We start from the raw sequence: 54,904 nt of genomic DNA on the forward strand, positions 1-54,904 counted from the left end.
CGTACGTGGCCTATTCGAGATAATTCATATGGTGTTAACGAGAAATGTATCCAAGGAGCGGATTAAAGAATTAGGTAAGACCATATGTACAGCCAGTGGTGATGCTTATTTAAAGGGCATTAGCATTGACGTATTTAGGAATTATTTAAACAATTCCTCTCATTTGATTGCAAGGCAGTTAGGGCGCACTAGTATACCATCGTTATTAGTACTTTATGCAAATTCAATTATTGCTATTAGCCGGGAATTAATTGATGGCGAGATTGATGTAGAACAGTTTACTACTAAAATGACTAAAATTTTCTCGGAAATGTCATTATCTAGTGCTGGTATTACTATTGGCCAAGTAGTGATTCCTATTCCCGTAGTTGGGGGGATTATAGGTGGCATGGTGGCCTACACATTGAATCAAACCTATTTTGACTCATTACTTAGTTTATTGCAGTCTAAAGTTGAATCAGATGTAGAATTAGTAAAAGAACGAGACCGTATACAACAGAAAATTACTGAATTGAGGAAAGTTAGAAAGGACTTCGAAGCGAAGTTCGAGGCACAGTATACTCGATGTCGAGAATTTTTTGATAAAAAACTTGATGAAGTGGAATATGGCATTTTAAATAATGATCGTGAGTCAGTTATACTAGCGCTTAATGATATTACATTAGCGCATGGTGGACATATTGTTGAAAAGAGTACTGCAGACTTAGAGAGTCTTATTAGGGCGGGGAAGAAAACACGTTTTACATTATGAGGTAAAAATTGTAAGGCCTAATGTGATGGATAAGGTGTAAGACATCATATGATGCATAAACCATAAGATATCATGCAATTTATAAAATGTAAGTCATTTAGTTATTATTGGGGCAAATGTAAGAATGAGGTGGATGGGATGGCGATTCCTCTTTTATTTTTAGCTGCAGCAGCTGTGTCTGCATGGGGCGTTCGTAAGGGCAAAAATGCGTATAATATGAATCAAATGGCAGAGCAAATCAAGGCAAAAAGCGAAGAAACAGTTAAAGAGTTTGAAGCAAAGATTAGCCGTGACATAAAAGCAGCTGAAGAGAGTCTTGAAACATTAGGGCGGAGAAAACAGGAAATTTATGAGCATTCGCTAAAAGACTTCGTAAATGCATTTAATCGAATTTCTAATATAGAAGTAACAGAACATCATTTTTTTGAAAGTATGCAAATGGTTCAAGAGTCTATGGATTCAATTGAAAAAAGCATATCGGAATCTGATGAAGTAAAGACGCTAATTACTAGCGGTGTTGCAGGTGCGTTAGGAGCCTTCGGGGCCTATAGTGCTATGAATGTTCTGTCTGTAACGGGGGTAGCTTCTGCTGGTGCTGCGACGGCAGGGGCTGGTACAGTAGCAACTAGCGCCGGTATAGGAGCTATGGGGTCTATTGGAACCGGCATAGCTGGAGCTGCTTTAACCAGTGGGCTTACTATTGTTGCTAGTGCGTTGATAGCGCCTGCGCTAGGTATTTATGGCAAAGTGGCAGAAACGAAAGCTGGGATGAGACTTAATGAGGCCTATAAGCATAAGTTTCAATCGGATGAAAAAATAGAAGAAATGAAAATAAAGCAAACTAGCTGTCGCGCCCTTAAGTTACAAGCTGATTTATATGCGCGCCTATTAGGCACTATTAATTCGTATTTTTGGTATCGTGTAAAACAATTGGATAAAGCATTAGACCAATATGGTACGGATGCGGCTACATTGCCTCAGAATGTTATTGACTTGGCAATGATCTTAGTGGCTATGGCACGTACATTAAACACCTTGTTAAGTACAAATTTAGTAAATAATAAAGGGAATATAGAGGTCGATTCGAAGAGAGTGTATGATAAAACAGTAAAATCATGGCCGGCATTGCGCGATACATGTTGCGCTATTAGTTGTTAAATTATTGTTGATTTTAATCGGACGCCCTTCTGTCTTATTGATTTGTTATAGTAAATGTACAAGGCAGAAGGGTATTTTGTTTTAAATTTTAAGACGTCTATATAGTGTAGACGGCATGGTTAGTCAAAGTAGTGAGGAGCGATTATGGACCAGAGTATAGATAAATCAATGCGTGTGTTGGCTATTTTTTATCGTGCTATGAAAGGGGAAAGCATCAGTGTTAAATCGCTGGCCCTAGAGTATGGTGTGTCGACAAAATCGATTTCCCGCGATATGAATGATATTAAAAATTTCCTCTGTGACCATCGTGAGTTAGTTGGCAATACAGAATTTATTTATAATGGGCAGACAAAGGCGTATCAATTGCAGTTTGATTCATTTCTTCTAAACGAAGAGCTCATGATATTGATAAAAATTTTAATTGGTACACGTTCTTTGCGCCGTAATGATCTTTTAAATTTAATTGGAAAGTTAAAGCAACTTACTACAATTAAGGATCGCAATTTAGTTGAACAGCTAATAAAAAAGGAGCTTTATCGCTATATTCCTGTGGAGCATATAGAACAGGATGTAGTCAATCGTGTTTGGCAGTTAACCCGTTGTATTCATGAGCGAATTGAAATTACTATTGATTATTATAAGGCTAATAGAGAGCGCGTTAGTCGCACGGTACAGCCGGTAGCTCTCCTGTTCTCTGAGTATTATTTTTATCTCGTAGGCTATTGGCTTGATAAAGAGGGACAGACTGACCATGTGCCTATTTTATATCGCGTTGATCGCGTTGTTAATGTAGTGGAACATAGGAAGCATTTTGAGTTAACTAAAGAGTTTGACTTTGATGAGGGGGATTTGCGAAATAAAGTACAGTTTATGTATGCAGGGAAGCCACAAACTATAAAATTTGAATATGTGGGAGACTCCTTACAAGCTGTACTAGATCGAATTCCTACAGCTCAAGTCTTATCGCTCGATGGCAATAAGGCGGTTATTGAGGCTGATGTATTTGGTCAAGGTATTAAGTTTTATTTATTGGGCCAGGGCAGTCGTGTTAAGGCCCTAGAGCCACCAGAGTTTGTGGCTGAAATGAAAGCAGAAATAGAGAAAATGAAGTCTCTATATGATAGCAAGTGTTAATAGATTTACCGAGGGAGGCATAAGTATGGCTATCGTAAACCTAAAAAGTAATGTTAAGAAATGTGCATTTTGTAAACATTGGTATGACCCAACTAATAGTGCTATTGAGCCTAAGGCGCCAAATATTGGCCTTTGGGAAGTGGTAGATACACGCATGCGTAAGAAGTGTTTGTTGTATAATTCGGATCGTCCAGCTATGCATTTTTGTAGCAAATTTGAAATGAAGTTATAGATAGCAAGCCAGAAAGGAGGCTTCTTTGTGAGTAAGGAGTTTAATCGTCGCGGAGTGGATAATTACCAACGCCGCAATGGCGAAGCTAAAGATAACACTCAACAGGCAGAATATGATGTAAACCAAAGTTATAAGAATCGCCGATTTTCTGGTAAAAAGTCGACCACTGATGAATACACACATGAGCGCATTTTTTATAATCGGAAAGGCAATCGTTCGCCTGGGATTACTTCAAATGTGGACCATGTAAATCCTTTAAAACGCATTGTCAACGAGCGTCAAGGGGATATTGATGCGGGCGTACTTACTCATGAGGACATCAAAGAAGCGGCTAATCAGGATTATAATTTAGCTTTAACTAATGAGTCCTTAAATAAGAGTAAAGGAGCCAAGTCAAATGCGGAGTATTTGTTGGACGAAGCCTTAAATGGCAATATAGAGTCTCTTGATACTGCCTATAATATGCTACGCCGTCAAGCGGCCGCTGAAGTGGGAACGAATACGTCTTTGGGATTAAAAAAGAGTGCGCGTCAAATTGACAAATTGTTTAAAAATAAGCCTGGGCAGGGCGTATCTGATAATGTCTATTTCAAGCGTATGGAATCAGGTGTATCACAATCTGTTGCAACGGGTGTGAACTCAGGCATAATAGGTGGAACTATTGCAGGGGTAAATAATTTAGTTCTCTGCGTGGCGGGGCAAAAGGATGTGGATGAAGCTGCGGTTGATGTAGCTAAAACGACCGCTGTGGCAGGGGCCAGTGGTGTTACTATGGAAGCGAGTGAAACGGCACTATTAGCAGCGGCGAAAAAGTTAGGACTTCATCACGTAGATAAATATATACCTGGTGTAGTAGCCATGGGGGCTATGGTAACAGGTAGTGTGCTTCGCTATGTAGAAGGTGAAATTTCTGGCGAACAATGTATGAAGGAAATGGCTGTCACTATTGGCTCGTCCTATATCTTTACTTTTGTGGAGGGCACAACCTTGGCCTTCTTAGGTATTGCTACAGGCGGTCTTGGAGCCTTAGTTTTATCATCTGTGGCGATTACGGTTATTTCTAGTGCAGTAGCTTGGATTTTAGACAATAAAAATGATCTTCATGCTGCAGAGTTAGCACGAATTGATCGCATCTTAGAAGAATCTGAACAGGCTATTCAGGCACAACGAGAACGTCTAGCTGTTTTAAAATCAAAGCAAGAAGCAGAGTATGTGCGCTTGGTTCAAGTGGGCTTTGGCAATGTGTTCAAAGGATTAGAGTACAATGATGTTGAGCAAATTGCTTATGGTCTTGATACTTTGGCGAGTCATGTAGATGGTACTGTGCCGTTTAAAACAAGGCAGGAGTTTAATACTTTCTTTGATGATAAAAATAGTGTATTTGAATTATAAATAGTGACATGTTTCCTATAGGAGTCGTTTCTCTACAAGATTATTAATGTTATGAAATTACTTATGTTATGCAATTATTTATGAAACAACAGTTATTTTATTTAAAAGAACACGACTGAGAGCAAGGGAGGACGTATATGTTACCTTTAGTCGGTATTGTGGCGGGAGCTGTAGTGGCAGGTTTTGCGGCTAGTATTCCTGGTCTTGAGAAGGCTGAGCGCTTAGATGAACGAGCGTTAAAAAAGTTAGCTAGAGCTTACGAGCGGCGAGAGTTAGCAGCGGAACTGGTAAAAAATAAAGAACAAGAGTTAGAGACGGCCCTTCGTAAGGTGATGAATCGTAAAATGGCTGTGTTAAGCACATCCATAAAGGATTTTGTTGATGTATACAACCAAATCTTGCGGATTAACTTTAACGACACCTCGAGTCATTTAGATATGAGTAAAGCCTTAGTTCCTGTAGATGATGTGTCTGTCTATCAGTCCTTAGCATTTACACCATGGTCAGGCCTTAGTGATAAAGAGGCTGCCACGGCATTAATCTTTGGCGTTTTTGGCGGCATTGGTAGAGGCGTAGCTAAAGAGGCAGAACGGAATTTAGCGAATGCGAATCGCCAATTGCGTGCAGCTAATTCAATTTATGAACAAGCTGAAAATATTGCTACTAGCTTTGATTTGATGATTAATGAATGTCATGCTGTAGCGGATATTGTAGCAAAGTTAAATGTGTTTTTAATCCGTAGTATTAAAACCTCAAAGAGTCTCATCGCTGAGCGAGGGTATGACGCCAGTGCGTATTCACAACAAGATCGTGATGTGCTCATGACTTGCATGAATTTAGTACAGACGATTAAACAACTCATTGATGCTCCAATTTTGACAAAAGATAATGAAATAACTCGTGAAGTTAAAACTGCTGTCGAAATTGGGCAGACTATGCAAAAAGCACTACAAGGGTAAGTGGGAGGATATCATGGAGTATTTACATATTGATGAGTCTAAATGTGTGGGCTGTGGAGCTTGTTTAGGCGCTGCTGATTTAGTTGAAGAAACAGCTGAAGGGAAGGCTAAAGTTAAAAGTAAGGTAGTATTAAAAGGGAAGCAACTTAGTAAAGCTAAAGAAATTATCGCTGATTGTCCCGCACAAGCCATTTCTCTTGTAAAAGGAGCCAATGTAGTGAAGGCCGATATAGGCTCTTTGATTAGAACATTAGAATCAGATCTTACGAAAGAATTACAGGGAATCCAAAAAATAAGTCGAGCTGACGTAAAGTTTGATGCCAATCAGTATAGCGTTGATTTTCCTGAGGCTATTTATGGTAGTTATAGCAATTACGAATATTCTAGTAGCAGTAAAGCGGAAAAAGCAGCGCTAGCTCTGTTTGACCGTTATGTATACTCCCAATATCGTCGCTTTATTCTAGAAGTGTTTGTAAAATATAAATTAGATAAATTAAGACATTACTATATACAAGAGCGCGGTGGCTTTATTTATGAGTTAAATAAGAAGTTTGAAACTATGCTCAAAGACTTTAAGAGTCAGGCGGCAGCGATTGGAAAATCTGGATTACCGAAAAATTTTACTAAATTTGAAATTTTACCAGATCCATTTTTAGAACTACTTAGTGAATTTGAAGAAAATAGCACTAATTCAGGTATTATGAAAGAATTTAGAAGTGGGAGCTATTCGAGCTTAAGTGATTATGATATGTACATTGACACGGATTGTATAGAAGTAGGGGAGTGCTTCTTTGGCGGGGCTAAACTAAAATGGCGTCATGAGAGTCTTTTGGAAGCGACTACGGAATATATTAAAGATTTAAAGAGTAGCATGAATTATGTAGATATTGATGATCATGCTATGAATTTGGTGAATCATATGATTGAAGATTACCAACGAGTGGGTAAGGAATTAATAGCAGAGAAAATTCGTCAAGCTCAGGCTGTAAAATAGGCTGGCTAATATAAAAGGCTATCATTCTATACAGTATGTATTATATGGGATTGTAATACCGTTAGGTATAATGGGGCTGCTAACACTATACTATTTAGTTATAGAAGGAGCTCAAATCCACTTTACTATTTCATTGCTCTGGCTGAATGTCCGTTACAGATGAACAAGGCATAGTTTTGTATGAAATTTTAGAATAGTTGAAAAAAATAAGGTTGTTTTTGCTAATTACTTAGTATAGACTAGATGTACTAAATCACACAAAGAGTTTATTGTCTAATGGCAATAAACTCTTTGTAATATCTGTAAAAGTATGACTTTCGTATTGAGTAAGGTGCAGAGGTGTCTGTTATGTCGGTTAAGCAAGCAGAATGGATGATGTTATTTGTGACGTTTGCGTGGAGCTCGTCCTATTTATTGATGAAAATTTCACTAACAGGTGTAGATCCTTTTAATCTAATGGCATTGCGTTTTGGGATTGCCTTTTTCTGTATGGCTCCTATATTTTATAAATCGTTTAAGAATTGTACAAAGAAGACAATTTTAAAAGGCTTTGGCTTAGGCTTTCTCGTATATATTTCGTTGTTTGGCACAATTACAGGGGTAAAACATACGGCGGCGTCTACAGCAGCTTTTTTAGGGACCACTACAGTGGTGCTTGTGCCTATTTTAGAAGGATTATGGCGTCGTACATGGCCTTCACGCATGACTATGTCGAGTATTGCCTTAGCGTTTTTTGGCCTTATTTTATTTACCGTAAAAGAAGGCTTATCCTTTGATATAGGTGCTTTGTATTGTCTATGGGGAACCTTGGGATATGCCATATATATTTTGCTTATGAGTCGTGTTGCTCGCGATAAGGATATTTTCTTAGTTAGTATTTTGCAATTTGGAGCGATTGCTTTATTTAGCATTATTAGTTCCTTTATTTTTGAAGAACCTCGTTTGCCGCAGACTGGCTTGCAATGGGGGGCTGTTTTAGGGTTAGGTATTGTATGCAGTGCTATTTGCTTTACCTTGCAGGGGATTGCACAACGCTATATTACTCCGTCCAAGATTGGCCTCATTTATTCCATGGAGCCAGTGTTTGCCGCTGTTATGGCGTTTGTTTTCCTTGGTGAAGTGATGGATGAACAAGGATTCTTAGGTGCTTGTTTTATTATGGTGGCTATTATTTTAAAAAATATTGTCCATCGTGCCCGTTATATGCAGTTACGCCATCGCCGTAAAGTGTGGATGCGCAAGCGCTTAGTGTAAATAATTTTGAGTGCGTAGAAGAGATTAAATTAAAGCTCGTCAATATATTGGCGAGCTTTTTTATATGAACTATTTGGCCCTAGGGGGCTTCGTAAAGTACTGTTGATGATTTTTTTATTTACAAACTTCTGCAAAGTTGATAAAATATAGAAAGACATTTGCGGCCGTAGTTCATCGGTAGAACGACGGCTTCCCAAGCCGTAGAGGTGGGTTCGACTCCCATCGGCCGCTCCATGAGTTTAATAGTGAATGAGAAATATTTCTAAATGTTTTAAACATCGAGGTTTGTATGCCCTGAAAGGAATGGGCTGGTGTAAGATATTTTGAAGTGTTTCTCTTTTTTATATTAAATATGGTTCATTAGTCAGGTGTGTTACTGATGAAGGAGGTATGATTCATGTCTTTTTTAGATGATGTGTTAAAAGCAAACGAGACGTATGTAGAAAATATTTTAGCTGAACATGGTGAGGAAGGCTCTCATGCGGCAAAGAAGCCACAAAAGCATATTGCTATTTTGACTTGTATGGATACGCGCTTGGTTGATTTGCTTGAAAAAACAATGGGCGTGGATCGTGGTGATGCTAATGTGATTCGCGTTGCTGGCAACTGCATTACCGATGTGTTTAGCGATGTAATCCGCAGTCTTATTGTAAGTATTTTTGAATTAGGCGCTAAAGAGATTTTTATCGTAGGCCATGAAGATTGTGGCATGGAAAAAACATGTCCTAATGAATTGGCTGAGCGCATGGTAGAACGTGGCATTAAGCCAGAAGCTATTTCTATGATTCGCTGCGAAATGGATCGCTGGGCTAATAATTTCTGCCATTCTGAACAAAACGTAATTCGTTCAGTAGCACAGCTTCGTCAAAATCCATTGATTCCTAGTGATGTTAAAATTCATGGGTTGATGTTAAATCCATATACTAGTAAATTAACTTTACTTGTAGATGGCAATAAGTCAAATGAAGAGTTAGACTCTATGGATGTATGTGCATGTATGTGTTCTATATAAAATTTATAGACAATCTATACTCTATACTGTAGGGCGTTTTCTGGGGGCTTATAATTAAATAAAAAAGGACTTAGATGAGTAGGGGCATTCTGAGAGGGCACCTTTAATAGTAAGAATTTATTAACTCTTGCATTATAGGCGCTTATCTGTAGCCTTAGTTATCTAGGTCCTTTTATTTACGAATTCTTAGTTTTGGGATAATTCATTACATACTGCTGAATGGGAGGTCATAGTATTGGCTTTAAAGGAAGAAAATAAAATATTAATTGCCGTTATGATAGGGTCATTTTTAACACCTTTTTGTGGCAGCTCGATTACATTGTCATTACCTGATATGGGGCGTGAATTTCTAGTTGGAACGTCCGCTTTAAGTTGGATTATTGAAATATTTCTTATAACTTGCGCTATCTGCGTATTGCCTATGGGGCAATTGGCCAACCGAATTGGCAAGCGTTCGGTGTATCTTATGGGAACTGGCGGGTTTGCAGTTGTATCATTTTTAATCCATTTTACCAATTCAATTGAAATGCTCATGGGGCTTCGTATATTACAAGGTGTTTGTGCAGCCATGATATTTGCGACGGGCACGGCTATTGTGGCGCAAGCCTATCCTGTAGAAAAGCGAGGGCGCGCTATGGGGCTTGTGGCTTCTGTGGTATATATTGGCTTGGCCGTTGGACCAGTTGTAGGTGGCTTTTTAAACTATCAATTTGGCTGGCGCAGTATATTTTACTTCATTGCTGTTTTAGGAACACTCGCATTCTTGCTTACATTAGCGTGGATGAAAGAAAACTGGAAATTAGCAAGTGAAGGCCACTTAAATGGGTTTAGTATTTTACTTTACGGCTCTACACTAATACTTGTTATGTATGGTCTGTCTGAAATTGTGAACCAATGGTGGGCTAAATATGCGTTGCTCGCTGGCCTGGTAGTAGGTGCTGTGTATATTTGGCATGAGGCGAAGGTTGAAAAGCCATTGATTCCCGTGCGAATCTTTTTAGAAAATAAGACCTTTGCATTTTCTAATTTAGCAGCGATGTTAAATTACAGTGCTACATTTGCGATTGGCTTTTTATTATCTCTTTATTTGCAGATGATTATGGGCTATGACTCTGCCTCAGCGGGGCTGGTGCTATTAACTCAGTCCATCGTTATGTCTGTATTATCGCCAGTTACGGGTGCATTGTCTGATCGATACGGTTCCGCTCTCTTGGCATCCATAGGGATGGCTGTTATAGCAGCCGGCTTAGTAGTCATTTTATATGGTACCCATATAGGTTCTATGGCTATAATTATTACTAGCCTAATTATTATCGGTGTTGGCTTCGCTATGTTCTCCGCACCAAATAATAATGCGATTATGAGTTCAGTGCCACCTAAATATTTTAGCTTTGCTAGTTCCGTTATTGGTACGGTACGCTTATTTGGTCAAGTCTTTAGTATGGCTATTGTGGCGTCCATTCTATCACGCACAGTTGCGGGGATGGCGCCAGGAACGTCGGAATTATTGTTGGTAAATATTCAATATTCCTTTATTGTATTTACAGTTTTCTGTGCTGTAGGTGTTATTCCATCTATGATTCGCAATCGATAAGATAGAGTCAATTTCTTGAAGAAAATTATTGTCTCAATTTTTGGTGTAGGTGCTATAGGTCTACTATCTCTTTACAGAAGTTGAGGGGCTATTTGCCCAGAGTAGGAGTTGTTATTTTATTTTTCTTGAAGACATTGTTCAAATTCAAACAAAGCATAGAGTAAAATTGCGTAATGTTCGGGATGGCTCTTGTGTATACAATATAGAATTATCTTAAAAGTGAGAGATTTAATCTAAAATGTGGATGTTAATTCATAGAAAATAATCGAATTGTATAATACTTTTGTGTTTAAATAAAGTCCCCCTAAGGCTGTGGTAAAACTGAGAAAAATAATTTTGCTACAAGTCTTTGGTTTCACATAGTATAATAGATATAATATATGACACTAAAAAAATGACGAGGAGCTTAAATAGATGATTTTGGAATTCAGAACTTACCATAAATTGCCAGATGAAGCACGGACTGTACGAACGGAAGTGTTTATGCAGGAACAAGGTTTTGTCAATGAATTTGACGAGATTGATGCGAAGGCAACCCATATAGTAGCGTTTGTAGACAATATACCTATTGGAACTTGTCGTTTTTTCGAAGATGATGGCAGTAGTCATGGTGAAGAACCTACAGAAGTATCTCTAGCGGGAAGCCAAGAAGAGCCAGAAGCTATTAAAACGCAAAAAAAGCCAGAAGATACAAAAAAACAAAAAGAAAATCAAGAAATTAGTGCGGACGAGGGGAATCAGAGTTCAGAGAGTTCTAGCGAGCAAAATCAGCTACCAAGTTGGCAAGATTTGCCTAGTAGTGAGTGGAATGCTCAATGGCATGAGTCCCCTGAAGATGATAATGGCTTAGAGTGGCGTACTTTGCCAAGGACGAAATCTAAGCATACAACAGAAGGAAACGATGTAGTACTTACAGACTCTAAGACTAGTTCTGTATCTGCAGCATCTAACCCTGTAGTTAATGTAGCGGAGGAACAAGAAAGTGAACAAGAGCGAACAAGTGCAAAAGTATCAGATTTAGAAACTACAGACTTTGCAGATGAGATAGAAGTCTTACAGTCTACAGATTCTGCAGATGGAACCGAAGACCTAAAAACGACGGATGTTATAGAAAATTTAAAATCCGCAGAAGATGTCCATGATATAACTAGCAAGGAGACTCAAGCTGTAGCGGAAGGCTTTGTTAAATCGGAACCAGAAGCTAAACAAGGTTATATTATTGGCCGTGTCGCTGTAGTTAAAGCATTTCGTGGCAAAAATATTGGTGCTCATATTTTACGTGATGCAGCAAGAGAAATAAAGGCCATTGGGGGGAGTCGCATTCGTTTGGCAGCACAAGTACAGGCGAAAGGCTTCTACGAGACATTAGGTTATGCAGCATATGGGAATGAATTCGATGATGAAGGTTGCCCTCATATTTGGATGGAAAAGTCCTTGAAATAAAGTTGATCAAGTTATAAAACTAAATACAGATAGTATTAAACCTCTTAATCATAGGTGATTGAGTGCAAGTAGAAAAAATTAATCTAGCGTTCTTTCTGCTTGGCTCATATCTAGGATTAAGAGGTTTTTGTATTTAATATTCACGATGCTATAAAAATAACTAAATAATATTAAGTAATTAACAGCTAAAGGCATGGACTTATCCGTCGATAAAGGTACAAAAGCTCATTGCAACCTCGGCGGACCCTAAAACAGGTAAGATTACAGTTGATTTAGCTAATGACCTTACTATCGGTGATCCTGCTGGTACAGATGGTAAAGACTGTGCGATTGGAGTTAAAGGTGCTGCTAGTAAGTCTGGCGTAGCTATTAATGGTGCTGATGGTGCTATTGGTTTAACTGGTCCTGGATGTCAAGATGGCAACCCAACAATTGAACGTGTACGCGTTATTCCTGGTCGAGGTTAATTTGATATGTTGTAAGGGGGTTCCGTAAACAATCCCTAAATCCCCTAATAGATTATGGATTCCCTTACAACTATCATGTTCCATATTTCGGGTAACAAGAAAAAAGCCCTGCAGTGGGAAATCCACTGCAGGGCTTTTTCTTTATTTTCGGCGCCGATCAGGCACATATACTTGTAAAAATCCTGGTAAAACTTCTAAATCTACAGGCATTAAAGGGCCTTTGTTGCCGTCCATATTAGTAGGTAGTTCTATATCCTCTAGTAAAGTGATTTGAGCCTTACGGACTTTTAAAATCGTTACATATTTAGAATTATAAATAGAGCCGCGCAAAATTAATGGTACAATGCGAAGCACGTCCATGAGAAAATACTCTTTAAAGATAATAATACGCATGTAGCCATCATCGACAGCAGCTACAGGCATAAATTTTTCAAAGCTAGACACCACATTGGTGAGCAAGGCTAAAACTAGTGGCGAGCGCACCGTAAAATCATGCTCCTCCGCTTTGATGTGGAAATTGTAGTCTTTGGTGGTGAACAGGGCTTGGCCACCTTTCACAAAATAAGCGAGTGGTCCTAGCAATTGTTTTTCTTTTGGAGTTACTTCCTCTACCACTTTAGGAATCACACCAGCGGCGATGTTATTGCAAAAGTATTGATCATTGCAACGGCCGATGTCAACACGTCTAATTTTACTCTGTTTAAGCGCTCTAATGGCCGCTAGAGGCTCTAGTGGAATGCCCAAGGCACGAGACATATCATTGACCGTTCCAACGGGGATAAAGCCAAATTTGGCAGTTCCGCCCCCCTGGGCAATGCCATTTACGGTTTCATTGATGGTGCCATCCCCGCCCATGCAAAATACGGAGTCATATCCGCTTTTCGTAGCTTCTCTGGCAAAAGCAGTGGCATCACCAGCTTTGGTGGTAAATTTTACTTCCATATGTTCGAAGAGGGTACTCAGTTGCCATTCAAGTTCCATGGCATACTGACAAGCCCGCCCCCCTCCAGAGACGGGATTAATAATGATTAAGCAACGACTCATATAAACTCTCCCGTGTCATAAGTTGACGTACCCCGTACTTGTAGATATAATGTAATAAATTAATATTATAATGATATATATAGACTGTGAATAGTAAGGGCACGTTAATTACTTTTTGTATTACCTATATATTATATTATAAGTTGTGAAAGCTGTCATTTAAAAGAACGGAAGTTTTATTCTTTTATTGCTCATTAGTAAATCAAAATTCAGTTAGGGCGTGTTGAAGAATGAAAGATGAGGGTCAATATGGGTAAACAAGAAGAGTATCAATTGAACACAATCGACTCGATTGGTCGCTTGCCACTTAGTGAACAAGTATATGTGACTTTAAAGCAGGCTATCTTAACAGGCGCATTGAAGCCACAGGTGAAGCTTAATGAAGTGAAAATTGCGGAGCAATTAAATGTAAGTGCTACGCCAGTTCGAGAGGCATTTCGTAAGCTTGCTAAAGATAATTTAGTGGTAATTAAGCCTTGGAAGGGTGTAACTGTTAAAGGGTATACTCCAGAGGAAATTATTGCCATGTATCAGTGCCGTGAAGTTATGGAGGGCTTAGGTGCTCGTCTTTGCGCAGAAGTATGTACTGATGAACAAGTTGAGGAATTACAGGCTGTATGTGATGCTTGCTTGGCTACAACAAATGCAGAAGAGCGCGTTCAAATTAATAGCCGCTTCCATACATTGATTTCCTTCTTTTCTGGCAATGATCGCGTTATGGACTATTTAGGCGAATTCCGGGAAATGGTCAATCGCGACATGTACATTAGCACGATGGATCAAGACCGGACAGATTTATGTAATACGGAGCATGATCGCATTATGAAGGCTATTCGTCATCGCAATCCTGAAGAGGCTGAACAAGCTATGCGCGAGCATATTCGCAATGCTTTTGTGTTTAAAAAAGCACATGCTGATTTGCGCGCTAAAAAGTTCGGGAGCAAAGAGTAATCCAATTAGAAAAGACAAATTTTGCAAAATGATTTTTGTAAAAAGACTTTTGTACATATATAATGAAAAAGTTTTCTCTATAGAGACAAATTTTTAAAATATAGAATAAAAAAATGCAAAAATTGCATAACTGATGTTTACAATTTCAAACTAGTTTGTTATAATTGCTATGAGATGTGATGAACATCATATCTTGGGGCAACCCCCAAAGCCCCTTAACATTTGAATGTGATTCAAATGTTCTCTCTCTCTTTTTTCTCAAGCACAAAAGCCTCGGTTAACGCCGAGGCTTTTGTGCGTTTAAAATTAAGTATCACAGTTCTTGAAACTAGAGCTAGATGCGATGGATTTTGTACATATATATGCATAAGTGTGAAAAACATTTACATATAAGAGCATAAAAAACTATATCTAATCTTATATATATAGTAAAATATAAGACAAGGATTATATAGACTGTATTATTTGATTCGGAATGGAAAGGACGTACGATGAAAAAAGTTCATGTAAAAGAGGCTATTGGTGAAGTGCTTTGTCATGATATAGCTCGCATAGTAATCGGGAAGGTAAAAGATACGCCCTTTCGCCGTGGACATCGCCTTGAAGAAAAAGATATTCCTTTTTTATTAGAATTGGGGAAAGAGCATATTTTTGTTATGGATGAGTCGGACACAGATAAAATACATGAAGAAGATGTGGCAGCGCATTTATACTCTCTATGTGCTAACGAAAGTATATTACCTACACCAGTTCGAGAAGGTAAAATTGAGGCTATTGCACAGTGGGATGGGCTATTAGTTATCGACCTGCCTGAATTATTACGTATCAATAGCATTGGTGATTTGACAATTGTCACGAAATGGCATGGGCAAGCGGTAAAGCAAGGCGAAGTGGTGGCCGGCATGCGTTGCATTCCTTTAATGCTAGACGGCGTGCAATGGGACGAGGCCAAGTCAAAATGGAATGGCGAGCCTATTCTTAAGGTCTTGCCTTATACGCGGTCTCGCGTTGGCGTTGTGACCACTGGTAGCGAGGTGGCTACAGGTCGTATAGCGGATGCTTTTACACCAATTATTAAAGAGCGCATTGCTGAGTATGGCATGACTGTAGTGGCACATGAGATTGTAACCGATGATACAGACGCCATAGTGGCAGCTATTGAGCGTGTTAAAGCCAGTGATGTGGATGTAATTTTCTGTACTGGTGGCATGAGCGTAGATCCTGATGACTTGACGCCAGGAGCGATTCGCCAAGTAAGTAGTGAGTTTATTACCTATGGTTTACCAGTATTGCCAGGTTCTATGGTATGCATGGCGTATTTAGCAGATGGTACACCGATTATGGGCTTACCTGGTGGCGTATTATTTAGTAAGCCTACTGCATTTGATGTATTTTTACCGCGATTAGCCGCAGATTATAAAATTACTAAGGAACAATGCATAGCTTTGGGCCATGGGGGATTACAATAAATGTTTGACACCATTCAGTGAGTGGCGTACAATGAAATTTAGATTATTTATTATGGCAAGAGGTGGAGTTAATTATGTTTACCACATCGTTACGGGTTCGTTTCTATGAAACGGACATGATGGAAGTGGTCCATCATACAAACCACTTGCGTTGGTTTGAAATGGGACGCGTAGAATTTTTCCGTGCTTGTGGCATCACCTTGTGGGATATGATGAATGATGGCATCGTATTTCCAATCACTAAAGTAACTTGTGAATATAAGGAGCCAGCGCGTTTTGATGATATTTTGACTGTAGAAGTGACCGTGTCCAAGATCAGTCGAGCACAATGTGTATTTACATATCGCATTTTACGCGAAGCCGATGGCGCTTTAATTGCTATAGGGGAAACGCAAAATGTGTTCACTGATAAGGAAACGGGCAAAATTATACGTCTTCCTGATACCTATTACAAGCCTATGGCAGACAAAGCGAAGGAGAGCTAATTATGATGCAAGCGAGAGAGCAACGGGGTAATAAACAAAATCTACCAATTGGCGTATTTGATTCCGGTATTGGCGGATTAACCGTATTATCGGTATTACGCACTATGTTTCCGCATGAAGACTTTATTTATGTAGGCGACAATGCTAATAATCCAGTAGGTAATAGACCTAATGAAGAAATCAGTCAGATTGCTATGCGCATTGGTCACTTTTTAAATACTGTGCCAGTTAAGATGGCCATTGTGGCTTGTAATACATTTTCGGTGGTTTCATTAGATTTATTACAGAAAACCTTTTCATTTCCTGTAGTCGGTGTGAGCAAAGGAGTTCGTACGGCTATTGACATTAGCCCTCAAAAGTCTATTGCTATTATGGCTACTACGGCGACAATTAATAGTCACAAGCATAAAGAGGAAGCGGCTCAATTGGCACCTCAAGTTTCAGTGTATGAACAAGCTTGTCCAGAGTTAGCTCATTTAATTGAGGCTGGGCATACAAATGACGAAATGATTACAGGTATTGTGAAAGACTATTTGGCAGATAGTACAGGCCGAGGTGCAGACACTATTGTGCTGGGCTGTACGCATTTCCCATTTTTAAAATCTTTAATGGAGCAAATTACAGGTCCTGAAGTTGTGTATGTAGATCCTTCTTATGAAACGGCTCAAGAAGTGAAGGGCTTATTAGAAGGTCATGATTTATTAAATCCTAAACGCACAAAAGGTAACTTAGACATTTGCTTTACTAAAGATATTGACTTAGCAAAACGAATGACAGAGCGCTTAATTCCAGCTGGTGAATTTTCTATTCGGGAGATAACACTATAGGCTGAATACGCGTTGCGTCAATTACACTGTAAGGAGTGGCAGTATGTACATTTACACATTAATTAATGTAATAGTAGCGATTATAGTTATTATTGCACTTGTATTTTTAGCGTTTCGATTTTATTCTTGGCGCCAAGGGGATGAGCAAATTACTATGCTCACAAAGCGCCGCACGCAATTTGAAGTAGAAGACATCAACTTCCATCAGGTTACTTTAGTTTGCGATATTCCCTTTGTTAACAAAGGGCGTCAAAATGGGACGATTATGGATTTATACCCACGTCATTTAATGCCACAAGAGCAGTTTGACAATGTATGGATTCAGTCTTGGACTACTGATGCTAATGCAGAACGTCATGATGGCTATTGGAAAGCGCAAATTATTGAAGCGCACAAAGGTGGCATAGTGCGTTTGCGCCTCATCTTCAATGCGAAGAATGGCAACATCCACAAAGATTTAGCTGGTTTCCCTGATATGAATATTGATATTGTGTACCAAGTCGTTGGTCGCTCTGATTGGCATATTTCAAAAAATCGCATTGTTTTAACTGCTGAAGAATTACAGCACGCGTTACGATAGGAGGAGATGTATAATGGCAGAATTACAATTAATCCCTGTTCAAACGCGCATTTTGACACATCGCGATGATATTGCAGATGCAATTGTAGCTTATGCAGGGGATATTATTGGACCAGAAGATATTGTATGTGTCGCTGAATCAGTAGTGGCTATTACACAAGGGCATTTTACACGTCCAGAAGATTTAAAACCAACTTGGCAAGCTCGCTTGATTAGCCGCTTTATTCCGCCAGAAGGGTCTATGGCATCTATTTATGGCATGCAGGCCGCTATGGAATTAGATGGTAAATGGAAAGTATTAGGCGCATTTATTATTGGCGCTATTGCTAAAGTGTTTAGAAAATCTGGCGTATTTTACCAATTAGCTCGTCAGGCATCGTTAACTGATGATGTAACTGGTACTATGCCACCATTTGACAAACATATTGTATATGGGCCTAAGGATCCAGATAAAGTAGCGGAGCATATTGTACAGCGTACAGGTAGTTATGGAGCTGTTGTAGCTGACGTAAATGACTTGAAACGAGCTGCTGTACTCGGCAAAAGCCGTGGCATGGACCCTAAGCGAATTGCTCGAATTTTGATTGACAATCCATTTGGCAATGATGACCAAATGACGCCAATTGTAATTATTAAAAATTTTGCATCTGTTTCTAAAAAAGCATAAGAAGAGGCCCGAGGGCCTCTTTTTGCTTTATTGCTGATAGGAAGAAGAGTAGGAGGTATATATGTTAATTGGTCTTGACGTAGGTGGCACTTTTACTGATGCCGTCGTAGTAGAGCAGGGGCGATTGCTAGGGAGCCATAAGTGCCGCACCACACATGATGATTTATTACAAGGGATCACTGAGGCCTTAGCTGGTATTAAATCAGTGGTGATTCCAGAAAAAGTAGAGCGGATTACTTTATCTACTACAATTATTACCAATACCTTGATTAATAAAAAAGAAGATATAGTCGATTTATATATCATTCCTGGGCCAGGTATGGATATTAGACCTATATTGCCAGTAGAGCCCATTATACTCCGCGGCTATACAGACCATCGCGGGGCCTTAGTGCGCACCATTGGTGAGCGCGATTTGAAGCTTGCGTTAGAACATAAAAAGGCACAATGTGCAGCTGTATCAGGCAAATTTAGCGTTCGCAATCCTAAATTAGAGCAAGGTGTAGCGGCGTATTTACGAGGCGTAGAGTATGATTTAGTTACAGAAGGGGCTCGTTTAAGTGGTACGTTAAACTTCCCACGACGTACCATTAGTGCCTACTTTAATAGTGCAGTTAGCTCTGTTTTTGCGGGATTTTCCAAAGCTGTTAGTGAAGCTGTAGTAGCGTATCACAAGGATGCTCCCATTTATATATTAAAAGCTGATGGTGGTGCCTTACCGCTGCACACGATGGAAGAGAGGCCTGTAGAAACTGTATTTACTGGCCCTGCCGCTAGTGTATTAGGTATAGGGGCTTTGCATGAAATGCCTGAGGCCATGACAGTAGCTCTTGATATGGGTGGCACTACTACTGATATTTCATTGTGGCGTGGCAATACGCCATTGATGGCGCGAGGTGGTGCGACGATTCGAGAATATCCTAGCGCAGTGCGCTCCTTTGCAGTTAAATCTGTTGGTATTGGCGGCGAAACATTAGTTCATATTGAACAGGGCGAATTGCAAGTAGGGCCTATGCGCATTGGACCATCCTTAGCTTTAGGTGGCAAAGCGCCTACATTAGGTGATGCTTTGTTAGTATTGGGAAAAGCTAATTATGGTGATGTAGCAAAAGCTAAGGCAGGCTATGAGGCATTAGGTAAAGAATTAGGTGAAACTCCTCATGCTGTAGCAGAGCAAGTCGTTCGTCAAGCTATTGATATTATTGACCGTGGCATAGCTGAAGCTGTGGAAGAAGAAAATCGCTTGCCTGTTTATGTGGTGGCAGATATTGTAAATCCTAACCAATTTGTGCCGGAGCATATTGTAGGTGTTGGTGGCACAGCAACAGCCTTGGCACCTTTGGTGGGCGAGGCGATGAATTTGCCAGTTACAATTCCTGATGCGGGGGCAGTGGCCAATGCCATCGGAGCAGCCTTAGCGAAGGAAACATTGGAGATTACCGTGCATTTAGATACGGCTCAAAATACCTTAGTTGTGCCAGAATTAGGCCTTCACAGCAAGGGCGATGGGATGCGTAATTTAGAGGATGTAAAAAGCTTAGCCGCACAATTGATTGCGCAAGAGGCAACGAGTCTTGGTTTGGCGAATCCCGATAGTTGTGAAATTATTTATAGTGAAGATGTGCCTATTATTGAAGGGTGGCAGTCTATGCATCGTTTGATTACCGTAAGAGCACAGCGACCAGCGGGGGTGAAATATCATGTTAAATAAATTAGGACTTGTATTTTTCCCAGCTTTTGATTGGAAAATTTCAAGTACGCATCCAGAGAGACAAGAACGTTTGTTATATACACGAGATCAGTTGCTAGAGGAAGGCTTATTAGAGCATCCGGCAATACGAGAATATAATCCGCGCTTAGCTGAATGGAGTGATATTGAGCGCGTTCATGTGGGGGCACCATCACTGCAGGCTTGGGTGACAGAGGCACATCGCGTCTCGGTTGGTGGCGCTTTAGTGGCAGCTGATGCGGTCATGAAAGGAGAGGTGAACCGCGCATTTTCCTTAGTGCGACCTCCTGGACATCATGCCATGACTATGGTGCATGGTATTCGTGGCTTTTGCACAGTCAATGTTGAAGCCATAATGATTGCTTATTTGCGCCGTCACTATGGAGTGAAACGAGTGGCTGTAGTGGATACGGATGTTCATCATGGTGATGGTTCACAAGATGTGTTCTATCATGACCCAGATACTTTGTATATTTCCTTTCATCAAGATGGGCGCACCTTATATCCTGGCACTGGTTTTATGTATGAATTTGGTGGTCCACAGGCAGTTGGTGGCACAGTTAATATTCCACTGCCACCAGGGACGGGTGATGAGGGGATACAAAAAGTACTACAAGAAGTGGTGCTTCCTATGCTTGAGGATTTTGGCCCTGAGTTAATTATTAATTCAGCAGGGCAGGATAATCATTTTAGTGACCCCTTAGCGAATATGGAAGTGACGGCTAAAGGATATGCGAAGATTACAGATATGCTCCAATCTAAAATTGCTGTTCTTGAAGGTGGCTATTCTGTGCAGGAGGCTTTGCCTTATGTAAATACTGCTGTGGTATTGGCTCTGGCTGGACTAGATTATAGTCAAGTTATAGAACCTGCTTTCGATGCCAATCGCTATAAGCAAAAAGACCAGGTAACGCGGGACATTGATGATATTATAAAGCGATGGCATACACAGTGGCGTGGGCGCTTTGAACTTCAGGCGCAGATGCTACTAGGCTTAGGTGATTATTGGACGGATCGACGCCAGATTTACTATGATGAGACGGGCATTACGGAGGAGCGGTCCGAGCGCATTCGCCTCTATGCTGATAAGGTCGGTTGGCATAGTATTGATTCTAGTAGCTACCATGGCCCATATGGAGCACAGCATGTATTTGCCATGTTCATCCCTTGGCAAGCGGATGAGGCATGTCGTCGCGATGCCTATGAGGAAGCGTGGCGTGCTAAGAAAATAGGCGGTGCAGACCGCTATGTAGTAGTGGACCCTATGAAGGATGTGCAAGAAGTTTTATAAGTCTACAGGGTTTATATAATCTGTAAAATGGGCAGGTAAAATTAAAGTTTGCATTTCTTCATATGGTATAATATAAGTCGAAGAATTTATTATTAGGAGTGACAATTATGAGAATTGATGGCAGAACATCGGATATGATTCGACCTATAAAAATTACGCGCCATTTTACAGCCTATGCAGAAGGCTCAGTATTAATAGAATGTGGTAACACTAAGGTGCTTTGTAATGCTTCGGTGGAGGCAAAAGCACCGCGCTTTATGAAGGGCGAAGGTCGTGGTTGGGTGACCGCTGAGTATTCTTTATTACCGAGAGCGACGCAGACTCGCAATAGCCGTGAAGCAGCCAAGGGCAAACAGTCAGGTCGCACTGTAGAAATACAGCGCCTCATTGGTCGCGCTTTGCGTGCTGTGGTGGATTTAGACGCCTTAGGTGAACATACGATTACCTTGGACTGTGACGTAATTCAAGCTGATGGCGGTACCCGTACCGCCGCTATTACAGGTGCTTTTGTGGCTTTGGTTGATGCGGTAGACAGTTTATACAATGGAGAAGGACCATTCCCAGTGCGGGATTACTGTGCAGCTATTTCCGTAGGCATTGGTGAAGAAGGACCTATTACTGATTTATGTTATGAAGAAGATAGCCAAGCTGTAGTGGATATGAATGTAGTTCGCACGGGAGCAGGCAATCTTATTGAAGTACAAGGCACTGGTGAACATGGTACGTTTAGCCGTGCAGAATTAAATACCTTATTGGACTTGGCAGAACAAGCTACTGATACATTGATGTCAGCGCAACGTGAGGCTCTTGGTGATGTAGCTCGGCTTATTGGAGTAGGGACAAGGGATGAGTAGATTAGTTGTAGCAACCCATAATAAGGGTAAAATCCGTGAATTTAAAGCCGCCTTTGAAGCCTTAGGCCTTGACGTGGTAGGCGTAGGTGAGCTAGTTAATGTGCCAGAACCTGTTGAAGATGGCGAGACCTTTTTAGATAATGCGCGCATCAAAGCTAATTATTATATGAAGGCAACAGGTTTACCTTGCTTGGCCGATGATAGTGGCTTAGCTGTCGATGTATTAGGTGGTGAGCCAGGGGTTCATTCTGCTCGTTATGCGGGGGACGCTTGTGATGATGAGGCGAATAATCGTAAGCTCATTGAAAATCTACAGGCCATTCCATTCGAAGAGAGAACTGCTCATTATGTGTGTGAATTGGCCTTAGTGTATCCTGATGGCCGCGAGTTTACTGCTCGAGGTACTTGCTCTGGTTTAATTCAAGATAAGCCAGTCGGGGACGGGGGCTTTGGTTATGACCCTTATTTTTATCTACCTGATGTAAAGCAGACTATGGCGCAAATTTCATTAGAAGAAAAGAATAAGCGCAGTCATCGGGGCTTGGCGCTAAAAGAATTATTGGCAAAGATGAAATAATTTTTAGATTAAAGGAGGTGAGTTCAATGACGGACGTGCGTTTTACGACGGCTGATAGGACAGCGGAGGAGTCGAAAGACGAGGTCTTTGGTCGAATAGGCATAATCAGTGATACCCATGGCTATTTAGATGTAGTAGATGACATCATTGAACGCACAGCCTTATGGGATGTAGATTTATGGCTACATGCAGGAGATTATGGTGATGATGCGCGCTATATGGCAGGCTTAGTCGATGTGCCAGTTATAGCTGTGCGCGGCAATAATGACAGAGAAAAGCCTTTAGAGCCAAGAGAGCAGTTGATACCATATAAGGACACATATATTTATATGACTCATGGTGATCAATTTTATCCTTATAATCGGACGGCGGAAATTATTTCCTTGGGCCGATCTATGGGAGCATCGCTTTGCGTGGCAGGGCATTCACATCATCATGGCTCTTATGATGCATCAGATTGTCTATTTGTTAATCCTGGCAGTCCGGCCTTGCCGCGGGACAAATCAGGCGGTACAATTGCATTGGCTACGTATGATAATGGCAAATTTACCGTTCAATTTTATTATATGAACGAAAATAATTGGTAGTTAAGGCCTTTGGTGAGCTATGCACCTAGTGGGATAATACATGTCCTATATGCATAGTTCGCTTGAATATAAAGAAAATTTTCGATATAATGGTTATGAATTCAATTGAGGAAGGTGTAACGACGCTATGGAAACATCCGTGAAGCCAATAAAAAAGATGAAATTATATGGCTTTAATAATTTAACAAAGACCTTGAGCTTTAATATTTATGATATTTGCTATACTCGCTCAGAAGAAGAGAAAAAAGAGTATATTAAATACATAGATGAAGTATATAATGCCCAGCGGTTGACGGATATTTTAACGGAAGTGTCTCACATTATTGGTGCTAATATCCTTAATGTGGCTAAACAAGATTATGATCCGCAAGGTGCGAGTGTAACAATTTTGATTTCAGAAGATGAAATTGAGAAGGAAGATGTGGTGTGCCATCTTGATAAGAGTCATTTGACAGTTCATACCTATCCAGAAAGCCATCCATATCGTGGTATTAGTACATTCCGCGCCGATATTGATGTGTCAACTTGTGGGCAAATTTCTCCATTGAAGGCACTAAATTATCTGATTAGTAGCTTCGATTCTGATATTATCAGCCTAGACTATCGCGTACGTGGTTTTACGCGTGATATGCAGGGTAAAAAGATTTATATCGATCATCGCATTAATTCAATTCAAAACTTCATTGAATCAAAGACAAAGAATTTATACAATATGATCGACGTAAATGTGTATCAGGAAAATATTTTCCATACTAAAATGATGTTAAAAGAATACGATATTAATAACTATCTTTTTGGTATTACCGAAGATGATTTAACTCCAAAAGAACGGAAGCATATTAATCAACTATTACGACAAGAAATGGCCGAAATTTTCTATGGCCGTAACTTGCCAAGCTTAAAATTATAGGAGGCTTAACATGGGTGTACGTGAAGAAGCAGTTCAAAAGAAATTGGAATTAGGTGGATTTTTAACAACTGGCACAAAATATCCATTGAAGGATAGTCATGATTTGTCAGTAGCATATACGCCTGGTGTAGCTGAGCCTTGTTTGCGTATTAAGGAAAAAGAAGAATTATCCTTTGATTTAACTTGCCGTGGCAATATGGTGGCCGTTGTATCTGATGGTACACGCGTACTTGGCCTTGGTGATATTGGAGCGGCCGCAGCCATTCCTGTAATGGAAGGTAAATCTTTATTGTTCAAACGCTTTGGCAATGTAGATTGTGTGCCTTTAGTTCTTGATACAAAAGATACAGAAGAAATTATTCGCACTGTAAAATTGGTGCAAAAAAACTTTGCTGGCATTAACTTAGAAGATATTTCATCTCCTAAATGCTATGAAATCGAAAATCGCTTAAAAGAAGAGCTTGAAATTCCCGTATTCCATGATGATCAACATGGTACAGCTATCGCTTGCTTAGCAGGTGTAGAAGCAGCTCTTCGATTTGTAAAAAAAGACCTTAAAAAGGTTAAAATCGTTGTAAATGGTGCTGGTGCAGCTGGTGCTAATATTGCGCGCTTATTGTATCTTGCAGGAGCTCGCGACATTACATTAATGGTAAGCTCTGGCGTATTAAACAAAGACTACAAGCGCCTTGATCCATTACAAGCTGAACTTATTAAATTGCTTGGTCAAGAGGAAAAAACTGGTACTTTAGAAGAAGTAGCAAAAGGTGCTGACGTATTACTAGGCGTATCTGCAGCTGGTGCTTTCACCGAAGAAATCCTCAAAAATCTCGCAGAAGACTCCATCGTATTTGCTATGGCTAATCCAGTGCCAGAAGCTATGTATGATGTGGCTAAGAAATGTGGCGTTCGTGTAGCTGGTACAGGTCGCAGTGATGCACCTAACCAGATTAACAATGTAAACGTTTTCCCAGGTGTATTCCGCGGCGCTATTGACGTTCATGCATCTAAAATTAATGATGAAATGAAATTGGCAGCTGCTGAAGCATTAGCTAATCTTGTAGCTGATGAAGATCTTCGTGAAGACTATGTAGTAGCTAATGCTTTTGATGAACGCGTGCCGTTAGCAGTGGCTAAGGCCGTAGCTGAAACAGCAATCAAAACAGGCGTAGCTCGCAAAGCCATTAAATAATAGAAAATAGCATAAAAAAGAAGTTCCCTTATCTTATCGAACACAGCTGCTTCGCAGTGATGGTCGCGATAATAAGATAAGGGAACTTTTTTGTTAATTTGTTCTACGCTTTTATTTTTTTATTATGATTTTTTACTCATTTTCAGGTAAAGCAAATACCACTTTAGTTCCAAATTGTTTACTCAAATTCTTCTGCCCTACGTCGCTCAATTGGTCGACGGTTACTACTAAGCCGTTCACATTCTTATTAGGTGTAACGGCTAGGATGGAGCCAGCGCGCTCTTCCTGGTTGTATGCATAGGCTGCATCGATTTGAAGTTTGTTGAGCTCTACCTCGTTTAGGCTGCCATTTCTAACTTCCACATTTTGCACTAGGTCCTTATCTTTAGAGAAGGCTAAGGCGGCGCCAAATGCTTTGGCGTCACTACCACTTTGGAAGGCTACAATGAGCTTATTATCTTGCCAAAAGAGGGCGCCATGAAGTCTAAACACATAGCTTTTGCCAAAGGTTTTTTCGATGAGGGCTAAGGTTTTATTTTGAATCTGTTGATGCAAAATAGTTTCACGTAAATGGAGCGCTTCTTTACTGTTAGTAATGCGATACGTGATTTCAGTGGCTTCAGCACGGGTAATGTACTTTTCTGGATTAAATAAATTATGTGGTTGATAATTTAAGAAACCGAGGAGTGCTAATTCTTTTACAGCCTCTTGAGCCCAAGGCGCCACGAATTTTTGATCACTAAAGTGAATGTCTTCTTCGTTTACATAATTATCTGACTCATAGCCTAAGTAGTGGATGTAGTTATCGGCTACAACGGCAAACTCTTGGCGAGACATAAATTTTTCAGGTCGATATGTATTATCTCCATAGCCGCTAATAATATTGAGGCGTGCTACGCGCTCAATGGCATTGGCAGACCAACGATCAGACGTAATATCTTTAAAGCTACTAGAGAGCATAACCGTATTTTGCTCTGACACTAAATTGCTAAATAGTGCAGCTACTTCTTCGCGTGTAATTGGTTTATCTGGTTTAAAGGTACCATCATTATAGCCAGATATGAGCTGTTTATTAGTCATTACAGCAATGGAGGTAGCAGCCCAGAAATCGCTTGGCACATCAGTAAATGTATATTTACGGGCTTCTTCAAACATAGCAGAATTATCACTACTTAAGCTGTTGGGGCTAGTGCCAAAGATTTTCTGGTTCCTTTCTACTGTAGATTGAGGCTCTTCATTTGTAGCCGTGCGACTCGCTTTATCCATAGCTTGTGTAGTATTCACATTAGTGTAGTAATTAGAGAGCAAAGGACTCAAAGTTGTTTTTTCTGGTGCTTTTGTAATCGTTACAGCTTGAGCTGATTCTTCGGCTTCATCGGTTACATTGGGGGTTGCACTATAAACAAAGCTATGAGATACGCCGAGGGCTAATGCCAAGGCGATCATTTTTCTTACGTGATTCTTTGATAAAAACATAAGGTACTCCTCGATAAATAGAGATAAATTATATTATTTGGCCATATAAATAATTATATTACCTAAGCGACCCCATTCATAGGTTCTAGGGGCCAAAGCAGTGGCTGTAAAATTGCTATTATATTTATTGGGTACCAGTATAATGTAATCAGATTCATTAGCTGTTTTCTCTACTGCACCTTCTATGGTGGTGGTAGGCATTACATTCTTTCCTTCGCTCCAAAGGTCATTTTCTGCCTCAGGGGCGATAATTTGTGTTACTGGATGGCCGCTATAATAGACTAATGAAGTTCGATAGTCTCGGTAGTAATAAACTTGTGTTGAGGCTTCGAGAGGGAGAATTTGCGCTAACTCTTTAGTAGATGCTTGTTGCACTAAAGGGGGCAATAAATTCAATAAGACTAAATAGAATAAGCTAATACTAATAGCTGTGCCGGCGAAGATGTTTTTTACACTGTGTCGTCGATACGAGGCTACTAATGGCAATAAGAGTAAGCTTAAGGCCACTAAAATGACAAATACTGCATGCCACAAATTGTCTGGCATTGGTGAGGTCATAGTAGGCTCTGAAGCTAGCGTATAAACCAAAATGATTAGACCTGGTGTGGTAATAGCTAATAAAGGAATGAATAAGAGTTTAGCTATTAATTTTACATTCGCTGCATGGGTAGACGGTATTGACTCCTCATCTGTACTTCCTTGGCCATGAACACCACATAATCGCAAGCCCCCTTGTGCCGTTATGACAGCAAAGGGAATTAAACATAGAAAAGTATATGTCAAATATTTGGTGGCCATTAGATTATAGAAAATGAATACTCCTAGGCCCCAAGTGAGGGCATAGGCAGTCCAATGACGGGACTCTTTATGGCGAATGATTTGTACTAGCTCATAAACGGTCAGACCCGTCCATGGAAAAATGGAAACAGGCGCTATGAGGAAATATAAATACCACCAATTTTGCTCAGGATGTTCTGGTATGGTAGCGCGCACATAATTGTGCAGGCCTAAGAATTCGTCAATGAAATTCATGCCGTGAATATTGTACATTACAACATACCACGGAAGGGCTACGATAGAGAAGGCTAATAAGCCTAATGGGGCAAAGAGTAAGGCTAAATTTTCTTTCTTGCGATTAAAAAGCAGCACATAGAGTAATAGAATAAGTCCTGGTAAAATGAGCCCAATAGGTCCTTTGGTGAGGACGGCTAAGGCTGCACAAATATAGGCAAAGGTGAACTGCTTCTGACTTTGTAATTGAAAGCCCTTATAGGCAAAAAAGAAAATGCCCTGTGTAAATAAGAAGAGGAAGCCATCCGTCAATACGGCGTGGCTAATATACCAAAATTCTAAGGAGGTCCCCAGTATAATGGCGCTCCACAAAGCGAGGCGCACCCGCTTGAAGAGGGTGCGCACGCCAAGATACATGACTAGGCCATTTAACATAGCACAAATGGCAAAAGGGAATCGGGCCGCAAAATCTGACACGCCAAAGAGCTTGAAGGAGGCAATAAGCATCCAATATGTCCAGATGGGCTTATCATACCAATACACATCATAAATCATCGGTGAGATGTAATTATTATGCTCCATCATGGTAAGCGCAGTTAAGGCATAGTTGGATTCCACCGTATCTGTCATGGGGAAGTTCCAAGTAAATAATAGGTAAGAGATTAATAGCCATATGCCGAGGAAGCCTATATAGCGATACTCCCGAGGATATAGGTTTGATCGTTTCATTATGGCGCTCTCCTTATTAACTTTCTAATACGAATATATGAACTTTAGTACCAAAGGCATTTTTAATAGAATCATTCATATATTCAAAACTTTTATTTACAGTAACAATGAGTTGATTGTGTAATACTGATGGATATGCACTCAACACAGCACCAGCTGGTTGTTTTTGGGCGTAGTATTTACGGAAATTCGCTTCAATACGGTCATATTCTGCTTGACTGTATTTAGTAGACTCAAGGACTACAGAGTCTTTAAGTGTTTTGCCGCTTACTTTGTCTACCGATTTATCATCAGCAATGTTTTCTTCCAATGTATCTAAATCATCAGCACTCTTCAAGGCTACATGTAATTGATTATCTTGCCAGTACATAACGCCATAATTTTGGAAATTAGCCGGTGTTTTATATAAACCGTTTAATTTCTTGAAGATGCGGTTTTCAAGGGATACTTTGGCTGCATCAGTAGTAGTTACAGCGCTTTCTTTAGTAGTTGTTGTTTTACTTGGTGTAGCATTATTTTGTGACTTAGTTTCAGCTGCAGTTGTTTTTGCAGAATCTACATTAGCTTCTACTTTAGTATCAGCTTTAGCATCAGTCTTAGTCGCTGCTGCAGTGCCGGTTTCGTTAGTCACTGTTGTAACCGTTTCTGGTGCTTCTACAGCCTTTGGTGCAGGAGCTACTTCATTATGCTTGATGCGGTATAACATAGTAACAGCTTCAGCGCGTGTTATGAATTCAGTTGGTCTAAATTCTAAAGTTTTTCCAGAAGAAATAAAACCTTTAGAAGCTAAGATGCCAATAGATTCTTGATACTCGCTGCTAATGTCAGATGCATCACTAAAGTTTACTGCCGCTTCTAATTCTTTAGCGACTGTTTTTTTACTTTTTTCTTTTTTATCTACTACACCAGTGGCTACTTCTTCTAAATCACTTTTGTATTGTGCGTAGGTAGCAGCTGTTTGAGCAAACTCTTGGCGAGTGATTTTGCTTTCCCCAGCAAATGGCGCTAGTAATGTTTCACCAGTAACAGCCTTAGGCTCTTTCACAGTTTTCTTTTTATTCGCTTTGTATTTATTAGCTACTGTGTTGGCAATATCAGTTTTAGTCACAGCAATTAACTTGTTGTAAAGCGCTTCGGCATCAGCAGTGGATAAGGCTTCGTCAGGTTTGAATTCACCTTCTCCTGGGCCTTCTAAAATACCTGATTTAACGAAGTCATTAATATACGGCTTAGCCCAATGGTCTTTAACATCTTCAAAGGTAATAGCTTTTTCCGCTTCTACAGCAGCTTTCGCATCGGCTATGCTCTGTGCATTGCGTTGGCTTGCAATGGCAGCAGCTTTTTGATCAGCTGCAGTTGGTTTTTTAGTGAGTACTTTCTTGGTCCCATCTGTGTTGACTAAAGAACTTACAGCCGTTACATTTTGAGCTGTTTGGTCCACTGTATCGGCTAAGCTTTGATTGGCATACAGTGAAGTTGTGAATAGAGTAGCCCCTAAGATGGCTAAACGTAAAGAACGTGATAACATATACAATCTCCTTTCGTGTTTGATGATATAGCACAATTTATATTTTGTGCTTCATGCTATAACACAATTCATGGAAAATTAACAATTATGCAGTATAAATAAATTCCCGCAGTAATTATGATAAAATAATATAAGCAAAATAGTTGTTGGAAATAGGTTGATAATACTCTATTTGAGATATAAAGTACCTAATTTCAACTAGTTTGATTATATCATGAAGTGCAGTCTCTTTAAAGGCAGAGATAGGTGTTGAGGCACAATTTCTAAGGGCTTTTGTTGTTTTATGTAGGAGATGGCTATTAGGAAGTTATGATAATAATTATCGCTTTTACTTATATTGATGATAGTTATTACTTTTTTGCATAAACTATAACCTGATTGCTAATATCGCAATTATTTGGACAATATTTTTTATATTCTATATAATGTTAGTAGTGATTTCCGTGCGAATTTGAAAAAATATGTCTATGGATCGAATGAATCAAGATATAATAGAGTTTCTATGAATCGATTGCATCGATAGTAAATAGAATATCTTATACGCAAGTGTGGGTAATCAATCATTGTAAGTACGTAGAAGAGATGAGGATGTGAGGAAATGAAAATTCATTTATTTTCACAATGTTTAATTGACATGTTTTATCCCCATGTGGGAATGGCCGGCGTACAGGTGTTAGAACGTTTAGGCTGTGACATTACAGTGCCTAAGAAGCAAGTATGTTGCGGACAAATGTTTATGAACTCTGGTTATGATCAAGCGGCAAAAGCAGCGATGAAAAATACGATTGAAGTATTTGAAGATGCTGACTATATTGTAAGCTTATCTGGTTCTTGCGCGTTCGCCATTCGCGAAGAGTACACTCATGTATTAAAAGATGAGCCAGAATGGTTAGATCGTGCAGCTAAATTGAGTGAAAAGATTTATGAATTCACTGAATTTATTGTTGGCGTATTAGGTGTTACTGATGTAGGTGCTGTATTCAATGATAAAGTAACCTATCATAAGTCTTGCCACGTAACACGTCTCATGGGTGTTAAAGAACAACCGATGAAATTATTAGAAAATATTAAAGGATTAGAATACTTGCCAATGCATCGCGCTGAACGTTGCTGTGGTTTTGGCGGTACCTTTACTGTAAAAGAGCCTGAAATTTCTGCTGTTATGACACGCGAAAAAGCAATGACTATTTATGAATCTGGCGCTAATGTAGTAGCTGGTTCTGACCAAGCTTGCCTTATGAACATTGAAGGTATGCTTGATCGCTTATATAAAGATGGCGAAATTGACCGTCATATTCGCGTAATGCACATTGCTGAATTATTGAACTGTCGCTAGTCGTTAGGAGGAACTAAAAATGGCTATTTTATATGATCAACGCCCGTTTAAAGAACGCGTTAACGATGTTCTTGCCAATGACTTCAAAGTGAAGGCCATTCAAAAGGCGCAAGACGTATTCTATGAAAAACGTAAAACACTTGTAGATCAAGTACCTGAATGGGAAGAATTCCGCGATGAAGCTGCGGATCTTCGCGACCATGTACTTAGCAATTTAGACTATTACTTAAATCAATTTGCTGAAAATGCTACTAAAGCAGGCGCTATTGTACATTTTGCTAAAGATGCAGAAGAAGCGAATAGCTATGTAATGGATGTAGTGCGTGAAAAGAATGCTAAAATGGTCGTAAAAGGTAAGACTATGGTGTCTGAAGAAATAAGCCTTAACGAGCATTTAATGGAAGCTGGCGTGGAAGTTAATGAAACTGACTTGGCAGAATTTATTCTTCAAACAGCTGATTGGAACCCACCATCTCATATCGTAGTGCCAGCACTTCATTTCTCTCGTGACCGCATTCGCGATACCTTCCATGAAAAATTAGGCTATGAAGGTACAGAAGACCCAGAAGAAATGACACGCTTCGTACGTAAACGTATTCGCGATCGTTTCCTTCGCGCTGATATCGGTTTTACTGGCTGTAACTTTGCTGTAGCTGAAACGGGCTCTATTACTATTGTTTCTAACGAAGGTAATGGCCGTATGAGTAGCTCCATGCCTAAGACTATGATTTGTCTTATGGGTATGGAACGTTTAGTACCTGATTTTGCAGGTCTTGATGTTATGATGGAAATGTTGATTCGCTCTTCTGTAGGTGCGAAGATTTCCAACTACTTCTCAGTTATCACTGGCCCAGCTAAACAGGGTGAAGCAGATGGTCCTGAAGAACTTCACATCATCATTATCGACAATGGTCGTTCCAATATTTTAGGTGGCGAGTTTAATTCCATGCTTCGTTGTATTCGCTGCGGTGCATGTATGAATATTTGCCCAGTATATCGTCATATTACAGGTCATGCATATGGTTCTATTTATCCAGGTCCAATGGGCGCTGTATTGACTCCATTACTTGTGGGCTATGAAAAAGCTGGCGATTTACCTTATGCATCTACACTTTGCGGTGAATGTTGGGAACATTGTCCAGTTAAGATTCCACTCCATGAATTACTTCGTAAGCATCGCGTAAATATTGCCGATAAAGCTGATTTACGTCCAGCTGCAGAAAAAGCTATTTTCAATACAGTGGCTACTGTATTTAGTAACTCCTTCCTTTTCGACTATGGTACTAAACTTGGTGCCCTTGGTATGAAATTAATGAGTAAAAACGGTCAAATGGCTGATTGGACTAAACTCCTTCCAGTTGTTGGTGGCTGGGTAAAAGCTAAAGACATGAATACCTTGAAACTCAAGAAATTCCGTGATGTATATGCTGAATATGAAGCTAGTAAAAAACGTAAGTAAGGGAGAGACATAACAATGGATGAAGCAAAACGTAAAGCATTTTTTAGCCGTATTTCTCATGCGTTAGGTCGTAAAGAGATTCCTTCTTATGTGGTGCCATTTCCTTATGAACAAGGTCCTCAGGCCAACATGTACTCTGAGCTTTCGCATGAACAAGTAGTTGATATGTTTAAGGTGGAATGTGAAAAAGTAGGTACTAAGTACATTACTACTGATAAAGCACATCTTGTAGAAACCTTATTAAATGAAATTAAAGCTCGTGGTGGTGGTAAAGTTATTTACCCATCTTCTAAATTAGCTGAAGAGTATAAATTAGAAGAAGCTTTTAGCAAAATAGATCCTCAAGAAGCTACTTTCTTTAAATGGGTCGGTGCTAATGGCCGCGATGCTAATATTGATGAAGCAAAGGTAGCTGAAATTGGCATTACTTTCCCAATTGCTGGTATTGCTGAAACAGCAACTGTTATTCAGCCAAGCAATGAAGAAAGTGGTCGCTCCATTGGCTTATTACCACTTTGTCATATTGCTATTATTGATACGAAGACAATTATGCCTCGTATGACACAAACTATGGCTAAATTGACTGAAGTATATAAGGAAAATCCTGAAGGATTCCCTTCTAATGTGGTTCATATTTCTGGTCCATCCAATACAGCTGACATCGAACTTGTTCGCGTTGTTGGTGTACATGGTCCAATCAATGTAACCTTTATTTTAGTCGACTAAGTTTGACTTTTTAAAAGTTAATACCTCTGTGAAGAGATAGAATGTAAAATGCTGTAGCAACTAATTTTAGTTGCTACAGTTTTTTGTTATAACATATACGTATAGTGAAATTTAGATATTTCTTTATGATTTTATACTAGAACAGTAGGAAATTAGATTGACTTATGTTATAATGATTCAGTCACATTCACAATTGAATAGTTAGGAGGAACGGAATTGGATATTCCATTTTTTCAACAGTTTTTGATGATTAGCAATTTAACAAGTGTGCTAATTATCGCAGTATTTGCAGCTTTATTAGGTTTCATTTACTATTTACAGCGTCAAAAGGTTGCATTTGGTAATCTAGTAATCATTGGCACTATTCTTGGTGCTGTGCTTGGTTTCTTTGTACAATTTATTGCAGGATTCCCAACAGATCCAACTAAAGTTGTATTTATCAAAGAAAGCACAAAATGGTTCTCCCTTATCGGTGGCGGCTTTATTGATTTAATCTTGATGCTTGTAATTCCATTGGTATTTATCTCTATTATCCATGTTATTTTAAACATGAATCGTAGTGCCGACCTTAAGAAGTTGGTTACTTCCACAGCTGCTGTAGCGCTTATTATGGTTGCTATTGCTGCCGTAGTAGGCTTGGCTTTAGGTACGGTGGCTCACTTAGGTGAAGGCATGGCCTTAACCGGTGGTACACCAGCTAAAATGAAGGATGTAACACCAGTGGTAGATACAATCCGTGCGTTAATTCCTAAAAATCCTGTGGCCGCGATGGCGAATACAAGTGTTATTGCAGTTGTAGTATTTGGGGTTATTATTGGCGGTATTGCTCGTTTGATTAAACAAACTGGTACAAGCAATCTTGAACTTGTTACAAAATTCTTTAACGAATTGCATTTGATTATTTCCTGGGTAGCTGATTTTGTTATCGGTTTAATGCCTTATGGCGTATTAGCTCTATTAGCTAGCACGATTGCTACTAAAGGCTTCCAGGCCATCGCTGACATGGGCCTCTTCGTAGTGCTTATTTATGTAGGCGTTATTATCATGTTGATTGTACAATCTATTTTACTCATGATGTTTGGCGTGAACCCAGTTATGTATTTCCGTAAAGCAAGAGCACCATTGTTCTTAGCCTTTACGTCTCGTTCCAGCATGGGTGTATTGCCACTTACGGTAGATACCTTGACGAAACGTTTAGGTGTTAATGCAGCGACTGCTAATACAGTAGGTAGCTTTGGCACTACCGCTGGTATGCAAGGTTGTGCTGGTATTTTCCCGGCTCTCTGTATTGTTTACATCGCCCGCGTTGCTGGTGTAGAGCTTGATTTAACTATGTATATCATGAGCGTTATCGTAATCGCTCTTGGTTCTTTGGGTATTGCGGGTATTCCTGGTACAGCGACTATGGCCGCTTCGGTATCTTTATCTGGTACAGGCCTTGGTGCTTTCTATGGCATGATTTCCCCAGTACTTGCTATCGACCCAATTATTGATATGGGCCGTACAATGCTTAATGTAAGCGGTTCTATGACTAATGCTATTGTTGTAGATAAACTTATGGGCACTTTTGATAAAGAGGCGTTCAACGATGAATCCACAGTGGATCGTCCAGTAAGCAATAAGCAAGAACCAGCGCATGTAGATGCGTAAATAATTGCATATGAAACAAACCCCTATGAGGTCCATTTGAGGATGGAGTTCATAGGGGTTTTTGTTATTTATTATCTATGTTTGACTCATTTTGTATTGCATTAGAGATTTCTTGACCAAAGTGGATTACTGCTGCGATTTTGCTTTGAAGATCTTTGTCCAAGAGTCTATTAGTAGGTCCTGAAAGTGAGAGTGCTGCCAAAATCGTGTTATTTAGTCCCAAGATGGGAACTGCAATGGCAGAGACGCCTTCAGCACGTTCACTAGAACTAATGGCGTATCCATCGTGTTGGACTTGTTGGATAGTTTTTTCCCACTGAGGAAAATCGTCAAGTAAAATTGTTTGCTGGGTTGTTTTAGGTTCATACGCTAATAGAATTTTTCCAGTGGCGCCTTGATTAATATCATATTTATCGCCGATACGTATGACTTGTCGTAATGAGTTAGTACTTTCAAGGCGTGTGATGCAAATTCGCTTATTGCCTTCGCGAATGTAAATGCTAATACTTTCATTTACCTCTTCTCTTAGTTTACTCATGATTGGTAGCGCGAGATTTTTTAGTCTTTCTATAGCAGAGCCAGTTCCTAAACTTCCTAAATACATCAATTTAAGACCTAGAGAAAATTTTTTGTTTTCATGGCGAATTAAAAAGTGTCTAGATTCTAATGTTTTTATAATTCGATATGCAGTGCTAGGGGATTGCTGCGTTAAGTCAGCTAATTCAGTTAACGATAACTCTTGCTTTGATTCAGAGAAACATTCAAGTATATCAAGTGCCTTGTCTAAAACTTTAACTTTGCTTTCAGTAGCCATTATGACTCCTTTTAATAAAATATATCCGATATTAACTCCATTATACTATGAATTTTTCAATTAACAAAAATTTTACATTGTGAAATAATAAATTGAATATTTGTCTGTATGTGGAATAGTAAAATTCTTGTAATTGAATAGATAAAATGGTAATATCTAGTTAAAGAATTTCTTATTGTAAAAACTTAATTTCACAATATAGAAAGAGGTGCGAGACATGAAATTATTAGAAGGAGTAAAAGTACTAGATTTATCTACAGTTATTGCAGCTCCCTTTGCAGCAGGTTTAATGGCAGATTTTGGAGCTGAAGTAATTAAGATTGAAATGCCTAAGGGGGGCGACCCATTTAGACGGCTAGGTCCTTATCATGAAGGGACACCTATGCGTTGGGCTAATACTGGGCGAAATAAAAAATCTATCACTCTTGATTTGCATAAGGATGAAGCAAAGCAGATATTTTTAGAAATGGTAAAAAAAGCCGATGTGGTAATTGAAAACTTTAGAACTGGCACATTAGATAAATGGGGAATCGGTTATAGTGAAATGAAAAAGCATAATCCTAATATTATTTTGACTCATGTAACCGGATATGGGCAGACTGGACCAAATGCTAAAATGGCTGGTTTTGGAACACCAGCCACAGCATTTTCAGGGATGACATTTATTACTGGCTATCCAGATAGACCGCCAGTGAGTCCATCTTTTTCTCTAACTGATTATATTGCAGGTTTATATGCTACGTTTTCAACTATGATGGCTTTATACCATAGAGATGCATTACATGGTAAAGGGCAAGAAATAGACGTAAGTTTGTATGAGAGTGTTTTTAGATTTATGGAAATTATTTGTGCGGAATATGATAAAAATGGTCGTATTAAACAACGCTCTCCAAAATTATCAGGTTCATCAAGTCCGGGAGGAACGTATGAGACGGCTGATGGTAAATGGGTAGTATTAGTTTGTAGTACAGATAGGACTTGGGAATACTTAACTACGGCTATGAAGCAAGAAGAATTGAGAGAACATCCACATTTTAAAACAATGAAGGATCGAGTACAAAATGATACTGAAATCGATGGCATTGTTAGAGCGTGGATAGGTTCATTGCCATATAAAAAGTTACAAGAGGTAGCAAAGGAGGCAGGTGTTCCTGTAAGTTTAGTTTATGATGCGGAAGATATTTTTAATGACCCACAATACAAATTTAGAGAAAATATTGTAGAAGTGCCATATGAACCATTAGGGTCGATTAAAATACCAGGGATTGTACCTAAGTTTAGCGAAACACCAGGTGAAATTAAATGGGCAGGTGTAGAGTTAGGTGCACATAATGAAGAAGTTTATGGAGAATGGTTAGGATTAACAGCTGCAGAATTAGAAGTGTTGAAGGCTAATGAAGTGATTTAATATAAATTGAATCAAGTGGAAATAAGGTGATATATATGAATATTTCTAAGAAAGTTATACTATGTGAAGTTGGTATGCGTGATGGTTTACAAAATGAATGCAAGCAACTGACAACAGACGAAAAAGTTGAATTAATTAACTTAATTTCAGAAGCAGGCTACCCTATTGTTGAAGTGGGCTCTTTTGTTAGTCCCAAAGCAGTACCACAGATGGCAGATACAGATGAGGTATTTAAACGAATAACACGTAATCCTAATACTGAGTATAGAGCATTAGTTGTAAATACAAGAGGCGTTGATCGTGCTATTGAATGTGGATGTACAAAGATAAAGTTAAATGTATCGGCAAGTAGAGCACATAATTTGGCTAATCTAAATTGCACTCCTGAAGAGACTGTTAGTCGTTTCTCTGAAGCAGTAGAAAAAGCAAAATTAAATAAAATAGGAGTATCTGGTTCTATATCAATGCCTTTTGGTTCACCTTGGGAATCTAAAATTTTAGTAGAAGATGTAAAGAGAATTATTGAGGCCTATCTCGCATGTGGAGTAAAAGAAATTAGTTTGTCTGATACATCTGGCATGGCTAATCCTTTGCAGGTGTATACATTGGGAAAAGACATTAAAGAGGCATATCCAGAGGTAAAATGGATTTTACATTTCCATAATACTAGAGGTATGGCATTGGCCAATGTGTTTGCAGGGATGCAAGCTGGTTTAGATTGTTTTGATGTTGCCTTTGCCGGATTAGGTGGCTGTCCATTTGTACCTGGTGCAGCTGGTAATTTATCGGCCGAAGATACCTTGCATATGCTTGATGAACTTGGAATAGAAACTGGGGTGGATATTTCTAAAGTTTTAAAAATTGGTAACTATATTAAATCTTTAATTGAGCATCCAGTTGATAGTTATGTCTTAAGAGCGGGGCGCTCTAAAGATTTGATTAGGGAGTTACCTAAAGGGCAGGGAAAAAATAATACACAGAAAAAGTAGTGTGATGCTATTAATAGAGTAGGTGGTGTATATATATGAAGCAAAGAGATATTTTAATTACTAATGGCTATGTGATTGATCCGAAAAACGGAGTGAAGCAAATTAGAGATATTTATATAAAAGATGGGCGTATAGTAGGTGATAAAGAACTGCTAGAAACGCCATTGGAAATAAATGCAACTGGATTAATTGTAACTCCTGGATTAATAGATTTTCATGCTCATGTATTTCCTAAGGTTACAGAAATAGGACTTGAACCCGACTTATACTTTATTCCACAAGGCGTTACTACTGTTGTAGACCCAGGTAGTTCAGGTGTATCTAATGTTCAATCATTTATTGAAAATGTAGTGATTAAAAGTAAAATTCGTGTATTTGCTCTTTTGAATGTTTGTTCTACTGGACTGGGAACTATGCAATTTCATGAGAATGTGGATCCTAAATATTGGGATTTAAATCAAATTAAGAAAGTCTTTGAAATGTGGCCGAACATCATTAAGGGGCTGAAAATACGTTTTAGTAAGAATCTTGTCGGAGATTTGGAAGAACGTCCATTAGTTGAGGCCGAAAAGCTAGCAAGAACTATAGGGACACATTTAGCTGTACATACAACTGATGCACCTTTATCCCAAGGAAGTGTAGCATCTATATTAAAAACTAACGACATATTTGTACATTGCTTTCAAGGTACAGGCAATACGATATTAGATGACAATCAACAGGTGTTAGAAGAAGTCAAAGTTGCTCAAGAAAAAGGCGTAATTATGGATGCATCAAATGGAGGAAATCATTGGTCTTTTGATGTAGCTAGTAAAGCTATAAAGGACGGATTTATGCCAGATATTATATCTACTGACTTGACTATTAAGACTATTTTTAAAGATCCGGTGTTTTCTTTACCTTATATCATGTCTAAATATTTAGCTTTAGGCTGCTCTTTAGAAAGTATCATTGAGCGATGTACATTAAGGCCTGCTCAATGGTTGAATCTGGCTGATGAAATAGGGCATTTAGGTGTAGGGGCAATAGCAGATATAGCTGTATTTTCTTTAGAAAAGCGGAAAATTACATTTAGTGATACTCGTGGGGTAAAAAAAGAAGGACAAGAAATATTAACGCCTCAACTTACTATAGTGGGGGGAGATATTGTTTATAGGGGGTTGTCGTCAGTGTAGAGGATAAAGGGTGATAATTATGGATACAATCAAATTGATAAAATGGAGCGCTTTAATTATATTAGCTAGTATCATTTATTTTTTTCCACCACCAGAAGGCCTTACCTCTGCAACTATGCATATTTTGGCGATTTACTTGGCGGCTATTATAGGAATAATAATACGACCAGCTGGGGAGTCTGAGGTTCTTGTTATAGTAGCTGGCATTGGAAGTGTATTCGTGGGCCCAGCACCGGTACTTAACGGATTTGCAACAACTACTGTTTGGTTAGTTTTTATTGCATTTTTAATTGGTATGGCTTTTATTCAGACTGGAATTGGGAAAAGAGTTTCATATATCTTAATTGGCCGCTTTGGTAAAAGTTCTATGGCTTTAGGTTATATCATGGCGTTAGTTGATCTACTAATTAGTCCAGCAACTCCATCAAATACTGCAAGGTCAGGTGGGGTTATTTATCCTATCTTTCAAAGTATTTCTACTACTTTAGGTAGTGAGCCTAATTCAGGGCGTAAAAAAATAGGGGCTTATTTTACTATGCTACAAGGCCTAATTAGTTTTACAACTGCAGGAATATTTATAACGGCTTGTGCTCCTAATTTAATAACAGTAGATTTTGCAAAGAAGGTTATGGGGGTAGACATAACTTGGGGCAACTGGGCTTTAGCTATGATTGTGCCTGGTGTAATTATTCTTTTATTGACACCTTTATTTTTATATAAAATTTATCGACCTGAAATTAAAGGTATTGATAATTTTAAAGAGTTAGCTAGAAAAGGGGTAGACGAGCTAGGTCCAATGAAGTTGAATGAGAAGGTTCTTTTAATTCTATTTATTTTAGCGGTATTAGGCTGGGCTTTTGGTAGTACTCTAAAATTGAACTCTACTGCAGTTGCTTTAGCGTTCTTTGCGTTGGCATTATTGTTTAATCTGTTTAGCATCAAAGATGTATTACATAATAAAGGCGCTTGGAATACCTTTTTATGGTATGGAATTATTTGCGGTTTGTCGGCATCGTTAGCTAAAGAAAAATTTTTCGTATGGTTAGCTAAATGGATGCAGTCGAGTATCCCGGTTGAGTCTATTGATATGATTTTTATTCTAGGGATTATTATATTTGTTTGCATTGCTATGCGATATTTATTTGCATCTATGGCAGCTTTTGTTACGGCATTTGTGCCAGTTGCATTTACTATTGGCGTAGCAGGTAATATATCTCCATATGTTTTAGCATATATGGTAGCTGCATGTACTGCTTACGGCTGCAGTTTGACTCATTATGGGGGGGCTTTAGGGCCGATTCTTTATGGTACTGGTTATGTGACACAGAAGGAGTGGTGGCAGATAGGCTTTGCTTACACATTGTTGAATGTGTTGGTTTACTTTACAATAGGTTTATCTTATTGGAAATTTATAGGCCTGTGGTGAGAATAAGATTATTTACTATACATTAACTCTTAACTAAAAAGACTCCCTAGTTAATCCAATGTTCTACGAACGGATATACTAGGGAGTTTTTTTGTTAATTGTGGGATATATAGTAAATATTTATTTAAATATAGATAATGTACTTAATTGCCCTCTTAGATTAATAATATCCCAAGGTAAATATTCTGCAATGGAGAGTCCTACTAGGTCCGCAATTTGGCTGGCGTCATGGATTAGGCGTACTATTTGGGCTAGTTTCATTTCGCCTACTGCATAGTCTACGGGGCCTTGATGTGGCTTGTTGCATAATAAACTTCTAAAATCTTGCGGGGATAGGACATCAAAATCTAAGTGTACCATAAAGTGTTTAATATGTTGTTCCTTAAACCAGGTAGTGAGGGCTGTACTAGAGTTTAAATTGTTTGGTGTAAGATAGGTGAGCTTTTATTTTATCACGGTCATGGCACAGTATTTCCTGTATTTCATGAATTGGATTTTAAGATTGAAAAATCACTCGTTACTGAGGCGTTTTCTCCTATGACTATTTGGCAATTTAAGCGAAGTGATTTTAAACATATGTTGGAAACTACACCGGATCTTAATAATGCACTCTTATCTTGGTATGCTCGGTATGTAAATTTATTGATTTTCAAAACCAGAGTTTCTCTTTCATAGGGAGGCGTTTTTTGTTTTCTTCTTATATATCCTGCCACACGTAATTATATGGATTATAAGGTGCTAATTTGTTATAAGGTGTTAATCTGTTTTCGTTTATTGTACAAGGTGCGACTTCCGAAGTATAACAGTCCAAAGGAGGCTAGGCACACGCAGCTACAATTGGCGATCATGATAGTGCTTTGGTATAATACGGCCTCATTTGGTAAGGCCCCCGCAAGGATTTGCCCCGTCATCATGCCAGGGAGTGCCGTAATGCCCATGCCGACCATGGAGTTCATAGTAGGCAAGAAGGCTGTTTCTAAGGATTGATTAATAAATGGATGTAAGATTTTACGAGGATGAGCCCCAATATTTAATAGTACTTCAATTTGGTGACGATTACTGTCTAAGGCTTCTTTAAACGCTTTTAGCGCTAGCGTCGCACCGTTCATAGTAGCACTTACTAGCATGCCAGTTATAGGGATTACATATTGAGGAACTAAGGCATCTTTGCGAATAACTACTAATAGCATGAACGCACTGATTAAGACGCAGGTTAAAAAGACGGCAAAGCCAACGATCCACTGGAAACGTCGATTGAGCCAAGGGCTTCTATTTAGTGTTCGATAAATAGCAAAGCCAATCATCAAGGTTAGATAGGCTAAGGTAAATATCGGCGAGGGTGATTGAAAGATATAGAGTAATACATAGCCTGCAATGATGAGCTGCACGCTCATTTGAATGGAGCCAAAGATTAAGTATTTAGTTTGGTCGATACCGCAATATTTAAAGACGGCGCCCACAATGAGCAAGAGAATGTAGGTGGAGAAAAAACCAGTTAACTCCATTGAAATTGATTCAGTCATATATAGGCCTCCTTACTTTTCGTGATAATTGGTTGAGCGATTAGTAGTTGAATCGATTGAGTGATTAGTAGCTTGACTGGTTGGATGATTAGTAGCTGGATTCGTGTCTAAGTCTACAATGGCCGTATCTTTTGTAATAGGACGGGCATTATCCTTAGTACCAGGAGGTGCCTGTAAGGTAATCGTATGGTCGCTAAATACAGGGTATAAGCTTTCGTCATGAGAGATAACGATGGAGGTTTTATTATAGCGCTTCATATAATTCCTTAGATTAGTGAAGAAGGCCACTGCTGTTTTAGCGTCTAAGGCGGAACTCGGTTCGTCCCATAAATACACACTGGCGTCGAAGGAGAGCATAATGGCATTGAAGACGCGCTGCCTTTCACCGCCGGATAAATAGGTAATGTCTTTTTCTACATCAAAGGGCACGATGGCTAAGGCCAAATAAAAGTTCATAGTATTCGTATCAGGTATAGGGGCTCCGCGATAGGTGTAGAATTTTTCAAAATTATCCTGTATAGTGCCTTCAAAGAGAAAGGCCTGTTGGCTGACCAATAATATTTGTTGACGTAACTCCAAGGGCTTTAGCTTTAATATGGATTCACCTCTAAAAAGGATCTTTCCGCTAGAAGGGGTGAGCGTATTATTTAGAAGATGAAATAGTGTGGTCTTACCACAACCACTGGGACCTTGCAAAAAGGTAATGGAGCCATCTGGCACTGACATATTTGGATATTTGATTTTATTTTGAAATGAAAGATTTGTCATAGTTAAAATATCCATGTATACCTCCTTGTAGTTAGACAATACATAATTAGACAACACAAAGTTACGGAACACAAAGTTACATAACATATAATTAGGCAACGCATGTGCAACACATAAATACATAAACACATAAGTACATAAATACGTAAATACATAAACAAATACTTATTACATGCGCATCACATACACAACATATACTTAAAACATAGTATACAGTTGAATTGCAATAGAATGATTTCATTTGTGTGATATAATCTTCATATAAAATAATAACGTATAATTATCATTATTGTCTATTAGTTGAGAGTGAAACTATATAAGAATTCGAAGTAGAAGATTTGTTGCCATATAGCTAAAAGCATAGTAAGGCACAGTGTGTGAATGTACAAATTTCAAAAATTAGCGTATAATCAGTAACGAACTATTTATTGGAGGGTTGTAGAATGAACTTTTCAGTGCGCACAGAAGTCTGTGTACGGTGTAATATGTGTGTGGCAGAGTGTCCCACAGGATTATTGATAATGACTGATGATGGGCCTGCAGCTGGTCGTGGCAGTTGTATTAAATGTGGCCACTGTGTAGCTATTTGTCCAACAGAAGCGATTGACTATGATTTGACGCCGCGAGCAGAGCAAACAAAAGTGGGCGATTATAAAGTACTTACGCCAGAAGAGGCAGAGCAATTTATGCGCTATCGCCGGTCCATTCGTATTTTCAAGGATAAGCAAGTGCCTAAAGAGGACATCATGCGTCTATTGGATATAGCGCGTATGGCACCAACTGGTTCCAATCGTCAAGGCGTGTCTTATCGTGTTATCCAAGATAAAGATACCTTGGCAGCCATTAGTCAGCATGTGATGGAATGGATGCATAAGATGGGGAAAGTGAATGGGCGCATGCGTTTATATGCGCGCAATGCTGATTGCTACAATGACACAGGGCGTGATTTTATCTTGCATAAAGCGCCTGCCTTAGTGTTGGCCTTGAGTAAGGCGACGGACACAGAAAGTGGTCATGATAATGGACATTTTGCTTTAACCTATGCAGAACTATTTGCACCAACCTTAGGTTTAGGGACTTGTTGGTCAGGTTTTGTGGAATTTTGTGCAGAAGCAGGCTATACGCCATTATTAGAAGCACTACAACTTCCAGAGGGATACAAAGTCGCAGGGGCGATTATGGTGGGGTATCCGCAATATAAATATCGTTATATGCCAGAGAGAGAGCCTTTAGAAGTCTTTTTTGATGAGGAGGTTTAAAATGGCACAAGCTATGGTTACATTGGACATGATTGAAGCAGCGAGGGAACGATTAAAAGGTGTGGCACAACGGACCGCAATTATGCAGTCTACATCGATTAGTCAGCGCTGTGGTTGCGAAGTGTATTTGAAAATGGAAAATTTTCAGCGCACAGGTTCTTTTAAATTGAGAGGTGCTTATAATAAAGTGGCCTCCCTGACTAATGAAGAACGGGCTTTGGGAATTGTGGCATCTTCTGCGGGGAATCATGCGCAGGGCGTAGCTTTAGCAGCTAAGGAATATGGTTGCAAGGCGACGATTTGTATGCCTTCCAATGCGCCTTTATCAAAGGTTGAAGCAACCTTAAGTTATGGTGCTGATGTAGTATTAGCTGGCGATTTTTATGCAGATGCCTATGAAGAGGCATGCCGTTTGCAAAAGGAAAAAGGCTATACATTTTGTCATCCTTTTGACGATCCAGTCGTTATTGCTGGTCAAGGGACGATTGGGTTAGAAATATTAGACGAAGTCCCTGATGCGGATGTAATTATCGTTCCCGTTGGGGGAGGCGGTTTAATTGCGGGCGTAGCAGCGGCAGTAAAAGCGATTCGTCCGTCTATTCGCGTTATTGGCGTACAAACGGCTAATATGCCATCTATGCAAGCGTCCATAGCGGAAGGTCATTTAGTGACTGTGCCAGCCAATAAGAGCTTGGCTGATGGGATTGCTGTAGGTACACCAGGGACATTGACGTTTCAATTAGTAGAAGACTATGTGGATGAAGTAGTAACGGTAACAGAGTCGGAAATTGCGGAGTCCATTTTGTTCTTATTAGAGCGTGTAAAAACTGCTGTAGAAGGCGCTGGTGCGTGTCCGGTAGCAGCTATGATTAATGATAAAATCGATGGCTTAGCAGGCAAGAAAGTAGTGGCCCTTGTCAGTGGTGGTAACATTGACGTGAATATGATTGACCGTATTATTAATAATGGCCTAGTTCAATCCTGGCGTCGCATTTACTTAGATGTAATTGTACAAGATAGACCGCATGTATTATCTACTTTGACTGGTTTAATTTCAGATACGAATGCCAATATTTTGAGTATATGGCATGACCGGAGTCAACGCGATATTGAAGTTGGCTATGTACATGTGGCCTTAGAAATAGAAACCATGGGCGAAAAGCATGTAAAAAATTTACAGCAAAAGCTAATCGATCATGGGTTCCCGGCAGTACTAAAATAATAGCAGAATAACTACCTACGGGCTTTGCTCGTAGGTAGCTTAAGTTTTACAAGTAGTATCATTTTTGAGGAGAAGTTTTTTATGGAGTCAGAACAATTAGGTCGTCATTTAAAGCCCCGTCATGTGGAGATGATTGCCCTAGGCGGGACTATTGGGGTTGGTTTGTTTATGGGGTCTGCCAGTACAATTCAAACGGCAGGCCCTTCCGTATTGTTATGCTATGCCTTTACGGGTGTGGTGATGTTTCTAATTATGCGGATTATGGGGGAGATGCTGTATTTAGAGCCAGTGCCAGGCTCGTTTGCTGCTTATGGCTATCGTTATATTTCTCCTTATGTGGGATTTATAACGGCCTGGTGTTATTGGTTTATGTGGATATCGGTGGGCATGGCAGAGGTTACAGCAGTAGGGATTTATATGAGCTATTGGTTCCCTGAGTTGCCACACTGGATATCGGCACTCGTAGGCATGGCGATTATTGTTATGGCCAATTTAGCGTCTGTTAAATATTACGGAGAGTTCGAGTTTTGGTTCGCCCTCATCAAGGTATCTACCATTGTATTTATGCTCGTAGTAGGGGCTGGTCTTATTTTATTTGGTTTTGGCAATGGCGGTGTAGCCATTGGATTTTCTAATCTATGGGCTCATGGGGGATTCTTTCCCCATGGCATTAGTGGCATGCTAGCGGCTATGTGCGTAGTGGCGGCAGCCTTTCAAGGCGTAGAATTAGTCGGTATTACTGCAGGGGAAGCGCAGAACCCTCGCCATACTTTGGTGAAAGCTGTTAAAAGCATTGTATGGCGCATTTTGATTTTTTATGTAGGCGCTATTTTTGTTATTCTCTGTATTTATCCTTGGAATGAATTGAGCTTTGTAGGAAGTCCTTTTGTACAAACGTTTTCTCGTGTAGGTATTGCGAGTGCTGCAGGGCTCATTAATTTTGTAGTACTAACGGCTGCTTTGTCGGGTTGCAATAGTGGTATTTATAGCTGTGGTCGCATGTTGTACACCTTGGCTAAAAATGGGCAAGCGCCTAAAATGTTTACTAAATTGTCTAAGTCTGGCGTACCGCGCAATGGCATTTATGTGTCCATGTGCAGTTTGGGCTTTGGCGTATTTTTAAATTACTTAATGCCTAATTCTGAACTCTTCCTATATATTTATAGTGCTAGTGTATTTCCTGCCATGGTGTCTTGGTTTGTACTCGCCGGGGCGCAGAAGAAGTTTAGAGAGCGTTGGGGTGCTGAAATTATTGCGAAACATCCATTTAAATCGCCTTGGTATCCGTATTCAAACTATTTTTGCTTACTCTTTTTAGTATTAGTGACTATTGGTATGTGGTGGAATGAAGATACGCGCTTATCGCTTATTATTGGATGGGCCTTTATTGCCATCATTACAGTAGCCTATTATGCAGCTGGCATATATAAACGACCTATTGTGCATGAAGAGTATAAGGGCGAGTAAGGCCCCTCTTTTCTAGTCTTCATTTATATGTTAGGATATATATAGTGGCGCTTGAGACGCCTGGGGGTATATTTTAGAAGAGAGAGGTATGTATATGAAATTGAAAAAATTAGTAGTACCTGTTTTAGCTGCTGTATTGGCACTAGGCATTGCTGGTTGTGGGTCTGATAATTCAGGCGGTTCCGCACAATCAAAGGAAATTAAGATTGGCGCTACCGCAGGGCCTCATGCAGAAGTGGTAGAAGCGGTGGCTAAAGAAGCTGCTAAAGAAGGCATTAACATTAAGTTGGTAGAGTTTTCAGATTATATTACACCAGATAAAGCCTTGGCCGATGGTGATTTAGATTTGAATAGCTATCAGCATAAGCCGTTTTTAGATAATTTTAACAAGCAAAATAATTCGAATTTAGTTCCTATTGGTAAAACCATTCTAATGCGTATGGGACTTTACAGTAATTCTGTAAAAGACGTAAAGGACATTCCTGACGGAGCTATTGTAGCAGTGCCAAATGATCCAACTAATGGCGGTCGCGGTCTTGCTTTGTTGGCGAAGTCTGGTCTCATTGAATTGCGCGAAGGCGTAGGCTATAAGGCAACGGTAGCTGATGTTACTAGCAATCCTAAGAACTTGGTGATTAAAGAGTTGGAAGCGGCCCAATTGCCACGTAGTTTAGATGATGTGACTTTGGCAGCAATTCCTATGAATTACGTAATGAGTGCAGGCCTTGATGTAGAAAAGCAAGGTGTGTATTTAGAGCCTAAAGATGAGCCACTAGCTGTAATGGTATTAGCGGTGCGTGAAGCAGATAAAGATAATGCAACTTATAAACGCATTGCTGAGCTATTCCATTCAGAAGGTGTGAAGAAATTTATTGATGACACATATCATGGTACAATTGTGCCAGCTGAATAATAAGATTAGAGTTTCATAAGTAAGCTAAGGCAATACATCGCTCCTGCTGAAAATGTAGTGAGTGATAACGTATTAGAGATAAGGGGGCTATAAAGGGAATGGTCACATTCCCTGGAGGCCCTTTTTATGTGCCAAATTTTGTGTATATGGCGTGTATTTGACAAGGGGTGTATCCATCAAAGTAGTTCGTAGCTTGTAAAGAAAGCTGGAATCTAAGTCTTTGTGGGGAGGCGTGTTAATTCGCAATCTTTAAGTAAGAAAAGTCAAGATTTTCTATGATGAATAGGAAAAATTTTTGTATAATAGTAATTAGTAATCTATGTTTGATATGGAAAGGGGGATTTACATGATCAGTACAAAAGATGTGGAGCAACGACTGCTCTGGCAATCCGCATGGCTCATGTTTTTAGTAGCTGTCAGCGGTACTGTGATGGGGGTTGTAACTGGATCATCAGCCGTTCTTTTAGATGGCGTGGTATCATTTATGGCCGTTATTATTAAAATTATGATGATTATGACCTCAAAGCTTATCTCCCGGGAAACGAGTAAACGATTTCAGTTTGGGTATTGGCAATTTGAGCCTCTCGTGTTGATGGTGGAAGGCTTCTTTACCTTGCTGTTTGTTTTATATGCATTTATGACCGGGGTTATTGATATTTTGGGGCAAGGACATTCTGTTGAATCTGGTCCCATCGTAGTATATGCAGCATTTTTCACAATTGTGGACTCAGCGTATTATTTTTATGTGCATCACATCAATAAGCGCTTAAAGTCTAATTTAGTAAAGTTTGATAATATTAGTTGGTCCATTGATGCGGTCTTAGCCGCAGGGATTTTAATCAGCTTCTCTTTTGCTTGGGCTTTAGAGCAAACTGATTGGGCACCTTATGCTCGCTATGTGGACTCGGTAGTTTTAATTGCCTTGTCCGTACAAATGATGCCGAGTGCTATTAAGATTTTAGTGCCTGCTACTAAGCAGGTGCTAGGGGTGGCGCCAACTGAACTACATGAGCGCATCCAACGTATTATGGATGATTTTATGGCGCGCTATCATTTCAAAGACTATGTAAGTAGTGTGCAAGTGTATGGCAAAAGTAAGTTTATTGAAATCGATATTTTATTGCCTAAAAACTTTGAGGCACAACGCGTAGAAGATATGGATAAGATCCGCAATGAGATTGACAATGAAATCGGCGGACGTTCCGATGAAAAATGGTTAACTATAACCTTTACTACTACCAAGCGGTGGATGGCAAAAGATTATTTATTAGATGATGATGACGATGAATAGGCATTGTTCTAAGTAACAATTCAGTGTCTAAGGCGAAGTTATTTAAGGAGGCCTTACTATGACGAAAGAGGTTATTAGTCAAGCAGAATTGAAGAAAGCTGTGCATACAGCCGTTACGGAATTATTAAATGTGGCTCGTTTAGAGCGAGGCGATTTATTAGTAGTAGGTTGCTCTACCAGTGAAATCAGAGGATCTAAGATTGGTACTGATTCCGCTGAAGAGATGGGGCAAACTATTGTAGCAGCGCTTCAAGAAGTGCTTGTGCCAGCAGGGATTAATCTAGGTGTTCAATGCTGTGAACACTTAAACCGCGTTATTATTATTGAAAAGGCAGTGGCTAAAGCTCATAATTGGCCTATAGGGAATGTAGTGCCTCAATTGCATGCTGGTGGTGCCACCTCTATGGCCGCTTGGGCTACATTTAAAGAGCCAGTGGCGGTTGAACATGTGGAAGCTGAAGCAGGGCTTGATATTGGCGATACCTTTATTGGCATGCATTTAAAACCAGTAGTTGTACCAGTGCGCCTTAGCATTAAATCAATTGGGGAAGCGCATTTAACAGCAGCACGTATTCGCCCTAAATACATTGGTGGCCCACGCGCTGTGTATGATGATGCATTAATGTAGTAGGAGTGAGAACTTTTGGATTTTTACACATATGGCTATATTGTGCAGCAAGGACAATTTAATGCAGTGGTACAGTATGGATTTTCCTTTCTGTTGCTCTTAGCCTTATTGGGGGCCAGTGTGCAATTCTTGCGCCATCGATTAAATAGTAAATATCGTGATTTAACTATTTTACTGACTTTGGTTATTCTCTTTTTCTTGGGTTTGCGGTGGAATGAATATGATTCGTCCCTTCGCGATTCTGAAGGCTCCACGCGGATGGCTTCCTTTATAACGAGTGCCTCTGAGCGATTAGGGACGCCTAAAGAACAAATCCGCGTCAATGCTACTCACATGAGCGATAATATTATAATTAATGCCAATGACCGATTTTATCAGGTTCGTTTTACGAAAAACTTTGAAGCTTACTCCCTATCACAGGTTCATATGGTAAGTAGTAAGATTAATGTCATTGATGTATCAGAGGAGTAAAAGGGCATGATGATAACTGGTTATACTTTGATTATGATAAAGCTCATATTGGGGATTATATGTCTTGTATTTCAAATTAATCTTATAGGCAAGGGAAATTTAGCGCCTAATTCGGCAGTGGATCAAGTACAAAATTATGTACTTGGTGGCATTATTGGGGGCGTAATTTATACGGAATCCATCGGCGTATTACAATTTCTCTTAGTTTTAATTGGTTGGACTATCGTAGTCATGGGGCTACGCTTCTTGACTAAATATAGCCGCTTTGTAAAGAAATTAGTTGATGGCAATCCTGTTATTGTTGTCGATTATGGCGTGGTGCAAGTGGAAGAGTGCATGAAGCATGGTGTAAATGCAGGCGATTTACATTTGAAACTCAGGGCCGCTGGCATTGCGCGAGTGGGCGAGGTAAAACGAGCTGTTTTGGAACAGAATGGTCAATTAACGGTAGTTAAATACGGTGAAGATACAGTGCATTATCCATTGATTGCTGATGGATTGGCTGATGAAAATGTACTCTCTTTGGTGGATAAAGATAGAGCATGGTTAGAGGAAAGTGTAGCAGCTCAGGGCTATACTATTTCGCAAGTGTATATGGCGGAGCTTGTACATGGCGATTTGGTGATTACACCTTATGCTGAAGAGCGTTAGTACTGGTCAGAATGTATAGACTTCGGGGCGGGCTATTTGCTTTGCAATGGTCAGTTGCGATGCTCTTTTATAGCGAAAACAAAGTATCAAGCGCTGTGAAATTTACTAAGTGGTTTATACATTAGGGCGTGTAGTTTTAGGATTAATAAGATAATGAATAGATAGTAGGAGGCCAATTCATGCAGGGAATTCAAAGAGTATTAACAATTATTGCATTAGCATATATTATTTACCACATATATTCTCATGGGTTTACAACGGTAAATGTACTGGCTGCTATATTACTAGTGTTTGCTGGCATTATGGAGTTGACTAAGAAACAGCGGAAAGCTAAATTAGATGCTTATATTAAGCGCAAAGAAGCTGAAATGTTGGCTGCAGAGGAAGCAAAGGCTGCTCAGGCAGCTAATGAGGCTGAAGCAGCTAAAGATAGCAAGACTGAAAATTAGCAAGAATGATGCTATTATCGATAATAAATTGGATAAAAAACAGCGAATAAATGTTAACATTGCTGACACAGGTAATACGTAAGTAAAAAAGCAAATAGTAAGTAAAAAACAGATAATACATACAAATACTGCTAATAATAAGTGAGCATAAATGAAATTTTAGACATTGTAGAATTGTAGAAAAAGGAGTATACATGAAACTAATATCTTGGAATGTAAATGGACTTCGTGCGGCTGTAACTAAGGGCTTTATGGATAGTTTTGAAGCCTTAGATGCAGATATGTTTTGTCTGCAGGAAACAAAGCTTCAGCCGGAACAAATTCAGCTCGAACTACCTGGTTATGAGCAGTACTGGAATAGTGCAGTAAAAAAAGGCTATAGTGGTACAGCTATTTTTACTCGTGTTAAGCCTTTGTCTGTAACAAATGGAATCGGTATTGAAGAACATGACCAAGAAGGACGTGTTATTACAGCAGAATTTGAAAATTTCTATTTAGTTACATGTTATACGCCTAATAGCCAACGCGAGTTAGCTCGTCTAGACTATCGCATGGAATGGGAAGATGCTTTTAGAGCCTTCTTATTAGAATTAGATAAAAAGAAACCAGTTATACTTTGCGGTGACCTCAATGTAGCTCATGAAGAGATCGATTTGAAGAATCCAAAGACAAACCGTAAGAATGCAGGCTTTACTGATCAAGAGCGCGGTAAAATGACAGAGCTGTTGGCAGCTGGTTTTACTGATACATTCCGCAAATTGTATCCAGATACAATTGATGCATATAGCTGGTGGTCCTACATGGGCAAAGCGCGCGACCGAAATGTAGGGTGGAGAATTGACTATTTTATTACGTCAAAATCCTTAGATGAGCAAATTGTAGATGCTAAAATTCATCCACAAATTATGGGGAGCGATCACTGCCCTGTAGAACTCGATATTAATTTGTAAGCTTAATAAGAGATATATTAAATAGACGCCGAGTCATCTTGTAAGATGGCTCGGCTTTTTCTTTGTCATATTGCTTGCTATGGGGCAAAGCATGCCCGGAGGGTACTTCACAGTTTTCATATTCTATAGATTGTGCAAAATGACCTAAAAATATCTATATGGAATAGTCATATATAGGTAAAAATCTATAGATTGTTGATGCTTTTGTGGCAAGAACTTTTATAATAGGCTATTGTTCGTCTATGACTTAATAGCATAGGTAAAATTCGATATTTAAAATAATGGTAGGTTTTAGCGTGACCTTGTGTTATAGTTGAATTAAAGATTAATAAAGTCTTTTATTTACTTCTCTAAGATGAATCTAGAGGAAGTAAGTACTTTATTTTTTATATGTGAGGAGATAAAATATGGCAAAGTACAATCCTTATGAAAACATGCTTAACACGCTTGATCAAGCAGCTCAAAAGTTAGGTCTTACTCGCAATGATTATGAAGTAATTCGTCATCCAGAACGCGAATTAACAGTGGCTATCCCTGTACACATGGATGATGGACATGTAGAAGTATTTAGTGGCTATCGCACTCAACATAGTACAATTATGGGTGCTGCTAAAGGCGGTATCCGTTTCCATCCAGATGCTGATGAAAACGAAGTTCGTGCACTAGCAGCTTGGATGACTATTAAGAACTCTATCGCTCACTTACCTTATGGTGGTGGTAAAGGCGGTATTAAAGTTGATCCTAAGAATTTAAGCAAACGCGAATTAGAGCGCTTAACTCGTGGCTTTGTTCGTAAAATTGCTCCAATTATCGGCGTAGATACAGACGTACCAGCTCCAGATGTTAATACAAATCCTCAAATTATGGCTTGGATTGTTGATGAATTCTCCACTTTAAAAGGCGTATGGTCCCCAGGCGTTGTTACTGGTAAACCTTTAGAAGTAGGCGGTTCTCTTGGCCGTAATGAAGCAACTGGTCGCGGTTGTATGTTTACACTTAAGAGCTACTTAGAAAAGAAAGGCAAAAAAATGTCTGATGTTACAATTGCCGTTCAAGGCTTTGGTAACGTAGGTAGCGTAGGTGCTTTATTGATGCATCGTGAAGGTGCTAAAGTTGTTGCTATTGGCGATATTCACGGTTCTATCTACAATGCTAATGGTATTGATGTAGAAAAAGCGTATCAATACTCCAACTCTCATGGCCGTTCCTTAGAAGGTTACGAAGAGCCAGGTATGACTCGCATCGACAATAAAGACTTATTATTACTCGACGTGGATGTATTATACTTAGCAGCTTTAGAAAACCAAATCAATGGTTCTAATATGAAGGAAGTTCGCGCTAAAACAATCTTAGAAGGTGCTAATGGTCCTACTACAAATGAAGCAGACCTTTATTTCTATGAAAAAGGCGTAGACATTGTACCAGACGTATTAGCTAATGGCGGCGGTGTAGTAACTTCTTACTACGAATGGGTACAAAACAAAGAAGGCTTGTACTGGTCCGAAGATGAAGTTAATGAACGCCTTGAAAAGAATATGAAGATGAGCTTCGAAGAAGTTTGGGCTATGCAAGAAGAATACAAAGTATATCCTCGTTTAGCAGCTTACATGGTAGCGTTAAAACGCTTAGTAGCAGCTAGTCAACTTCGTGGTTTTAATGGTTAATCAATTCTATATTGTTGTATAGAATTTGAATACATAAGAACGCTAAGTATAACTGTCTAAAGCTTGGTGAGCTGTAACAATTGTATATAAGTCACTGTAAAATGATAAATAAGTAGAAGTATACTGAGCGCTAAAGCGGCTAGAGAAATAATGTCTAGCCGCTTTTCTTTACTTACTGAAAGACTTAAACTTGCGTGAATTGCTGCTTTTATCAATAAAACGCATAAAAATTTTACAAAATTGTAAAGTTTTTACAATTTTGTAAAAAAAGTACTTGCATTCGTCTTTGATTTAGTATAAAATATCTCTTGTACCATTCCTCGATAGCTCAGTCGGTAGAGCAATCGGCTGTTAACCGATCGGTCGTA

51 protein-coding genes and 1 tRNA gene (1 of these 52 running past the window's edge) are annotated in these 54,904 nt (G+C 39.4%); 44 read left to right on the top strand and 8 right to left on the bottom strand.

Annotation, left to right across the window (positions count from 1 at the left end; genetic code table 11):
* The 12 genes from QZR90_RS01990 to QZR90_RS02045 all read left to right on the top strand — a co-directional run.
* On the top strand, positions 1–751 hold the 3' portion of the coding sequence (locus QZR90_RS01990) for a hypothetical protein (protein ID WP_295788203.1). 680 nt of this gene lie to the left of the window's left edge; only the last 751 of its 1,431 coding nucleotides appear in the window; its start codon lies beyond the left edge, outside the window; its stop codon occupies positions 749–751.
* Between the two features lie 138 nt (positions 752–889).
* Entirely contained in the window at positions 890–1,909 is a 1,020-nt protein-coding gene (locus QZR90_RS01995; protein WP_295788204.1) for a hypothetical protein, read from the top strand.
* Positions 1,910–2,053: 144 nt separating this feature from the next.
* Positions 2,054–3,043 carry a YafY family protein gene (locus tag QZR90_RS02000; protein WP_295788205.1) on the top strand — a complete coding sequence of 330 codons (990 nt, stop codon included), beginning with the start codon at positions 2,054–2,056 and terminating at the stop codon, positions 3,041–3,043.
* 25 nt (positions 3,044–3,068) lie between these two features.
* Positions 3,069–3,275 (top strand): hypothetical protein, encoded by a 207-nt coding sequence (locus QZR90_RS02005; protein ID WP_295788206.1) that lies wholly within the window; start codon positions 3,069–3,071, stop codon positions 3,273–3,275.
* Between the two features lie 27 nt (positions 3,276–3,302).
* Entirely contained in the window at positions 3,303–4,667 is a 1,365-nt protein-coding gene (locus QZR90_RS02010; RefSeq protein WP_295788207.1) for a hypothetical protein, read from the top strand.
* Between the two features lie 137 nt (positions 4,668–4,804).
* A complete protein-coding gene (locus tag QZR90_RS02015; protein ID WP_295788208.1) occupies positions 4,805–5,626 on the top strand; it encodes a hypothetical protein in 822 nt (273 codons plus the stop codon).
* Positions 5,627–5,639: 13 nt separating this feature from the next.
* Positions 5,640–6,620 carry a ferredoxin gene (locus tag QZR90_RS02020; RefSeq protein ID WP_295788209.1) on the top strand — a complete coding sequence of 327 codons (981 nt, stop codon included), beginning with the start codon at positions 5,640–5,642 and terminating at the stop codon, positions 6,618–6,620.
* Between the two features lie 348 nt (positions 6,621–6,968).
* Positions 6,969–7,874 (top strand): DMT family transporter, encoded by a 906-nt coding sequence (locus QZR90_RS02025; protein ID WP_295788210.1) that lies wholly within the window; start codon positions 6,969–6,971, stop codon positions 7,872–7,874.
* A gap of 160 nt (positions 7,875–8,034) precedes the next feature.
* A tRNA-Gly gene (locus QZR90_RS02030) sits at positions 8,035–8,108 on the top strand.
* Between the two features lie 163 nt (positions 8,109–8,271).
* On the top strand, positions 8,272–8,886 hold the full coding sequence (locus QZR90_RS02035; RefSeq protein ID WP_295788211.1) for a carbonic anhydrase: 615 nt from the start codon (positions 8,272–8,274) through the stop codon (positions 8,884–8,886).
* A 235-nt stretch (positions 8,887–9,121) separates the two neighbouring features.
* Positions 9,122–10,480 (top strand): MFS transporter, encoded by a 1,359-nt coding sequence (locus QZR90_RS02040; protein ID WP_295788212.1) that lies wholly within the window; start codon positions 9,122–9,124, stop codon positions 10,478–10,480.
* A gap of 414 nt (positions 10,481–10,894) precedes the next feature.
* Positions 10,895–11,923 carry a GNAT family N-acetyltransferase gene (locus tag QZR90_RS02045; RefSeq protein ID WP_295788213.1) on the top strand — a complete coding sequence of 343 codons (1,029 nt, stop codon included), beginning with the start codon at positions 10,895–10,897 and terminating at the stop codon, positions 11,921–11,923.
* A 608-nt stretch (positions 11,924–12,531) separates the two neighbouring features.
* On the opposite strand, the gene QZR90_RS02050 is transcribed toward QZR90_RS02045, so the two are convergent.
* Positions 12,532–13,434, bottom strand: a complete 903-nt coding sequence (locus QZR90_RS02050; RefSeq protein ID WP_295788214.1) for a diacylglycerol kinase family protein — start codon at positions 13,432–13,434, stop codon at positions 12,532–12,534.
* Positions 13,435–13,683: 249 nt separating this feature from the next.
* Between QZR90_RS02050 and QZR90_RS02055 the strand changes: the two genes are divergently transcribed.
* The 13 genes from QZR90_RS02055 to QZR90_RS02115 all read left to right on the top strand — a co-directional run bounded on the left by QZR90_RS02055 (position 13,684) and on the right by QZR90_RS02115 (position 25,553).
* Positions 13,684–14,385 (top strand): GntR family transcriptional regulator, encoded by a 702-nt coding sequence (locus QZR90_RS02055; RefSeq protein ID WP_295788215.1) that lies wholly within the window; start codon positions 13,684–13,686, stop codon positions 14,383–14,385.
* A 491-nt stretch (positions 14,386–14,876) separates the two neighbouring features.
* Complete coding sequence (locus tag QZR90_RS02060; protein WP_295788216.1) at positions 14,877–15,854, top strand: molybdopterin-binding protein; 978 nt, start codon at positions 14,877–14,879, stop codon at positions 15,852–15,854.
* Positions 15,855–15,928: 74 nt separating this feature from the next.
* The gene (locus QZR90_RS02065) at positions 15,929–16,339 is read left to right on the top strand and encodes a thioesterase family protein (RefSeq protein ID WP_295788217.1); all 411 of its coding nucleotides are present in this window, start codon (positions 15,929–15,931) and stop codon (positions 16,337–16,339) included.
* 2 nt (positions 16,340–16,341) lie between these two features.
* The gene (murI, locus tag QZR90_RS02070; protein WP_295788218.1) at positions 16,342–17,166 is read left to right on the top strand and encodes a glutamate racemase; all 825 of its coding nucleotides are present in this window, start codon (positions 16,342–16,344) and stop codon (positions 17,164–17,166) included.
* Between the two features lie 43 nt (positions 17,167–17,209).
* A complete protein-coding gene (locus QZR90_RS02075; protein WP_295788219.1) occupies positions 17,210–17,746 on the top strand; it encodes a hypothetical protein in 537 nt (178 codons plus the stop codon).
* Between the two features lie 13 nt (positions 17,747–17,759).
* Positions 17,760–18,413 (top strand): coenzyme F420-0:L-glutamate ligase, encoded by a 654-nt coding sequence (locus tag QZR90_RS02080; RefSeq protein ID WP_295788221.1) that lies wholly within the window; start codon positions 17,760–17,762, stop codon positions 18,411–18,413.
* 61 nt (positions 18,414–18,474) lie between these two features.
* Positions 18,475–20,124 carry a hydantoinase/oxoprolinase family protein gene (locus QZR90_RS02085; RefSeq protein WP_295788223.1) on the top strand — a complete coding sequence of 550 codons (1,650 nt, stop codon included), beginning with the start codon at positions 18,475–18,477 and terminating at the stop codon, positions 20,122–20,124.
* Positions 20,114–21,433: a histone deacetylase gene (locus QZR90_RS02090; protein ID WP_295788225.1), complete on the top strand. Its 1,320-nt coding sequence runs from the start codon at positions 20,114–20,116 to the stop codon at positions 21,431–21,433. Before QZR90_RS02085 ends, QZR90_RS02090 begins: the two co-directional genes overlap by 11 nt.
* 107 nt (positions 21,434–21,540) lie before the next feature.
* Positions 21,541–22,287: a ribonuclease PH gene (rph, locus tag QZR90_RS02095; protein WP_295788227.1), complete on the top strand. Its 747-nt coding sequence runs from the start codon at positions 21,541–21,543 to the stop codon at positions 22,285–22,287.
* Entirely contained in the window at positions 22,280–22,864 is a 585-nt protein-coding gene (locus tag QZR90_RS02100) for an XTP/dITP diphosphatase (RefSeq protein WP_295788229.1), read from the top strand. Before rph ends, QZR90_RS02100 begins: the two co-directional genes overlap by 8 nt.
* Positions 22,865–22,890: 26 nt before the next feature.
* The gene (locus QZR90_RS02105) at positions 22,891–23,451 is read left to right on the top strand and encodes a metallophosphoesterase (RefSeq protein WP_295788234.1); all 561 of its coding nucleotides are present in this window, start codon (positions 22,891–22,893) and stop codon (positions 23,449–23,451) included.
* A gap of 127 nt (positions 23,452–23,578) precedes the next feature.
* Complete coding sequence (gene speD, locus QZR90_RS02110) at positions 23,579–24,361, top strand: adenosylmethionine decarboxylase (protein WP_295788236.1); 783 nt, start codon at positions 23,579–23,581, stop codon at positions 24,359–24,361.
* Between the two features lie 10 nt (positions 24,362–24,371).
* Positions 24,372–25,553, top strand: coding sequence for an NADP-dependent malic enzyme (locus tag QZR90_RS02115; protein ID WP_295788238.1), 1,182 nt, complete (start codon positions 24,372–24,374; stop codon positions 25,551–25,553).
* Between the two features lie 132 nt (positions 25,554–25,685).
* Here the strand turns inward: QZR90_RS02115 and QZR90_RS02120 are convergent, their stop codons facing one another.
* Genes QZR90_RS02120 through QZR90_RS02130 form a run of 3 tightly spaced genes read right to left on the bottom strand, consistent with a single transcriptional unit; the run spans position 25,686 to position 30,297 of the window.
* Positions 25,686–27,029: an S-layer homology domain-containing protein gene (locus QZR90_RS02120; protein WP_295788240.1), complete on the bottom strand. Its 1,344-nt coding sequence runs from the start codon at positions 27,027–27,029 to the stop codon at positions 25,686–25,688.
* A 33-nt stretch (positions 27,030–27,062) separates the two neighbouring features.
* The gene (locus QZR90_RS02125; RefSeq protein WP_295788243.1) at positions 27,063–28,769 is read right to left on the bottom strand and encodes a glycosyltransferase family 39 protein; all 1,707 of its coding nucleotides are present in this window, start codon (positions 28,767–28,769) and stop codon (positions 27,063–27,065) included.
* A 16-nt stretch (positions 28,770–28,785) separates the two neighbouring features.
* On the bottom strand, positions 28,786–30,297 hold the full coding sequence (locus tag QZR90_RS02130) for an S-layer homology domain-containing protein (RefSeq protein WP_295788245.1): 1,512 nt from the start codon (positions 30,295–30,297) through the stop codon (positions 28,786–28,788).
* A gap of 598 nt (positions 30,298–30,895) precedes the next feature.
* On the opposite strand from QZR90_RS02130, the gene QZR90_RS02135 reads away from it, so the two are divergent.
* From QZR90_RS02135 to QZR90_RS02150, 4 genes are all read left to right on the top strand, one after another.
* Complete coding sequence (locus tag QZR90_RS02135) at positions 30,896–31,633, top strand: (Fe-S)-binding protein (protein WP_295788248.1); 738 nt, start codon at positions 30,896–30,898, stop codon at positions 31,631–31,633.
* A 19-nt stretch (positions 31,634–31,652) separates the two neighbouring features.
* On the top strand, positions 31,653–33,092 hold the full coding sequence (locus QZR90_RS02140; RefSeq protein WP_295788251.1) for a LutB/LldF family L-lactate oxidation iron-sulfur protein: 1,440 nt from the start codon (positions 31,653–31,655) through the stop codon (positions 33,090–33,092).
* A gap of 15 nt (positions 33,093–33,107) precedes the next feature.
* Complete coding sequence (locus QZR90_RS02145; RefSeq protein WP_295788253.1) at positions 33,108–33,818, top strand: lactate utilization protein C; 711 nt, start codon at positions 33,108–33,110, stop codon at positions 33,816–33,818.
* A gap of 216 nt (positions 33,819–34,034) precedes the next feature.
* A complete protein-coding gene (locus QZR90_RS02150) occupies positions 34,035–35,468 on the top strand; it encodes a cation:dicarboxylate symporter family transporter (RefSeq protein WP_295788256.1) in 1,434 nt (477 codons plus the stop codon).
* A gap of 64 nt (positions 35,469–35,532) precedes the next feature.
* Here QZR90_RS02150 and QZR90_RS02155 read toward each other — a convergent pair whose 3' ends face one another.
* Positions 35,533–36,282 carry an IclR family transcriptional regulator gene (locus tag QZR90_RS02155; RefSeq protein ID WP_295788260.1) on the bottom strand — a complete coding sequence of 250 codons (750 nt, stop codon included), beginning with the start codon at positions 36,280–36,282 and terminating at the stop codon, positions 35,533–35,535.
* A 217-nt stretch (positions 36,283–36,499) separates the two neighbouring features.
* On the opposite strand from QZR90_RS02155, the gene QZR90_RS02160 reads away from it, so the two are divergent.
* Genes QZR90_RS02160 through QZR90_RS02175 form a run of 4 tightly spaced genes read left to right on the top strand, consistent with a single transcriptional unit; the run spans position 36,500 to position 41,280 of the window.
* Complete coding sequence (locus tag QZR90_RS02160) at positions 36,500–37,690, top strand: CaiB/BaiF CoA-transferase family protein (protein WP_295788263.1); 1,191 nt, start codon at positions 36,500–36,502, stop codon at positions 37,688–37,690.
* A gap of 35 nt (positions 37,691–37,725) precedes the next feature.
* Positions 37,726–38,679 (top strand): hydroxymethylglutaryl-CoA lyase, encoded by a 954-nt coding sequence (locus QZR90_RS02165; RefSeq protein WP_295788265.1) that lies wholly within the window; start codon positions 37,726–37,728, stop codon positions 38,677–38,679.
* Between the two features lie 35 nt (positions 38,680–38,714).
* Complete coding sequence (locus QZR90_RS02170; RefSeq protein WP_295788267.1) at positions 38,715–39,854, top strand: amidohydrolase family protein; 1,140 nt, start codon at positions 38,715–38,717, stop codon at positions 39,852–39,854.
* 19 nt (positions 39,855–39,873) lie between these two features.
* The gene (locus QZR90_RS02175) at positions 39,874–41,280 is read left to right on the top strand and encodes a DASS family sodium-coupled anion symporter (protein WP_295788269.1); all 1,407 of its coding nucleotides are present in this window, start codon (positions 39,874–39,876) and stop codon (positions 41,278–41,280) included.
* A 120-nt stretch (positions 41,281–41,400) separates the two neighbouring features.
* Here the strand turns inward: QZR90_RS02175 and QZR90_RS02180 are convergent, their stop codons facing one another.
* The 3 genes from QZR90_RS02180 to QZR90_RS02190 all read right to left on the bottom strand — a co-directional run bounded on the left by QZR90_RS02180 (position 41,401) and on the right by QZR90_RS02190 (position 43,586).
* On the bottom strand, positions 41,401–41,640 hold the full coding sequence (locus QZR90_RS02180) for a hypothetical protein (RefSeq protein WP_295788271.1): 240 nt from the start codon (positions 41,638–41,640) through the stop codon (positions 41,401–41,403).
* A 386-nt stretch (positions 41,641–42,026) separates the two neighbouring features.
* A complete protein-coding gene (locus QZR90_RS02185) occupies positions 42,027–42,803 on the bottom strand; it encodes an ABC transporter permease (RefSeq protein WP_295788273.1) in 777 nt (258 codons plus the stop codon).
* Positions 42,804–42,815: 12 nt separating this feature from the next.
* Positions 42,816–43,586: an ABC transporter ATP-binding protein gene (locus QZR90_RS02190; RefSeq protein ID WP_295788275.1), complete on the bottom strand. Its 771-nt coding sequence runs from the start codon at positions 43,584–43,586 to the stop codon at positions 42,816–42,818.
* Positions 43,587–44,014: 428 nt separating this feature from the next.
* Between QZR90_RS02190 and QZR90_RS02195 the strand changes: the two genes are divergently transcribed.
* The 11 genes from QZR90_RS02195 (at position 44,015) to QZR90_RS02245 (ending at position 54,536) form a co-directional block, all read left to right on the top strand.
* Positions 44,015–44,830 (top strand): nitroreductase family protein, encoded by an 816-nt coding sequence (locus tag QZR90_RS02195; protein ID WP_295788277.1) that lies wholly within the window; start codon positions 44,015–44,017, stop codon positions 44,828–44,830.
* Position 44,831: 1 nt separating this feature from the next.
* Positions 44,832–46,052 (top strand): threonine ammonia-lyase, encoded by a 1,221-nt coding sequence (gene ilvA, locus QZR90_RS02200; RefSeq protein WP_295788278.1) that lies wholly within the window; start codon positions 44,832–44,834, stop codon positions 46,050–46,052.
* 81 nt (positions 46,053–46,133) lie between these two features.
* Positions 46,134–47,519, top strand: a complete 1,386-nt coding sequence (locus tag QZR90_RS02205; protein WP_295788280.1) for an amino acid permease — start codon at positions 46,134–46,136, stop codon at positions 47,517–47,519.
* A 94-nt stretch (positions 47,520–47,613) separates the two neighbouring features.
* Positions 47,614–48,432: a MetQ/NlpA family ABC transporter substrate-binding protein gene (locus tag QZR90_RS02210; protein ID WP_295788282.1), complete on the top strand. Its 819-nt coding sequence runs from the start codon at positions 47,614–47,616 to the stop codon at positions 48,430–48,432.
* Positions 48,433–48,778: 346 nt separating this feature from the next.
* Positions 48,779–49,723: a cation diffusion facilitator family transporter gene (locus QZR90_RS02215; RefSeq protein WP_295788284.1), complete on the top strand. Its 945-nt coding sequence runs from the start codon at positions 48,779–48,781 to the stop codon at positions 49,721–49,723.
* A gap of 58 nt (positions 49,724–49,781) precedes the next feature.
* Complete coding sequence (locus tag QZR90_RS02220) at positions 49,782–50,351, top strand: TIGR01440 family protein (protein WP_295788286.1); 570 nt, start codon at positions 49,782–49,784, stop codon at positions 50,349–50,351.
* Positions 50,352–50,366: 15 nt separating this feature from the next.
* On the top strand, positions 50,367–50,822 hold the full coding sequence (locus tag QZR90_RS02225) for a DUF3290 family protein (protein WP_295788288.1): 456 nt from the start codon (positions 50,367–50,369) through the stop codon (positions 50,820–50,822).
* A 6-nt stretch (positions 50,823–50,828) separates the two neighbouring features.
* Positions 50,829–51,473 carry a DUF421 domain-containing protein gene (locus QZR90_RS02230; protein ID WP_295788291.1) on the top strand — a complete coding sequence of 215 codons (645 nt, stop codon included), beginning with the start codon at positions 50,829–50,831 and terminating at the stop codon, positions 51,471–51,473.
* A gap of 179 nt (positions 51,474–51,652) precedes the next feature.
* Positions 51,653–51,922, top strand: a complete 270-nt coding sequence (locus tag QZR90_RS02235) for a hypothetical protein (RefSeq protein WP_295788293.1) — start codon at positions 51,653–51,655, stop codon at positions 51,920–51,922.
* 194 nt (positions 51,923–52,116) lie between these two features.
* Positions 52,117–52,872: an exodeoxyribonuclease III gene (locus QZR90_RS02240; RefSeq protein WP_295788295.1), complete on the top strand. Its 756-nt coding sequence runs from the start codon at positions 52,117–52,119 to the stop codon at positions 52,870–52,872.
* Positions 52,873–53,279: 407 nt separating this feature from the next.
* On the top strand, positions 53,280–54,536 hold the full coding sequence (locus tag QZR90_RS02245; RefSeq protein WP_295788297.1) for a Glu/Leu/Phe/Val dehydrogenase: 1,257 nt from the start codon (positions 53,280–53,282) through the stop codon (positions 54,534–54,536).
* The last annotated feature ends 368 nt before the right edge of the window (positions 54,537–54,904 follow it).

Source organism: uncultured Veillonella sp. (assembly GCF_900545795.1).
In the GTDB taxonomy this organism is placed as follows: Bacteria; Bacillota; Negativicutes; order Veillonellales; family Veillonellaceae; genus Veillonella_A.

Coding starts and splice junctions, on each gene's coding strand:
- QZR90_RS01995 (WP_295788204.1), top strand. CDS start 890: ATGGCGATTCCTCTTTTATTTTTAGCTGCAGCAGCTGTGTCTGCATGG.
- QZR90_RS02000 (WP_295788205.1), top strand. CDS start 2,054: ATGGACCAGAGTATAGATAAATCAATGCGTGTGTTGGCTATTTTTTAT.
- QZR90_RS02005 (WP_295788206.1), top strand. CDS start 3,069: ATGGCTATCGTAAACCTAAAAAGTAATGTTAAGAAATGTGCATTTTGT.
- QZR90_RS02015 (WP_295788208.1), top strand. CDS start 4,805: ATGTTACCTTTAGTCGGTATTGTGGCGGGAGCTGTAGTGGCAGGTTTT.
- QZR90_RS02020 (WP_295788209.1), top strand. CDS start 5,640: ATGGAGTATTTACATATTGATGAGTCTAAATGTGTGGGCTGTGGAGCT.
- QZR90_RS02025 (WP_295788210.1), top strand. CDS start 6,969: ATGTCGGTTAAGCAAGCAGAATGGATGATGTTATTTGTGACGTTTGCG.
- QZR90_RS02035 (WP_295788211.1), top strand. CDS start 8,272: ATGTCTTTTTTAGATGATGTGTTAAAAGCAAACGAGACGTATGTAGAA.
- QZR90_RS02045 (WP_295788213.1), top strand. CDS start 10,895: ATGATTTTGGAATTCAGAACTTACCATAAATTGCCAGATGAAGCACGG.
- QZR90_RS02050 (WP_295788214.1), bottom strand. CDS start 13,434: ATGAGTCGTTGCTTAATCATTATTAATCCCGTCTCTGGAGGGGGGCGG.
- QZR90_RS02055 (WP_295788215.1), top strand. CDS start 13,684: ATGGGTAAACAAGAAGAGTATCAATTGAACACAATCGACTCGATTGGT.
- QZR90_RS02060 (WP_295788216.1), top strand. CDS start 14,877: ATGAAAAAAGTTCATGTAAAAGAGGCTATTGGTGAAGTGCTTTGTCAT.
- QZR90_RS02065 (WP_295788217.1), top strand. CDS start 15,929: ATGTTTACCACATCGTTACGGGTTCGTTTCTATGAAACGGACATGATG.
- murI (WP_295788218.1), top strand. CDS start 16,342: ATGATGCAAGCGAGAGAGCAACGGGGTAATAAACAAAATCTACCAATT.
- QZR90_RS02075 (WP_295788219.1), top strand. CDS start 17,210: ATGTACATTTACACATTAATTAATGTAATAGTAGCGATTATAGTTATT.
- QZR90_RS02080 (WP_295788221.1), top strand. CDS start 17,760: ATGGCAGAATTACAATTAATCCCTGTTCAAACGCGCATTTTGACACAT.
- QZR90_RS02085 (WP_295788223.1), top strand. CDS start 18,475: ATGTTAATTGGTCTTGACGTAGGTGGCACTTTTACTGATGCCGTCGTA.
- QZR90_RS02090 (WP_295788225.1), top strand. CDS start 20,114: ATGTTAAATAAATTAGGACTTGTATTTTTCCCAGCTTTTGATTGGAAA.
- rph (WP_295788227.1), top strand. CDS start 21,541: ATGAGAATTGATGGCAGAACATCGGATATGATTCGACCTATAAAAATT.
- QZR90_RS02100 (WP_295788229.1), top strand. CDS start 22,280: ATGAGTAGATTAGTTGTAGCAACCCATAATAAGGGTAAAATCCGTGAA.
- QZR90_RS02105 (WP_295788234.1), top strand. CDS start 22,891: ATGACGGACGTGCGTTTTACGACGGCTGATAGGACAGCGGAGGAGTCG.
- speD (WP_295788236.1), top strand. CDS start 23,579: ATGGAAACATCCGTGAAGCCAATAAAAAAGATGAAATTATATGGCTTT.
- QZR90_RS02115 (WP_295788238.1), top strand. CDS start 24,372: ATGGGTGTACGTGAAGAAGCAGTTCAAAAGAAATTGGAATTAGGTGGA.
- QZR90_RS02120 (WP_295788240.1), bottom strand. CDS start 27,029: ATGTTTTTATCAAAGAATCACGTAAGAAAAATGATCGCCTTGGCATTA.
- QZR90_RS02125 (WP_295788243.1), bottom strand. CDS start 28,769: ATGAAACGATCAAACCTATATCCTCGGGAGTATCGCTATATAGGCTTC.
- QZR90_RS02130 (WP_295788245.1), bottom strand. CDS start 30,297: ATGTTATCACGTTCTTTACGTTTAGCCATCTTAGGGGCTACTCTATTC.
- QZR90_RS02135 (WP_295788248.1), top strand. CDS start 30,896: ATGAAAATTCATTTATTTTCACAATGTTTAATTGACATGTTTTATCCC.
- QZR90_RS02140 (WP_295788251.1), top strand. CDS start 31,653: ATGGCTATTTTATATGATCAACGCCCGTTTAAAGAACGCGTTAACGAT.
- QZR90_RS02145 (WP_295788253.1), top strand. CDS start 33,108: ATGGATGAAGCAAAACGTAAAGCATTTTTTAGCCGTATTTCTCATGCG.
- QZR90_RS02155 (WP_295788260.1), bottom strand. CDS start 36,282: ATGGCTACTGAAAGCAAAGTTAAAGTTTTAGACAAGGCACTTGATATA.
- QZR90_RS02160 (WP_295788263.1), top strand. CDS start 36,500: ATGAAATTATTAGAAGGAGTAAAAGTACTAGATTTATCTACAGTTATT.
- QZR90_RS02165 (WP_295788265.1), top strand. CDS start 37,726: ATGAATATTTCTAAGAAAGTTATACTATGTGAAGTTGGTATGCGTGAT.
- QZR90_RS02170 (WP_295788267.1), top strand. CDS start 38,715: ATGAAGCAAAGAGATATTTTAATTACTAATGGCTATGTGATTGATCCG.
- QZR90_RS02175 (WP_295788269.1), top strand. CDS start 39,874: ATGGATACAATCAAATTGATAAAATGGAGCGCTTTAATTATATTAGCT.
- QZR90_RS02180 (WP_295788271.1), bottom strand. CDS start 41,640: ATGGTACACTTAGATTTTGATGTCCTATCCCCGCAAGATTTTAGAAGT.
- QZR90_RS02185 (WP_295788273.1), bottom strand. CDS start 42,803: ATGACTGAATCAATTTCAATGGAGTTAACTGGTTTTTTCTCCACCTAC.
- QZR90_RS02190 (WP_295788275.1), bottom strand. CDS start 43,586: ATGGATATTTTAACTATGACAAATCTTTCATTTCAAAATAAAATCAAA.
- QZR90_RS02195 (WP_295788277.1), top strand. CDS start 44,015: ATGAACTTTTCAGTGCGCACAGAAGTCTGTGTACGGTGTAATATGTGT.
- ilvA (WP_295788278.1), top strand. CDS start 44,832: ATGGCACAAGCTATGGTTACATTGGACATGATTGAAGCAGCGAGGGAA.
- QZR90_RS02205 (WP_295788280.1), top strand. CDS start 46,134: ATGGAGTCAGAACAATTAGGTCGTCATTTAAAGCCCCGTCATGTGGAG.
- QZR90_RS02210 (WP_295788282.1), top strand. CDS start 47,614: ATGAAATTGAAAAAATTAGTAGTACCTGTTTTAGCTGCTGTATTGGCA.
- QZR90_RS02215 (WP_295788284.1), top strand. CDS start 48,779: ATGATCAGTACAAAAGATGTGGAGCAACGACTGCTCTGGCAATCCGCA.
- QZR90_RS02220 (WP_295788286.1), top strand. CDS start 49,782: ATGACGAAAGAGGTTATTAGTCAAGCAGAATTGAAGAAAGCTGTGCAT.
- QZR90_RS02230 (WP_295788291.1), top strand. CDS start 50,829: ATGATGATAACTGGTTATACTTTGATTATGATAAAGCTCATATTGGGG.
- QZR90_RS02235 (WP_295788293.1), top strand. CDS start 51,653: ATGCAGGGAATTCAAAGAGTATTAACAATTATTGCATTAGCATATATT.
- QZR90_RS02240 (WP_295788295.1), top strand. CDS start 52,117: ATGAAACTAATATCTTGGAATGTAAATGGACTTCGTGCGGCTGTAACT.
- QZR90_RS02245 (WP_295788297.1), top strand. CDS start 53,280: ATGGCAAAGTACAATCCTTATGAAAACATGCTTAACACGCTTGATCAA.